Annotated in this window: 56 protein-coding genes and 1 tRNA gene (2 of these 57 running past the window's edge); 18 read left to right on the top strand and 39 right to left on the bottom strand. The window is 62.4% G+C overall.

Going from position 1 to position 55,171, the window contains the following annotated elements:
- Positions 1-94 carry the 5' portion of a BufA1 family periplasmic bufferin-type metallophore gene (locus tag RA24_RS07115; RefSeq protein ID WP_019295611.1) on the bottom strand. 212 nt of this gene lie to the left of the window's left edge, so 94 of the gene's 306 nt are visible here — the first part of the coding sequence; it begins with the start codon at positions 92-94; its stop codon lies beyond the left edge, outside the window.
- 221 nt (positions 95-315) lie between these two features.
- Positions 316-2,262 carry a threonine--tRNA ligase gene (gene thrS, locus RA24_RS07120; protein WP_039190706.1) on the bottom strand — a complete coding sequence of 649 codons (1,947 nt, stop codon included), beginning with the start codon at positions 2,260-2,262 and terminating at the stop codon, positions 316-318.
- 279 nt (positions 2,263-2,541) lie between these two features.
- On the opposite strand from thrS, the gene RA24_RS07125 reads away from it, so the two are divergent.
- Positions 2,542-2,790, top strand: a complete 249-nt coding sequence (locus RA24_RS07125) for a hypothetical protein (RefSeq protein ID WP_039148803.1) — start codon at positions 2,542-2,544, stop codon at positions 2,788-2,790.
- 70 nt (positions 2,791-2,860) lie between these two features.
- Here the strand turns inward: RA24_RS07125 and RA24_RS07130 are convergent, their stop codons facing one another.
- A complete protein-coding gene (locus RA24_RS07130) occupies positions 2,861-3,868 on the bottom strand; it encodes an Lnb N-terminal periplasmic domain-containing protein (RefSeq protein WP_039190707.1) in 1,008 nt (335 codons plus the stop codon).
- A 133-nt stretch (positions 3,869-4,001) separates the two neighbouring features.
- On the opposite strand from RA24_RS07130, the gene RA24_RS07135 reads away from it, so the two are divergent.
- The 4 genes from RA24_RS07135 (at position 4,002) to RA24_RS07150 (ending at position 7,048) form a co-directional block, all read left to right on the top strand.
- Positions 4,002-4,751, top strand: coding sequence for an alpha/beta hydrolase (locus tag RA24_RS07135; RefSeq protein WP_039169612.1), 750 nt, complete (start codon positions 4,002-4,004; stop codon positions 4,749-4,751).
- Complete coding sequence (locus RA24_RS07140; RefSeq protein ID WP_039190710.1) at positions 4,751-5,740, top strand: alpha/beta hydrolase; 990 nt, start codon at positions 4,751-4,753, stop codon at positions 5,738-5,740. Before RA24_RS07135 ends, RA24_RS07140 begins: the two co-directional genes overlap by 1 nt.
- Positions 5,740-6,165 (top strand): VOC family protein, encoded by a 426-nt coding sequence (locus tag RA24_RS07145; protein WP_019295605.1) that lies wholly within the window; start codon positions 5,740-5,742, stop codon positions 6,163-6,165. The genes RA24_RS07140 and RA24_RS07145 overlap by 1 nt, the downstream gene beginning before the upstream one ends.
- Positions 6,166-6,286: 121 nt before the next feature.
- Entirely contained in the window at positions 6,287-7,048 is a 762-nt protein-coding gene (locus RA24_RS07150; RefSeq protein ID WP_039190712.1) for an alpha/beta fold hydrolase, read from the top strand.
- Here RA24_RS07150 and RA24_RS07155 read toward each other — a convergent pair.
- Complete coding sequence (locus tag RA24_RS07155) at positions 7,039-7,611, bottom strand: DUF6151 family protein (RefSeq protein WP_039190714.1); 573 nt, start codon at positions 7,609-7,611, stop codon at positions 7,039-7,041. The two genes, RA24_RS07150 and RA24_RS07155, sit on opposite strands and share 10 nt — an antisense overlap.
- Before the next feature lie 4 nt (positions 7,612-7,615).
- Entirely contained in the window at positions 7,616-8,893 is a 1,278-nt protein-coding gene (phaZ, locus tag RA24_RS07160; protein ID WP_039149101.1) for a polyhydroxyalkanoate depolymerase, read from the bottom strand.
- Between the two features lie 133 nt (positions 8,894-9,026).
- Here phaZ and RA24_RS07165 point away from each other — a divergent pair, with 133 nt between their 5' ends.
- Together RA24_RS07165 and RA24_RS07170 are read left to right on the top strand one after the other, a co-directional pair.
- A complete protein-coding gene (locus RA24_RS07165) occupies positions 9,027-10,829 on the top strand; it encodes a PHA/PHB synthase family protein (RefSeq protein WP_039190716.1) in 1,803 nt (600 codons plus the stop codon).
- Positions 10,830-10,962: 133 nt separating this feature from the next.
- On the top strand, positions 10,963-11,412 hold the full coding sequence (locus tag RA24_RS07170) for a phasin family protein (protein ID WP_039190717.1): 450 nt from the start codon (positions 10,963-10,965) through the stop codon (positions 11,410-11,412).
- Between the two features lie 97 nt (positions 11,413-11,509).
- Here the strand turns inward: RA24_RS07170 and RA24_RS07175 are convergent, their stop codons facing one another.
- Entirely contained in the window at positions 11,510-13,258 is a 1,749-nt protein-coding gene (locus RA24_RS07175) for an adenylate/guanylate cyclase domain-containing protein (protein WP_036761864.1), read from the bottom strand.
- Between the two features lie 115 nt (positions 13,259-13,373).
- Positions 13,374-14,243 carry an NAD-dependent epimerase/dehydratase family protein gene (locus RA24_RS07180; RefSeq protein WP_039190719.1) on the bottom strand — a complete coding sequence of 290 codons (870 nt, stop codon included), beginning with the start codon at positions 14,241-14,243 and terminating at the stop codon, positions 13,374-13,376.
- Between the two features lie 197 nt (positions 14,244-14,440).
- On the opposite strand from RA24_RS07180, the gene phaR reads away from it, so the two are divergent.
- On the top strand, positions 14,441-14,995 hold the full coding sequence (gene phaR, locus RA24_RS07185) for a polyhydroxyalkanoate synthesis repressor PhaR (protein ID WP_039148783.1): 555 nt from the start codon (positions 14,441-14,443) through the stop codon (positions 14,993-14,995).
- A 96-nt stretch (positions 14,996-15,091) separates the two neighbouring features.
- Here phaR and RA24_RS07190 read toward each other — a convergent pair whose 3' ends face one another.
- The 17 genes from RA24_RS07190 to RA24_RS07270 all read right to left on the bottom strand — a co-directional run bounded on the left by RA24_RS07190 (position 15,092) and on the right by RA24_RS07270 (position 32,494).
- Positions 15,092-15,274 carry a hypothetical protein gene (locus RA24_RS07190; protein WP_241480916.1) on the bottom strand — a complete coding sequence of 61 codons (183 nt, stop codon included), beginning with the start codon at positions 15,272-15,274 and terminating at the stop codon, positions 15,092-15,094.
- 65 nt (positions 15,275-15,339) lie between these two features.
- Positions 15,340-15,861, bottom strand: a complete 522-nt coding sequence (locus RA24_RS07195) for a hypothetical protein (RefSeq protein ID WP_241477344.1) — start codon at positions 15,859-15,861, stop codon at positions 15,340-15,342.
- 93 nt (positions 15,862-15,954) lie between these two features.
- Complete coding sequence (locus RA24_RS07200) at positions 15,955-17,160, bottom strand: DegT/DnrJ/EryC1/StrS family aminotransferase (RefSeq protein WP_039190724.1); 1,206 nt, start codon at positions 17,158-17,160, stop codon at positions 15,955-15,957.
- A 144-nt stretch (positions 17,161-17,304) separates the two neighbouring features.
- On the bottom strand, positions 17,305-18,615 hold the full coding sequence (locus tag RA24_RS07205) for an NAD(P)/FAD-dependent oxidoreductase (protein ID WP_193747114.1): 1,311 nt from the start codon (positions 18,613-18,615) through the stop codon (positions 17,305-17,307).
- Positions 18,616-18,722: 107 nt separating this feature from the next.
- Entirely contained in the window at positions 18,723-20,081 is a 1,359-nt protein-coding gene (locus RA24_RS07210; protein ID WP_039169629.1) for a glutamine synthetase family protein, read from the bottom strand.
- Positions 20,081-20,761, bottom strand: a complete 681-nt coding sequence (locus tag RA24_RS07215; RefSeq protein ID WP_039190725.1) for a type 1 glutamine amidotransferase — start codon at positions 20,759-20,761, stop codon at positions 20,081-20,083. The genes RA24_RS07210 and RA24_RS07215 overlap by 1 nt, the downstream gene beginning before the upstream one ends.
- A gap of 85 nt (positions 20,762-20,846) precedes the next feature.
- Positions 20,847-22,166, bottom strand: a complete 1,320-nt coding sequence (locus tag RA24_RS07220; RefSeq protein WP_039149095.1) for a glutamine synthetase family protein — start codon at positions 22,164-22,166, stop codon at positions 20,847-20,849.
- Between the two features lie 195 nt (positions 22,167-22,361).
- Positions 22,362-23,168, bottom strand: a complete 807-nt coding sequence (locus tag RA24_RS07225) for an ABC transporter permease (RefSeq protein WP_039148767.1) — start codon at positions 23,166-23,168, stop codon at positions 22,362-22,364.
- Complete coding sequence (locus RA24_RS07230; RefSeq protein WP_039190727.1) at positions 23,165-24,049, bottom strand: ABC transporter permease; 885 nt, start codon at positions 24,047-24,049, stop codon at positions 23,165-23,167. Before RA24_RS07230 ends, RA24_RS07225 begins: the two co-directional genes overlap by 4 nt.
- Before the next feature lie 111 nt (positions 24,050-24,160).
- Positions 24,161-24,868: a transporter substrate-binding domain-containing protein gene (locus RA24_RS07235; protein WP_019295586.1), complete on the bottom strand. Its 708-nt coding sequence runs from the start codon at positions 24,866-24,868 to the stop codon at positions 24,161-24,163.
- A 39-nt stretch (positions 24,869-24,907) separates the two neighbouring features.
- On the bottom strand, positions 24,908-25,687 hold the full coding sequence (locus RA24_RS07240) for an ABC transporter ATP-binding protein (RefSeq protein ID WP_039148764.1): 780 nt from the start codon (positions 25,685-25,687) through the stop codon (positions 24,908-24,910).
- Positions 25,688-25,822: 135 nt separating this feature from the next.
- Positions 25,823-26,596 carry a phosphate/phosphite/phosphonate ABC transporter substrate-binding protein gene (locus RA24_RS07245; RefSeq protein ID WP_019295584.1) on the bottom strand — a complete coding sequence of 258 codons (774 nt, stop codon included), beginning with the start codon at positions 26,594-26,596 and terminating at the stop codon, positions 25,823-25,825.
- A complete protein-coding gene (locus RA24_RS07250) occupies positions 26,593-27,033 on the bottom strand; it encodes a tellurite resistance TerB family protein (RefSeq protein ID WP_019295583.1) in 441 nt (146 codons plus the stop codon). Before RA24_RS07250 ends, RA24_RS07245 begins: the two co-directional genes overlap by 4 nt.
- A complete protein-coding gene (locus tag RA24_RS07255) occupies positions 27,033-27,494 on the bottom strand; it encodes a tellurite resistance TerB family protein (protein ID WP_036761872.1) in 462 nt (153 codons plus the stop codon). Before RA24_RS07255 ends, RA24_RS07250 begins: the two co-directional genes overlap by 1 nt.
- 42 nt (positions 27,495-27,536) lie before the next feature.
- On the bottom strand, positions 27,537-27,845 hold the full coding sequence (locus RA24_RS07260) for a DUF1330 domain-containing protein (protein ID WP_019295581.1): 309 nt from the start codon (positions 27,843-27,845) through the stop codon (positions 27,537-27,539).
- 183 nt (positions 27,846-28,028) lie between these two features.
- Positions 28,029-31,136 (bottom strand): valine--tRNA ligase, encoded by a 3,108-nt coding sequence (locus RA24_RS07265; RefSeq protein ID WP_039190729.1) that lies wholly within the window; start codon positions 31,134-31,136, stop codon positions 28,029-28,031.
- 356 nt (positions 31,137-31,492) lie between these two features.
- Positions 31,493-32,494: a sterol desaturase family protein gene (locus RA24_RS07270; RefSeq protein ID WP_039190731.1), complete on the bottom strand. Its 1,002-nt coding sequence runs from the start codon at positions 32,492-32,494 to the stop codon at positions 31,493-31,495.
- Between the two features lie 137 nt (positions 32,495-32,631).
- Here RA24_RS07270 and RA24_RS07275 point away from each other — a divergent pair, with 137 nt between their 5' ends.
- Entirely contained in the window at positions 32,632-33,513 is an 882-nt protein-coding gene (locus RA24_RS07275) for a LysR substrate-binding domain-containing protein (RefSeq protein WP_039190733.1), read from the top strand.
- 3 nt (positions 33,514-33,516) lie between these two features.
- On the opposite strand, the gene RA24_RS07280 is transcribed toward RA24_RS07275, so the two are convergent.
- Entirely contained in the window at positions 33,517-33,954 is a 438-nt protein-coding gene (locus RA24_RS07280) for an Lrp/AsnC family transcriptional regulator (RefSeq protein WP_019295577.1), read from the bottom strand.
- 105 nt (positions 33,955-34,059) lie between these two features.
- On the opposite strand from RA24_RS07280, the gene RA24_RS07285 reads away from it, so the two are divergent.
- From RA24_RS07285 to RA24_RS07295, 3 genes are read left to right on the top strand one after another with little or no spacing between them, the layout of a single operon-like run.
- Positions 34,060-35,211 carry a type III PLP-dependent enzyme gene (locus tag RA24_RS07285; RefSeq protein ID WP_039169655.1) on the top strand — a complete coding sequence of 384 codons (1,152 nt, stop codon included), beginning with the start codon at positions 34,060-34,062 and terminating at the stop codon, positions 35,209-35,211.
- 48 nt (positions 35,212-35,259) lie between these two features.
- Positions 35,260-37,557: a xanthine dehydrogenase family protein molybdopterin-binding subunit gene (locus RA24_RS07290; RefSeq protein ID WP_039190734.1), complete on the top strand. Its 2,298-nt coding sequence runs from the start codon at positions 35,260-35,262 to the stop codon at positions 37,555-37,557.
- Positions 37,535-38,608: a DUF2235 domain-containing protein gene (locus tag RA24_RS07295; RefSeq protein WP_019295574.1), complete on the top strand. Its 1,074-nt coding sequence runs from the start codon at positions 37,535-37,537 to the stop codon at positions 38,606-38,608. The genes RA24_RS07290 and RA24_RS07295 overlap by 23 nt, the downstream gene beginning before the upstream one ends.
- 94 nt (positions 38,609-38,702) lie before the next feature.
- Here RA24_RS07295 and RA24_RS07300 read toward each other — a convergent pair whose 3' ends face one another.
- The 3 genes from RA24_RS07300 to metF form a co-directional block, all read right to left on the bottom strand.
- Positions 38,703-39,221, bottom strand: coding sequence for a DUF2867 domain-containing protein (locus tag RA24_RS07300; RefSeq protein WP_052269555.1), 519 nt, complete (start codon positions 39,219-39,221; stop codon positions 38,703-38,705).
- An 87-nt stretch (positions 39,222-39,308) separates the two neighbouring features.
- Entirely contained in the window at positions 39,309-39,794 is a 486-nt protein-coding gene (locus RA24_RS07305) for a PaaI family thioesterase (protein WP_019295572.1), read from the bottom strand.
- A 63-nt stretch (positions 39,795-39,857) separates the two neighbouring features.
- Entirely contained in the window at positions 39,858-40,727 is an 870-nt protein-coding gene (metF, locus tag RA24_RS07310; RefSeq protein ID WP_039190736.1) for a methylenetetrahydrofolate reductase [NAD(P)H], read from the bottom strand.
- A 100-nt stretch (positions 40,728-40,827) separates the two neighbouring features.
- Here metF and RA24_RS07315 point away from each other — a divergent pair, with 100 nt between their 5' ends.
- The gene (locus RA24_RS07315; protein WP_019295570.1) at positions 40,828-41,733 is read left to right on the top strand and encodes a LysR family transcriptional regulator; all 906 of its coding nucleotides are present in this window, start codon (positions 40,828-40,830) and stop codon (positions 41,731-41,733) included.
- A 96-nt stretch (positions 41,734-41,829) separates the two neighbouring features.
- On the opposite strand, the gene RA24_RS07320 is transcribed toward RA24_RS07315, so the two are convergent.
- Complete coding sequence (locus RA24_RS07320) at positions 41,830-42,849, bottom strand: NADP-dependent oxidoreductase (protein WP_039190738.1); 1,020 nt, start codon at positions 42,847-42,849, stop codon at positions 41,830-41,832.
- 192 nt (positions 42,850-43,041) lie between these two features.
- Between RA24_RS07320 and RA24_RS07325 the strand changes: the two genes are divergently transcribed.
- A complete protein-coding gene (locus RA24_RS07325) occupies positions 43,042-43,827 on the top strand; it encodes an inositol monophosphatase family protein (protein ID WP_019295568.1) in 786 nt (261 codons plus the stop codon).
- A gap of 165 nt (positions 43,828-43,992) precedes the next feature.
- On the opposite strand, the gene RA24_RS07330 is transcribed toward RA24_RS07325, so the two are convergent.
- Genes RA24_RS07330 through putA form a run of 4 tightly spaced genes read right to left on the bottom strand, consistent with a single transcriptional unit; the run spans position 43,993 to position 49,007 of the window.
- Entirely contained in the window at positions 43,993-44,373 is a 381-nt protein-coding gene (locus tag RA24_RS07330) for a GFA family protein (protein WP_039190740.1), read from the bottom strand.
- A 19-nt stretch (positions 44,374-44,392) separates the two neighbouring features.
- Entirely contained in the window at positions 44,393-44,773 is a 381-nt protein-coding gene (locus RA24_RS22220; protein ID WP_152612820.1) for a hypothetical protein, read from the bottom strand.
- The gene (locus tag RA24_RS07335; RefSeq protein WP_039190742.1) at positions 44,770-45,540 is read right to left on the bottom strand and encodes a rhomboid family intramembrane serine protease; all 771 of its coding nucleotides are present in this window, start codon (positions 45,538-45,540) and stop codon (positions 44,770-44,772) included. The genes RA24_RS22220 and RA24_RS07335 overlap by 4 nt, the downstream gene beginning before the upstream one ends.
- 53 nt (positions 45,541-45,593) lie before the next feature.
- Positions 45,594-49,007: a bifunctional proline dehydrogenase/L-glutamate gamma-semialdehyde dehydrogenase PutA gene (gene putA, locus RA24_RS07340; RefSeq protein ID WP_039190744.1), complete on the bottom strand. Its 3,414-nt coding sequence runs from the start codon at positions 49,005-49,007 to the stop codon at positions 45,594-45,596.
- Between the two features lie 125 nt (positions 49,008-49,132).
- Between putA and RA24_RS07345 the strand changes: the two genes are divergently transcribed.
- The 4 genes from RA24_RS07345 (at position 49,133) to RA24_RS07360 (ending at position 51,355) form a co-directional block, all read left to right on the top strand.
- Positions 49,133-49,603: an Lrp/AsnC family transcriptional regulator gene (locus RA24_RS07345; RefSeq protein WP_039190746.1), complete on the top strand. Its 471-nt coding sequence runs from the start codon at positions 49,133-49,135 to the stop codon at positions 49,601-49,603.
- A gap of 63 nt (positions 49,604-49,666) precedes the next feature.
- Positions 49,667-50,257 (top strand): tetratricopeptide repeat protein, encoded by a 591-nt coding sequence (locus RA24_RS07350; RefSeq protein WP_039190748.1) that lies wholly within the window; start codon positions 49,667-49,669, stop codon positions 50,255-50,257.
- A gap of 108 nt (positions 50,258-50,365) precedes the next feature.
- Positions 50,366-50,451, top strand: a tRNA-Leu gene (locus RA24_RS07355).
- A gap of 154 nt (positions 50,452-50,605) precedes the next feature.
- The gene (locus RA24_RS07360; RefSeq protein ID WP_241477345.1) at positions 50,606-51,355 is read left to right on the top strand and encodes a helix-turn-helix domain-containing protein; all 750 of its coding nucleotides are present in this window, start codon (positions 50,606-50,608) and stop codon (positions 51,353-51,355) included.
- Here RA24_RS07360 and RA24_RS07365 read toward each other — a convergent pair.
- From RA24_RS07365 to RA24_RS07390, 6 genes are all read right to left on the bottom strand, one after another.
- Positions 51,332-52,018: a hypothetical protein gene (locus tag RA24_RS07365; protein WP_019295561.1), complete on the bottom strand. Its 687-nt coding sequence runs from the start codon at positions 52,016-52,018 to the stop codon at positions 51,332-51,334. The two genes, RA24_RS07360 and RA24_RS07365, sit on opposite strands and share 24 nt — an antisense overlap.
- A 236-nt stretch (positions 52,019-52,254) precedes the next feature.
- On the bottom strand, positions 52,255-52,719 hold the full coding sequence (gene queF, locus RA24_RS07370) for a preQ(1) synthase (RefSeq protein ID WP_039190750.1): 465 nt from the start codon (positions 52,717-52,719) through the stop codon (positions 52,255-52,257).
- A 16-nt stretch (positions 52,720-52,735) separates the two neighbouring features.
- A complete protein-coding gene (gene queE, locus RA24_RS07375) occupies positions 52,736-53,446 on the bottom strand; it encodes a 7-carboxy-7-deazaguanine synthase QueE (protein WP_039190752.1) in 711 nt (236 codons plus the stop codon).
- Positions 53,443-53,796 carry a 6-carboxytetrahydropterin synthase QueD gene (gene queD / locus RA24_RS07380; protein ID WP_019295558.1) on the bottom strand — a complete coding sequence of 118 codons (354 nt, stop codon included), beginning with the start codon at positions 53,794-53,796 and terminating at the stop codon, positions 53,443-53,445. The genes queE and queD overlap by 4 nt, the downstream gene beginning before the upstream one ends.
- On the bottom strand, positions 53,796-54,497 hold the full coding sequence (queC, locus tag RA24_RS07385; protein WP_019295557.1) for a 7-cyano-7-deazaguanine synthase QueC: 702 nt from the start codon (positions 54,495-54,497) through the stop codon (positions 53,796-53,798). The genes queD and queC overlap by 1 nt, the downstream gene beginning before the upstream one ends.
- A gap of 152 nt (positions 54,498-54,649) precedes the next feature.
- Positions 54,650-55,171, bottom strand: partial view of a LysR family transcriptional regulator gene (locus RA24_RS07390; protein WP_039148721.1) — the 3' portion only. Its footprint extends 369 nt past the window's final position; 522 of the gene's 891 nt are visible here — the last part of the coding sequence; its start codon lies off the right edge, out of view; it ends in the stop codon at positions 54,650-54,652.

The following is a 55,171-nucleotide window of genomic DNA, read 5'->3' on the forward strand; positions in this document are numbered from 1 at the left end:
CCTTGGTGGCGGCAGCAGCGGGGATGGTCGAAGCTGCGGTCAGAGCGGCGGCAACAGCGCTGGCAACGGCCAGGGATTTTGCAGTGGTCGACATCTCGTGAATTCCTTTCGGTTTAACGTGCGGTGTCGTGTTGACAGGGAAACACTAACCCGGGGCTTTCAGGAATTTAAGTCACGAGGCTGTGTCTCACGTCTGCGTCAGCGTATGTGAGACAGGATTGCAGCGCAAAGAGCTGAAATCGCGGGGTTTTACCGGATTTTGAAACAAAACGGCCCCCGGATGGGGGCCGCTGATGCTGTTTTCGGGGCGGAATGTTACAGAAGGTCCGGCGGGGTGGCCTCCACCTCCAGTGCCTTTGTAACATTTTCGAGGCTCTCCACCTTGGTCTGTTTTTCGCCAAGACGGCGGACGGAGACGGTGCGCTCCTCCACCTCGCGGTGGCCGACAGCGAGAATGACCGGAACCTTGCCCACGGAATGTTCGCGGACCTTGTAGTTGATCTTCTCGTTGCGGATGTCGGCCTCGGCGCGCACGCCGGCCTTCTTCAGCTCTGCCACAACCTCCTGCACGTAGTCATCGGCGTCGGAGGTGATCGAGGCGACCACCACCTGGCGCGGAGCCAGCCAGAACGGCAGCTTGCCCGCGTGTTCCTCGATCAGGATGCCGATGAAGCGCTCGAAAGAGCCGAGGGTGGCACGGTGCAGCATGACCGGACGGTGCTTGGCACCGTCGGCGCCGATATAGGTGGCGTCCAGGCGTTCCGGCAGCACGAAGTCCACCTGGTGGGTGCCGCACTGCCAGTCACGGCCGATGGCATCGGTCAGCACAAACTCCAGCTTGGGGCCATAAAAGGCGCCTTCGCCCGGGTTCAGTTCCGGTTCGATCCCGGCGGCGCGGGTGGCGGACAGAAGCGCGGCCTCTGCCTTGTCCCAGACTTCATCGGACCCGGCGCGGGTGTCCGGGCGGTCGGAGAATTTGACCGAGAACTTCTCGAACCCCAGATCCTTGTAGATCTTCGACAGGAAGTCGATGAATTCCGCGGTTTCGGATTCGATCTGATCCTCGGCGCAGAAGATGTGGCCGTCGTCCTGGGTGAAGCCGCGCACCCGCATGATGCCGTGCAGTGCGCCCGAGGGCTCATACCGGTTGCAGGAGCCAAACTCGGCCATGCGCAGCGGGAGGTCGCGGTAGGACTTGAGGCCCTGGTTGAAGATCTGCACGTGGCAGGGGCAGTTCATCGGCTTCAGAGCGTTCACAGCCTTCTCGCGGGCGTGTTCCTCGTCCACTTCGACGATGAACATGTTCTCCTGGTACTTGTCCCAGTGGCCCGAGGCCTCCCACAGTTTGCGGTCCACGACCTGCGGGGTGTTCACTTCGACATAGCCGCCCTTGCGCTGCTGGCGGCGCATGTAGTCCTGCAGCTGGGTGTAGACGGTCCAACCGTTCGGGTGCCAGAAGATCTGCCCCGGTGCCTCTTCCTGCATGTGAAACAGGTCCATCTCGCGGCCCAGCTTGCGGTGGTCGCGCTTGGCGGCCTCTTCCAGCATGTGGAGGTGCGCCTTCAGCTTTTCCTTGCCGGTGAAGGCAACGCCGTAGATGCGCTGCAGCATCGCGCGGGAGCTGTCGCCGCGCCAGTAGGCGCCTGCGATGCTCATCAGTTTGAACGCATCGCCCGGCAGCTGGCCGGTGTGCTGCAGGTGCGGGCCGCGGCAGAGGTCCTGCCAGTCGCCGTGCCAGTACATGCGCAGCGGTTCATCGCCCGGGATGCTCTCGATCAGCTCGACCTTATAAGGCTCGTTGTTGTCGGTGTAATGCTGGATCGCGCGGTCGCGTTCCCATACCTCGGTGCGGACCTCATCACGCTTGTTGATGATTTCCTTCATCTTTTTCTCGATGGCGCCGAGGTCTTCGGGGGTGAAGGGGTCTGCGCGGTCGAAGTCGTAGTACCAGCCGTTTTCAATGACCGGGCCGATGGTGACCTTGGTATCGGGCCAGATTTCTTGCACCGCGCGCGCCATCACATGTGCCAGATCGTGGCGGATCAGCTCATTGGCCTGGACCTCGTCCTTCATGGTGTGGATGGCAATGGTGGCGTCGCTGTCGATCGGCCACTGCAGATCCCAGTGCTGATCGTTGACGGTGGCGGAGATGGCCTTCTTGGCCAGCGAGGTGGAAATGCCGGAGGCCACCTGCGCGGGCGTGACGCCTGCGTCATAGGATCGTGCATTGCCATCGGGGAAAGTGAGAGAGATTTGGGCCATAGTCTGGCTGCTCCTCGTCGGTTTGGCGCCCACAGAACGCCCGGTTGCGGGTATGTGTTTGGTCTGCGCGTTTTGCTGCCAATACAGAGGCAAGTCAAGGCGGCTTTGCATGCGGTTGTAATTGCGCAGGAATTTCCGTTTGTGTGCCTGTGCATGCGATTGCACATATATGTATACAGGTAAGCAATTGAAAAATAACAAAAAAACTGTTGTCATGGACGCGGTGCTAGGGCAGGGTGACCGAAACCTGAGACCCAAGGACATACCAGGAGTGTTCCGATGACCCGCCCGAACCCGAACTTTGACCTGACGGTTGAAGATGTGGATCTGATTGAAACCGCGCTGTGCCAGTCGCAAAAGATCCTGTCGCACCGCCATCTGTCTTATGAGCATGGCGCGCAGATCGAAGGCGGGGCAAACGCGGAGAAGGCCGTGCAGACCGGGGAGATGCTGAGCCGTATCCGGAACCTGTTGAGCCGCTTGCAGGTTCAGAAGGCCGACGGGACACCTGCCGCTAGTCTGTCCTGATCAGCCGTAAGGCAAGCGAGGGGCCAGCCCCTCGCGCTCCCCGGGGTATTTTAAACCATAAAGATGCCGGTCAGTCCTGTGCGGGCGCCGGCACGCCTTCGCGGATCATGGCGGAGTAGTCGGGACCGACCCCATGCGCCTGCGCGATCGGGGTGATGCTGCCAAGCGCGCGCAGGTCTTCGACGCTGCGGCTTTGATCCAGAACGCCCTGTTCCCAGGCAAATTCCGGCAGGTAGCCATTCGCCAGCACCCGCCAGTCCAGCGGCACGTCCTCCGCGAAGCTGCGGATCAGGGTCATCACTACCGTGGTGCAGTTGGTGGTCAGCGAGTTGTACCACTGGGGCTGTGCTGCCAGGCTGTTGGCGGTCTCGACGTATTTCAGCAGCAGTTCCCGGCCGGTGTCGGGGCTGACGCCGATGCGGAAAAGCTGCACGTCTTCGCCGCGGGCATTGGTGCGGGTGCCGACCAGATCGCGTTCATCCGCGGCGATCAGAACCAGCGTGTTGGATTTGAACAGATCGGCGATGGGGGAGAAACCGCCGCCCAGCTGGCGCCGCACCTCAACCGACCAGGCGATATGCTCGCCGCCTTCAAAGCCGAAGCTGACGATCATATGCGCCATCTGCGGGCCGGCCCAGTAGGACATGAACAGGTCGGTGGATTGCAGCTTGGTCAGATCGTAACTGCGGGATTCCCAGGCCTCGGTGAATTTTTCCGGTGTGTCCCAGGTGAAATTGCGCACGCCGCTTAGGGTGAGGATGTCGCCCTCGAGCGTGCCGGTCACCTGGCGGGCCACATCGGGCGACCAGTTGCGGTCTGCGGGCGGGGTGAGGGTGGACCACCACAGGATCACCGCAGCCAGTGCCAGAACGAAAGTAGTGAGCGCGCGCAAGGCGTGGCGGCGGAACAGTCCGGCGATGACGGCAAGTCCAAGGAGGGCGAAGCCACCCGCCAGCGCGCCGCGGCCCAGAGCTTCAAACGGCAGACGGTACCACAGGGCCATAACCGCCCAAACTGTCGCCAGGGCCACCGCAAGGATGGCGGCGCCAGTGAAAATGCCCTTGATGAGTCTGAACATGCCCTGGGGTCCTTCAAAAAATTTTGGCGGACCATAAGGAAGGCAGCGGGGGAGTTGCAAGCAGGCTGTGCACCTGCTTGCGGGGCGGGCGGAGCCGTGCCACATCTTGGGAAAAGCACAGGAGAGCAAAGACATGCCAGCCGCATCGTACCTCGAGACCGCCCAGGGCCGCCGGATTGCCTATCACAAGAGCGAGGGGCAGGGGCCGTGCGTGGTGTTCCTGGGCGGGCTGAAGTCGGACATGGAGGGCACCAAAGCGGTGCATCTGGAGGCCTGGGCCAAGGCACGCGGGCAGGCGTTTCTGCGGTTCGACTATTCCGGCCATGGCGAAAGCTCCGGCACGTTCGAGGAAGGTTGCATCGGCGACTGGCACGAGGACACGCTGGAGGCGGTGGCGCAGCTGACTGAGGGGGAGATCGTTCCTGTAGGGTCTTCGATGGGTGGTTGGCAGGCGCTCTTGCTGGCGCGCGAGATGCCGGAGCGGATCAAGGGCCTGGTGACTATCGCCGCAGCGCCGGACTTCACCGAGGACGGCTATTGGGCAAATTTCTCGGAGGCGCAAAAGGCGGAACTCGAGAGCCGCGGTTATGTGGAGCTCCCGAGCGATTATATGGAGCCCTATCACATCTCGAAACGGATGATTGAGGACGGGCGCAAGCGGCTGCTGCTGCGCACGCCGCTGTTCCTGCCCTTCAAGGTGCGCTGCCTGCAGGGAACGGCGGATACGGCGGTGTCGACAGAGACCGCGCTGCGGCTGATGGATCATGCAACCTGCCCGGACATGCGGCTGAACCTGGTGAAAGATGCCGATCACCGCTTCTCGGATGAGGCCTGCCTGAAGATGATCGAAGACGCGGTTCTGGACGTTCTGGGCGCCGCCTGATGCGCAGGTTCGGGCGCGCCTTGGGGCGGGGGCTGCTGGCCCTGGCGGTGCCCGTTGCGGCGCTGTGGGCCTTTGGCCCCTATGAGGACGTGGACCTCACTGCCAGTTTTGATGCGCGCAAGTTTGGTGAAGGCGTTCAGGTCTACTTTGAAAGCGTCGAGAGCCGCTACGGCGACATTACGCCGGGTGCGGAAAAGCGCGTGGTTTGGGCTGGGCAGGCAGAGACACGGACGCCGGTCTCGGTCCTCTACATCCATGGGTTTTCCGCGACCTCCGAGGAAATCCGCCCGGTGCCGGACCGGGTGGCTGAAGCCTTGGGCGCCAATCTGGTGTTTACCCGGCTGACCGGCCACGGGCGTTCCGGGGCTGCAATGCTGGAGGCCACGCCCAAGGCCTGGATGCAGGACACGGCAGAGGCGCTGGCGGCGGCGGCACAGGTGGGGAAGCGGGTCGTGGTTATCGCCAATTCCACGGGTGCAACCCTCGCCACGGTGGCGGCGTTGGATGCGGAGTTGTCGCAGAGCATTGATGCAATGGTACTGATGTCGCCGAACTACGGGTTGAACACGGTTTTTGCTCCTCTGCTGACCTGGCCCGCTTCACGCTTCTGGCTGCCGCCGCTGGCCGGGCGCGAGGTAGAGCTGCCGGTGCGCAGCGAAGCCTATGGGCGGTTCTGGACCACGCGGTACCCGTCGCAGGCCGTGCTTCCGATGGCGGCAATGCTGAAAACGGTCAGCAAACTGGACTTCAGTCAAACGGATGTTCCTGCATTGTTCTGGTATTCAGATGGCGATAAGGTGGTGCGGCCTGACATCACTGCGGAGGTTGCCGCAGCCTGGGGTGGTCCGGTTGCGGTGAATCTGGTGCCGCCGGGGGCTGCAGACGATGTGCACGGCCATATTCTGGCCGGAGACATCGTATCGCCCAGCCAGACGCAGGCAACGGTGGATGGGATATTAAGTTGGTTGAACACAAAAGGATTTGAGTAATGGAACAAAGGGTGAGCCTGATTACGCTGGGCGTGCCGGACATGGAGAAGGCCGCCGCCTTTTACGAGGCTCTGGGTTGGAAACGGGCCGAAAGCCCGGATGGCGTCATTGCATTTGATCTGATTTCGCAGACACTGGGTCTCTATCCGCTGGTGGCGCTGGCGGAAGATGTCGGCCTGCCGCCTGAGGCTCTGGGAACCGGTGCCATAACGCTGAGCCACAACACCCGCAGCAAGGAAGAGGTGGCACAGCTCCTGGCCGCGGCAGAGGACGCCGGTGCGGAGGTGCTGAAGCCTGCGCAGGATGTGTTCTGGGGCGGCCATCACGGGTATTTCCGCAGCCCGGACGGGCATGTCTGGGAAATCGCCTTCAACCCGTTCTCGCCGCTGGCGGAGGACGGCGCGTTCCGCTGGAACGGCTACTGAGCGTGGCAGGGCGGCGGCAGCTTTTCTGTAAATTGCCGCCGCCCCGAGGTTTTTCTTGATCTAAGGGTTTGCCGTCCACAGAGTTGACAAACGGGTGGGAGGCAAACCGCGAGGGCAGGACATGCCTTATGATCAGCAACCGTGCCGCGAACCCCTGGTTTTGCTGCCGGGCATGATGTGCGACGGCCGGATCTTTTACGCTCAGGTCAGGACATTTTCCGGCAGCATGCCGGTGATGGTGCTGCCGCTGGCCGGCGGCGACACGGTAGAGAAGATCGCTGCCCGGATGCTGAGCCATCTGCCGCCGCGCTTTGCCCTGGCAGGATTTTCGATGGGTGGCATTCTGGCGATGGAACTGGTGCGCCGGGCCCCGGAACGGATCAGCCGGCTGTGCATCATTGGGGCTAGCCCGCTGGCCGAGACACCGGATCAGGCTGCAGGCCGGGAGCCGCAGATCGTCGCGGCGCGCGCCGGACGGCTGGAGGATGTGCTGCGCGAGACATTGCCGGCGGAAGCGCTTGCCCCGGGCCCCTTGCGGCTGGAGGTGCACAAGCTGTTCTGCCGGATGGGGATGGAGCTGGGGCCGGAGATGTATGTGGCGCAGGCACGCGCATTGCAGCGGAGGCCGGACCAGCAGGCCGCAATGCGGCGGGTGCATGTGCCTACGCTTGTTCTCGGCGGAGAGCATGACACGATCGTACCCCCGGCCAAGCTGGACCTGCTGGCACAGCTGATCCCGGAGGCGCGGCTGGAAATCCTGCCGGATGCCGGTCATTTTCCAGTGCTGGAGCAGCCGGATGCCGTGAACCGGGCATTGCTGCACTGGCTGGCAGAGCCGGTAGCCGAACCCGCTGCGGAGACCGCCCTTTACGCTCAGGGATAAAGTTTCGCGCGCTCTGCCTTGCTGATCAGCTGAGGCTCTGCAACCGGCTTGCCGGTTTCCGCATCAAAGAACGGCGTATCCTTCCACCGGCCGGACAGCCGCGCGGTGATCATCCGGCTGAGGATGCCCCAGGCCATGGCGCCTCCGCCCTTGGTGCGGGCTTGCTTGCCGGGGGCGGGGATGAAGGCCCTGGACCGGATCTTGCCCAGGGCGGATTTGTCCTGGAACAGATCAGAGCGCATGCCGGCAAAGGGCAGGCCGGGTTTGGCCAGCGTATTGGCAAAGGGCGTGCCGCAGCAGGATGCATACCAGCGTAACGGCCCGCGGGGGCCGAGACGGAGCGCCTTCAGATGATCCGCGCCTTGGGTGATGGTGATGGTATCAGGGGCGAGCTGAAAGAGGTCGACCGGATCGGGGGCCGGGTCGGGCTGGTTGTGGTACAGCTCATTGGCGCGGCAGTCGGCGCAATAGCAGACAACGCGGGTGCCGGTCTTGATGCCTTGCGCCGCAACTTCCCCGCGCAAGGCCCCGCAATTGCAGGAAAACGCCAGCCCCTCTGCCATATATTCAGGCAGCCGTGTTCTTGTTGGCGGGTTTGTGAGCTGCCGGCTTCTTGCGGCTGTTGGCGTTCATGAAGTCGATCACCAGCGGGCGGATATTGTTGCGCCAGCTGCGGCCCGCGAAGATGCCGTAATGGCCGGCGCCAGGTTCGACGTGGCTGGCCTTCTTCTCTTCCGGCAGACCGGTACAGAGATCCAGCGCGGCGATGCATTGGCCGGGAGCGGAGATGTCGTCCTTGGCGCCTTCGACGGTTTTCACCGCCACATCGGTGATCTTGGAGAAATCGACCTTGTGGCCATTCACCACGAATTCATTGCGGGCGATCTCACGGTTCTTGAAGATGCGTTCGACCGTGGACAGGTAGAATTCCGCCGTCATGTCCATCACGGCAAGATATTCGTCATAAAACCGGTTGTGGGCATCGTGGTCGGAGGCTTCGCCGCGGGACACCCGCTGGATCTGATCCATGAAGGCCTTGGAGTGCCGTTCGCCGTTCATCGACATGAAAGACGCCAGCTGCAGCAGGCCCGGGTAGACCTTGCGGCCGACGCCGGGATACTTGAAGCCGACGCGCTGGATCATGGTTTCCTCCAGCTGGCCCATGGTGACGCGGCGGCCGAAATCTGTGACTTCGGTCGGGGTTGCGTCCGGGTCCACCGGGCCGCCGATCAGCGTCAGCGAGGAGGGCTGCGCCTTGGGGTCCTGCTCTGCCAGATAGGCGGTGGCGGCCAGGGTCAACGGCACCGGCTGGCAGACCGCAACAACATGGATGTCCGGTCCCAGCTCGCGCATGAAATCAACGAGGTAGAGCGTGTAATCCTCAACATCGAATTTCCCTGCGGAAACAGGGATGTCGCGGGCGTTGTGCCAGTCCGTCACATAGACTTCACAGTTTCTGATCAGACTTTGCACGGTAGAGCGGAGGAGGGTGGCGTAATGGCCGGACATCGGGGCAACAAGCAGCACCTTGCGGGGCTGTTCCTCGCGTCCGCTGACCTTGAAATGGATGAGGTCGCCAAAGGGGCGCTCGACCACGTTGGCAATTTCAACCACATGGTCCTTGCCGTCTTCGCAGGTGAAGGAGGGAATACCCCAGTCGGGTTTCACCACCATGCGCTGGTAAGTACGTTCCGTCACTTCGCCCCAGGCGGCCATCCAGCTGAGGGCAGGGTTTGGCAAGGCGGAAAAGACCGGGTAAGATGCCATGGAGAGGGCCGTGGCGCCCAACCATTGGTTGGTGTTCCGGACGGTCTCCATCAGGTCGTAGGTCATCATGTATCGCATGCGCGTCTCCTTCGGGCTTTGCCCCTGCGTCATCGGACCATCAAATCCGGACTATCGGACCAATCGCCGCTTTGCCCTGAAAAATGCAGAAGAGTATTCTGCATAGCAGAAAGCCTATGAGGGATTCTTTTATATGACAACTAGTGACGAATTATCCGCAGCGGCCAATTCTGAGAGCATTGAAAAGCTTAAGGAAAACATGACCCGTGTGGAGGAGCTGAGCAAGCGTCTGGCCGATGTCATGTCCCGGAAGGTGCCGCATAACCCGGCTTTGGACGGTCCGAATCAAGAGCTTTATGCGCGTGCAGCAACTGCCTATTGGGCCGAAGCCATGCAGAACCCGGCCAAGATCCTGGAGCAGCAGGTCGAATACTGGAGCAAGTCTGTGCTGAATTTCGCAGAAGCGCAGAAAGCCCTGGCTGGAAAACCGGAGAGCACGGATGACGGCGGCCCGAAGGACCGCCGTTTTTCGAATCCGCTATGGGAGAGCAGCCCGTACTTCAGTTTCGTGAAGCAGCAGTACATGACCAACGCAGATGCGATCCGCAAGGCGGTGCAGGATGCGGTGGACCTGGACCGCAAGGACAAGCAGCGGCTGACCTATTTCGCCGATCAGATCATCGAGATGATGGCGCCAACCAATTTCCTGCCCACCAACCCGGACGCGCTGGAAAAGGCGGTGGAAACCGAAGGCCAGTCGCTGATCGACGGGCTGGAGAACCTGGTCACCGATCTGGAAGCCAATAATGGCGAGCTGGTGGTGCGGCTGGCGGATGAGAGCGCCTTTGAGCTGGGCGGCAACATCGCCACCACGCCGGGCGACGTGGTCTACCGCAACCGGATGATGGAGCTGATCCAGTACAAGCCGGTGACCGAGACCGTGCATGAGACGCCGATCGTTTTGTTCCCGCCTTGGATCAACAAGTTCTATATCCTCGACCTCAAGGCGCAGAACAGCCTGATCAAATGGGTGACTGAGCAGGGCTACACGCTGTTTGTGGTCTCCTGGGTCAATGCCGACGCCAGTCATGCCGACGTGGGGATGGAGGATTACATTCAGGAGGGCTTCCTGACCGCAATCGAGACCGCCAAGGATATCTGTAAGACCGATCAGGTCAATGCAGTGGGCTATTGCATTGCCGGCACCACGCTGAGCCTGACGCTGTCGCTCTTGAAGCAGCGCGGCGACAAGTCGGTGAAATCGGCCACTTTCTTTACCACGCTGACGGACTTCGGCGATCAGGGCGAGTTCACGCCGTTCCTGCAGAACGATTTCGTCGACGGGATCGAGGCGCAGGTGGAGGAAGAAGGGCTGCTGCGGTCCTGGGTGATTGCGCGCACCATGTCGTTCCTGCGTTCCAAGGACCTGATCTACGGCCCGGCTGTGAAAAGCTACATGATGGGCGAGACGCCGCCTGCATTCGATCTGCTTTACTGGAACGGCGACGGTGCCAATCTGCCGGGCCGGATGGCGGTGCAGTATCTGCGGGGCCTCTGCCAGAACAACGAGTTTGTTGGCGACGGGTTCGAGCTGATGGGCCACAAACTGCATATCAAGGACGTGGATGTGCCGCTGATGGCGATCACCTGCGAGACCGATCATATCGCCCGCTGGAAGGACTGCTATGCCGGCGTGCAGCAGATGGGGTCACGCAGCAAGAGCTTCATCGTGTCGGAATCCGGCCATATCGCCGGCATCGTCAATCCGCCCAGCAAGAAGAAATACGGCCACTACACCAATGACGATCTGAAGGGGGATCAGGAGGCCTGGATGGAAGGCGCGGATTACCACGAGGGCTCCTGGTGGCCGCGCTGGAATGATTGGCTCAAGAAGCGCGCAGGCAAGCAGGTTCCCGCCCGCGAGGTGGGGGATTCGGGCTTCCCTTCTTTGATGCCGGCCCCGGGATCCTATGTGAAGGTGAAAGCAAACCGTTGATTTTGCAGGCGCAGAAAATTTTTTTCTGCACTGCAGCAAAAAATCTCTTGAAATGCTGCGATGCGGCACGCATATTCCCTTCATGCTAAGAGCGCAGGATGGTCCTGCTGCAGCTTTCTGAGGAATTAGAACTATGGCAAAGACCCAAGACTTCACCGCGATGATGAAAGACTTCATGGGCGCCTTCCCGGTCGACACCAAAGCGATGGAAGACGCATTCAAGAACACCGCAGCTCTGAACGAGAAGCTGTCCGCTGTTGCACTGGACGCCGCCGGCAAATCCGCCGAGATCTCCAACAAGTGGACCAAAGAAACCATCGCCAAGCTGGGCGACGTTTCCAAAGTCAAAGCAGAGCCGGCCGACTACGCAAAAGCCGCAACCGACTTTGCTTCCGCTTCCGCTGAAGTGGCTGCCGAGAACATGGCTGCCTTCGCCGAAGTGGCAAAGAAGGTTCAGATGGACACCGTTGAGCTGCTGATGGCTGCTGGCAAAGACGCAACCGAAGAAGCAACCGCTGCCGTGAAAAAGGCCACCGAAGAGGTGACCTCCGCAGCGAAGAAAGCTTCGGCAGCTGCCAAGTAAGAACGACCACGATCCGGCCCTCGCTCTCCTCCCTGACGGAGCCGGATTGTGAAGAAGGGCAGGCCGCAAGGCCTGTCCTTTTGCGTTTCAGGGGAGGTCAGTCCGGCAGCCCGGCGCGGCGCAGCCCGTCGCAGTAATGCTCCAGGTCTTCTTCCTTGGCAAAGGGCAGCGTGCTGCGGATGCGGCTGACTGAGAACCCGGGCTCCAGCTGCAGGATGCGCCCGCATTCCTGGGCTGCGGCGGTACGGTCACCCAGCTGGCCGTAACAGGCTGCCAGATGGCGGCGCGGTGCCGGGAACCCCGGAAACAGGCCGACCGCCTTGTTCACCTCTGAGATGCCCGGCTGGTATTCCCGGCACATGTATAGCGCCAGCCCTTTGAACCAATGAAAATAGGTCGGATGGAACGGGTTGCGTGCTGTGGCTTCATCCAGCTCGGCAAGCGCCTTTTCCGGCATGCCCTGATAAACCAGGGACAAACCGCGGAAGGCCATGGCGTCGGTGTCATTCGGATTAAGCGCCAGCGCACGCTGGAAATGATCCTCTGCCAGTGAAAACTCGCCCTTGAACAGGTGCATGACCGCGAGGCGCCGCTGGGCAACGCTGTCCAGCGGGTCGATACGCGCTGCACGGCGCAGCAGCGGGAAGGCCCGGTCGAGGGTTTCCGCGGGTGACTTACCCCAGCCGCTCATCCATTCCACCAGATAGGTCAGAGCGAGCCCTGAACAGGCTGTGGCATTTCCGGGATCGGAGTCGCTGGCCTGCTGATACAGGCTGCGGCACTGCATCAGCGCATCGCGGGTATCCAGGATCAGCGCCTTGGCTCTGAGAACAAGCTCCCGCGCGGTAAGGGGAGTGCTTGCTGCGGCAATTGCAGCCGACCTCCGCTTTGCGGTGGCCTGCAGCTGTCCGGCAAGAGTTTGGGTGATCTGCCGGGCCAGCGCGTCCTGCTGGGTGATATCCGCACCAGCTGCCAAGTGGTATTGTTCGCTGAGCAGAGTGCTGCCGCTGATGCCATCCGCCAGCGAGACCGCAACCCGCAGTTTGCCAGGAAGCTGCCGCACGGTGCCCTCAGCCAGATAGCGCACGCCCAGTTCAACAGCGGCAAGGGAGGTCTCCGAGGCACTGCTGGCATAACGCAGAGCGGTAGTGCGGGAGATCACCCGCAGTTCGCGGAACCTGGAAAGGCCGATTGTGATATCTTCGGTCAGCGAGTCCGCCAGGCTGCTGGCGCTGTCTGCGGCAGCGGGTTTGCCGGCAAACGGCAGCACCGCAACGGAGATTTCATAGGCCGGGCCTTCGGGATCCAGCTGCGGCATGGTGTTTTCGGCAATGCGGAAGATCCGCACCGGATCGGAGATATTGCGGATGACCTGCAGGCCAAGATCGTCGAAGGCAGCGTTGATCCGGCCGCGGACCTGCTCTTGCACAGTGCCCGAAACGCAGATTTCGCCAGGACCTGCAAGGCTTTCAAGCCGGGCTGCAATATTGACGCAGTTTCCGAACAGGTCGTCACCGGCAGAGATGACATTCCCGGTGTGGATCCCCATCCTCAAGGCCAGACGCGGATGCCCAAGGCTGGTGCCCTGGCTTGCGGTTTTCTTGGAGATCAACAAGGCAGCCTTCACGGCTTGCAAGGAGGAAGGGAACTCCAGCAGAAAGCCGTCCCCCAGTGTTTTGACAAGCTGGCCCGAATACTGAAGCGCTGCGGGCACGATGACCTTGTCGGCCAGTTTACGCACCGCGGAAACGGCCTCGGTTTCTCCGGTTTCCACCATCGCGGAAAAACCGGCCACGTCAGCGATCAGTATGGCAGCTTGTCTCTGTCTGTCCCCTTGGTCAGCCATATTCCCCGCCACCACAGACTCAAAGACCTGACCTTTATTATATCATATTGAGAGTTTTTTGCGGGAATTTGGATGCAAATAATATGATATTTCTTCAATGGGTTCTGGCCTGTCTTCAAAACTGCGCAGTGTGGAAGCTGGAAAACCGGGGCTGCCAGCCGGTCAGGCGGCGCAGCTTTTCGGATCCCATCTGCTGGTCCAGCGTGGGGCCTTCCGCCCAGCTGCCGTATTTGCACAGCACATGTTTCAGGCTGCGTACCACATAACCGCCATCATGGCCGCGGCGGCGGGCGATTTCACGGGTGATCTCGGCAACCGGAACGCCATCCTGGGCACTGGCGTTGAAGTGACCGCTGAGGTCTGGGTTTTCCAGCAGCAGCCGGTAGGCGCGGGCCAGATCTTCACGCTGGATCAGCGGCCAGCGGGTGGAGATGCTGCCCCAGATCTCGAACGGCTTGGCTTCGCTGGCAGCCGCCAGGTAGCGTGAGAAGGCGCCGCCGTCCTCGTGATAGACCAGCGCTGGGTGGATCACCGCGGCTGAGATGTCCGGGGAGGCCAGTACCAGGCGGGCGTTCTTTTGCATCCAGGCAAAGGGTTTGATCGGGCGCATTGGGCTGGTCTCATCTGCGATCTGACTGCCGGTCGCGCCATAAAGCCAGCAGCCGCCTGTGTAGATCATCCGCAGCGGCTCCGGCCGCAGGGCGGCTTGCTGCAGGATTGCGGTGACAGCTGCAGTGTCTGCCTCACCCATGTCATCCTCAAACGTTGCGGCCAGCTGGATCAAGCCGTCGGTGCGGGCCGCCTCGCGGACCCAGGGGCCGGGTGCGCGCAGGTCGCCGCGCAGGGGGCGGGCGCCCATCCTTTCCAGTTTGCGGTCCGACAGCTCCGACCGGCTGAGACCGGTCACATCATGACCGTGGCGGATCAGTTCTTGGGTAACGGCGGTGCCTATGGATCCGGTGCCGCCGAGGATCAGGACTTTCATTTCTGTATTCTCTCCCGCTTCGGATTCTGGTGCGGGATCACTCATAAAAGCTCAAGCCAGGTTCAGGTCAAGCGCTTTGAATGCAGCTGCAGCAGGGCTGTACAGAACAATTGTTGCGGAAAACACGCCAAGGCTTCCCTTTTGTTCTGCGCTGGCATAGGCTTCGCTGCAATGCGTCATGACCGGGGAGGGATCACATGGCAGAACAGGACAAACCCTTGCTGATCAAACGGTATGCGAGCCGGCGGCTCTATAACACCGAGACCAGCGATTACGTCACGCTGGAGGATATCGCGGGGTTCATCCGGGAAGGCCGAGAAGTGCAGATTGTCGATCTGAAGACTGGCGATGACCTGACTCGCCAGTATCTCCTGCAGATCATCGCCGAGCATGAAAGCCGCGGCGAGAATGTTCTGCCGGTCAATGTGCTCAACGACCTGGTGCGCAGCTACATGGTGCCGGGCGGCGGGGTGATGCCGCAGTTCCTGCAGACCTCCTTTGACATGCTGCGAGAAAGCCAGTCGAAAATGGTGGAGAACATGACCGCGATGAACCCGATGTCCAAGATGCCCGGGTTCGAGGCGATGAAGGCGCAGCAGGAGGCGTTCCTGAAGGCAATGACCGGCGGTTTCGGTGCTGCGGGCTGGACCGGCGGTGCTGAGGAAGAGAAGTCCGACAGCAGCGGCGAAGATCTGGACGACATCAAGAAACAGCTGGCAGCGCTGCAGGATAAACTGTCGAAGATGAAATGAGGCGCATCGCCCAGCGCTGAAAGCACAGCCGAAAGGTAAGCCCCCTGTCCGGTTCGGCGGGGGCTTTTTCAACGGGCAGGTACATGCGAGTGCGGATCAGGAGCCGACGTCGACCTTCAGCACGTTGTGCAGCCGGTGATAGGGAGCGTTCTGGACGATCTTGTCCAGGTCCTTTGCCTCCGCAGCGGGGCGCGCGCGCATGAAAAGATAGGCGCTGGCGCCAAAAGACAGGGCGCAGGCGCCGACGATCGTGCTGACGATGACAGTCTCAAGTCCCATGGCTTCAAACATGCATTTCTCCGTTTGCACAGCCAATATAGGGCAGGAAAGCTGAAAATTCCATATCACTTCCCCTCCTTCTTCAGTTTGCCTGCTTCCAGCACGTGGCGGGCAAGGGTCTCGGCGCTTTCCCGCTCCTGCGCTCGGCGGCGCATTTTCACCCTTCCTCCGATGCGGGAGGCGGTGGCAAAAACAAATCCTGAAAAAGACAGAAGGGTGAGGCCAAAGGCCAGCCCGCCGGTCACCGTGTCTGCAATCGTGGCGCCAAAGCTTGCCAGCAGCGCGCCGGCGGCCAGACGCTGCGCCCATTGGCCGATAACCTGATCCGCGTCGCGGGCCTGGGCTTCCGCCTCTGCCGCCTCGGTGGCAAAGGCGGTCAGCAGGTCGGCCACGGCCAGGCCGCAGTCCGGGTCGTTGGACGCACGGAGCGCGGCGAGCAGCGCCGCCCGTTCCGCGCGGTCCGACACAACCGCGCCAATGATCTGGCGCAGCTCATCACCGGGGACTGCATCGCCCATGCTCAGGGAGTTTGCCATCGCCACCAGCGCGGTGGCCGGGCGCCGTTTGAATTTCAATGGGCCTTTCATGAGCGGCACCGTGGACGGCACAAGCCTGGATTGCAATCGCGAAAAGCCCCGGCGCGGAGTCCGGGGCCGGTATTCGCTAAAGCACTGATATTCTCAGGCGGCAGCCTTGCCCATGGTCTCTTCTGCGGCGGCCAGCAGGATGCCGACAATCACGTCCAGCTCCGCCCGGGTCAGCCGCACCGGCAGGCGCACGTCGCAGGCCTTCATCAGCATGTCACGGGTCTGGGGTAGCTCAGGGACATTGCCCAGGAACTGCCAGTTCCAGAAGGCGCGGGCGTTGTCGGAGGACAGGCCGAAGACCTGGACCTTGACGCCCTTGGCCTCTGCTGCGGCTGCAAAGGCGCGGGTCTGTGTTTCGCTTAGATCCACCAGGTTGAACTGGATTGAATCCGGCGCCCGGCGCTCCGGCCCCAGCGGTGCGGGCACGTCAAAGAAGGGGGAGGCGTTCAGCCGCTCCGCCACGTAATCGTGGTTGGCGAGGCCGTCGCGCACCCGGCGGGCCAGTTCCGGCAGCTGCGGGCGGATCACTGCGGCAGAGAGGTTGCTCATCCGCAGGTTATAGAGCGGCAGCTGGTTTTGCCACTTGGCAAAGGCCTGTTCCAGGTCCGGGGTGTTTTCGCCGTGCGGGCCTTTGTGCTTTTTCCAGTTGTGCTCATAAGCGCCGGACATGATCACGGCGCGGGCAACCAGGTCGGCGTCGTCGGTGATCAGGATGCCGCCTTCGCCGGCGTTGACCATCTTGTAGGACTGGAAGGAGAAGCAGCCCACCTTGCCGATGGTGCCTATGTTCCGGCCGTTCCAAGTGGTGCCCAGCGAATGGGCGGCGTCCTCGACCACCGGTATGCCGCGGGCATCGCATAGCGCCATGATCGCATCCATGTCGGAGGTATGGCCGCGCATATGGCTGATGATCACCGCCTGCACGCTGTCCAGCTTGGCCTCGAAATCGGCCATGTCGATTCGGTAGTTGTCAGCCACTTCACACAGCACCGGCACGCAGTCGGCATGCACGACGGAGGAGGGCACGGCAGCAAAGGTGAAGGCTGGAATCAGAACGCGGGCGTCGCGGGGCAGGCCAAGCGCCTTCAAAGACAGGAACAGAGCCGCCGAACAGGAAGACACCGCCAGCGCATATTTGCAGCCCAGAAGCTCCGCATATTCCTGTTCCAGCAGCGTGACCGGCGCATCCTGGGGCGCGGTGTAGCGGAACAGGTCGCCTGATTGCATCAGGGCATCGATGGCGTCGCGGGCGGCTGCGGGAATGGGTTCAGCGTCATGAACGTTGGGCGGCAGAGCCATATTTCAAAATCCTGAATTGCTTCTTTGGGAAATCTAAAACTAACTTTCCGGGAAGCCAAGGCTGGACGCAGCGGAATCTGCTGCGCCCGGCAAAATTTCACAGAATTGTTGCGGAGTTGCGCGGAATCCGGCTCAGGCCGCTGTTCAGATGCCCAGCCGGTCGCGCATGGCAAACCAGGTCATCGCCAGCACCAGCAGCGGCGAGCGCATCCGCGGCCCGCCGGGGAAGCGCGGGGCAGGGACGCGGGCCAGGGTATCAAACCCTTCGGCCTGTCCCTGAATCGCCTGTGCCATCAACTGGCCCGCATGGGTGGCGGTGCCGACACCGTGGCCCGAGTAGCCGGAGGCTGTCAGCACATTGGGCGCCAGCCGTGCCAGATAAGGCATCCGCTTCATGGTGATGCCCAGGGTGCCGCCCCAGGCATAGTCGATCTGCACATCCTTCAGATGCGGGAAGATCTCCGCCATCGGCTTGCGGACGGTGGCGGAGATGTCTGCCGGGAACCGGTAGCCATAGCTTTCGCCGCCGCCAAACAGCAGCCGCTTGTCATGGCTGAGGCGGAAGTAGTTCACCACGAACTTGGTGTCAGCGACCGCCACGTCGCGGGCCAGAACACGGGCGGCGTCATCGCCCAGCGGCTCGGTCGCCACCACGAAGTTGTTGATCGGCATAACCCGCGCAGCGACCTGGCCGTTCAGCCCGCCGAGATAACCGTTGCAGGCCAGGATCAGGTGATCTGCTGTCACAGTGCCGCCCGCGGTGCGAATGCGCAGCTGGCTGCCTTCCTGAATGTCCAGAACTTCGCTGCCTTCGTGGATGACAGCTCCTGCAGTTGCGGCTGCGCGGGCAAGACCCAGAACGTAGGCCAGCGGGTGCAGATGGCCCGCACCCATATCGAGAGAGCCGCCAACGTAGGCGGGTGACGGGCAGAGCGCCTGCATCGCGTCGCGGTCCAGCAGTTCGATCTGATCATACCCGTAGCGGTTTTGCAGATGTTCCGCGTAGGCGTGCTCATGCGCCGTTTCGCCATTGGAGAAACAGGCGTGCGCGACGCCGGGCTTCAGGTGGCAGTCGATGCCGTGGCGGGCCACCAGATCCTTCACCAGATCCTTGGCACCTTCGGCCAGATCCCAGAGCTTGCGGGCATCATCCAAACCGACCAGCTTTTCCAGCCCGTCCTGCTCCATCCGCTGGCCGCTGCCGAGCTGGCCGCCGTTGCGGCCCGAAGCGCCAAAGCCCACCCGCTGCGCTTCCAGCAGAACAACGGACAGGCCGGCCTCTGCCAGATGCAGGGCTGCTGACAGGCCCGTGTAGCCGCCGCCGACGATACAGACGTCCGCCTTTACATCGCTGTCCAGCGCGGGAAAGCGCTCCAGCGGCGCGGCGGTGGCCGCATACCAGCTGCTTGGATACTCGCCCTTGCGGTCATTGGAATAGAGCAGGTTCATCGCCATCCCGCACCTCACCTGTTGGCGGGAGTCCCCGGAAGGGATCCCGCTGTTCTTCTTTGCCCAAATACTCAATTGCACAGGCGCTGCACCGGGGCGCAGCGCCTGCGGCTTCAGACGTTCATCAGCAGATGCTCGCGCTCCCAGGGGGAGATCACCTGCAGGAACTCCTCATACTCCGCGCGCTTCACGATGGAGTAGACGCGGGCAAAGTCCGGACCCAGCACCTCGTGCAGCTCCTTGGCCTCGTCGAACAGGTCCAGCGCCTGGCCCATCACCTGCGGGATATCGCCTTCGCCCTCATAGGCGTCGCCCTTGAACTGCTTGCGCGGGCGTTCCTCGTTGACCAGGCCGAGATAGCCGCAGGCCAGCGACAGGGCGATGCCCAGGTAGGGGTTGCAATCCATGCCGGCGATGCGGTTTTCCACCCGCCGCGCTTCCGGCCCCGACAGCGGCACGCGGATGCCGGTGGTGCGGTTGTCGCGCGCCCATTCCAGATTGATCGGCGCGGCGTGGTCTTTCACGTAGCGGCGGTAGGAATTCACATAGGGCGCCATCACGGCAATGCCTGCAGGCAGATGGTTTTGCAGCCCGGCGATGAAGTTGTAGAATGCGTCCGTCTCGCCGCCCTGCGGGCCGGAGAAGATGTTCTGGCCGGTCTCCACATCCAGGATCGAATGGTGGATATGCATGGCAGAACCGGGCTCATTCTCGATCGGCTTGGCCATGAAGGTGGCAAAGCAGTCGTGGCGCAGCGCAGCCTCGCGGATCAGCCGTTTGAAGTAGAACACCTCGTCCGCCAGCTTCACCGGGTCGCCGTGGCGCAGGTTGATTTCCAGTTGGCCGGCGCCGCCCTCCTGGGTGATACCGTCGATCTCAAAGCCCTGATGCTCGGCGAAGTCATAGATGTCGTCGATCACCGGGCCAAACTCGTCCACTGCAGTCATCGAATAGGCCTGACGCGCCGCCGCCGGGCGGCCGGAGCGGCCCATCATCGGCTCAATCTCCTTGGCCGGGTCGATGTTGCGGGCGACCAGGAAAAATTCCATCTCAGGTGCCACAACCGGCTTCCAGCCCTTATCGCGGTAAAGCTGCACCACGCGCTTGAGCACGTTGCGCGGGCTGTAGGGGATCGGCTGATCATGCCGGTCGTAGGCGTCGTGGATCACCTGCAGGGTCCAGTCGCCGGTCCAGGGCGCAGCTGTGGCCGTGGACATATCCGGCCTCAGGGTCATGTCCTTTTCGATCCAGCCGTCCTCGTCCGCGGCATCCGCCCAGTCCCCGGTGATGGTCTGGTAAAAGATGCTGTCGGGCAGATGGAAATAGTCGGTCTTTGCGAACTTCGATGCCGGTACCGCCTTGCCACGGGCGATACCGGGAAGGTCCGAGATAACGCATTCGACTTCGTCGAGACGACGCCCCTCCAGATAGGCTTTTGCTGCTTCGGGAAGGGTGTCGAGCCAGGCTGACATTAGGTCCTCTCTTTCCTGTAAAAATCTGCGAGGAGGGTTGCGATATCTTGGTTGTCTACGGGGGTGTCCAGCTCGGCGGCTGCACGATCCAGAAGGTCGCCAGGCACCACGCCGCGGCCGCGTTTATCAATCAGGCCGCCCACGAAGGCGTTGGGGAATTCGGGGTGGGGCTGCCAGGAGATGATGTGGTCGCCATAGGCAAGGATGCCATTACGGCAGAACTCATTGCCGCCCAGCACCCGCGCGTCTTCGGGCAGCTTCACCACCTGGTCCTGATGCCAGGCGTTCAGGGTCAGGTCCTTGCCGTCCACCTGATAGGTGACCGGGCCGACGGCCCAGCCGCCCTCGAACTTCTCGACCTTGCCGCCAAGCGCCTGGGCGATGATCTGATGGCCGAAGCAGATGCCCGCCAGCGGCTGTTTGCGTGCATGGATGGCGCGGATCAGATCCTCCAGCGGAGGGATCCAGGCGTGGTCTTCATAGGCGCCGTGCTTGGAGCCGGTGATCAGCCAGGCGTCGGCGTCCTGAGGGCTGTCCGGCAGAATGCCGTCCACCACCGCCCAAGTCTGAAACTCAAATCCGTTGCCGTCCAGCATATCGCGGAACATGGCGTCGTAATCGCCGAAGTCTCCGAACAGGTCTTCGGGGGAGTGGCCGGTTTGCAGGATGCCGATTTTCATGAGTCACCAAATTTGATCAAATTGAGCCTAGCCGAGGATGCCGGGGCGGGCAAGGGGCTTCCCGGGCGCCGCAGGCAAAGCGGGTTTATACCGCCTCCAGCCAAGACAGCCAATGGCTCTCCATGGGGCGTTCCGCAAAGCCAATGAGCTCCTGCCGCTTGGTCATCACAAGATTGCGGATGGCGAGGTCCGGAAGGATGCGTGCAATCAGCGGGTCGGTGTCAAACCAGTTGATCGCGGTCTCCCAGTCGGCGGCCAGCTGCGGCAGGCCCTCGATCTCATAAATGTTGCCCTCGGAAGGCGCTGGAGGCTGCATCTTGTCCTCGATCCCGGCCAATGCTGCACCCAGCACCGTAGCCAGCATTAGGTAGGGGTTGATGTCGCCGCCTGCGACCCGGTGTTCGATCCGGCGTGCCTTGGGGCTGCCGCCGGGAATACGGATGGCGGCGGTGCGGTTTTCATAGGCCCAAGCGGCGCTGACCGGGGCGTGGGCGCCGGGCACCAACCGGTCATAGGAGTTGCCGTGCGGGGCAAAGATCAGTGAGCTGGCGGGCATCGCTGCCAGACAGCCGGCCACCGCGTGCATCAGCAGATCAGACCCTTTGTCGCTGCCGTCGTCAAAGATGTTGTTGCCGTCCTGATCCTCGACCGAGAAATGCACATGCATGCCGTTGCCGGCTTCCTCGGCATAGGGTTTGGCCATGAAGGTCGCGGCAAATCCGTGTTTGCGCGCAAGCCCTTTGACCAAAGCCTTGAATAGCCACGCATCATCGGCGGCGCGCATGGCCTCCTGGTGGAGGAGGTTGATTTCGAACTGCCCGAGGCCGGCCTCGGAAATGGCGTCCTGGGCGGGAATGCCCATCGCCTCTGCGCCGTCGTAGAGATCGGAGAAGAACTCGTCAAAGGCGTCCAGTTCGGCAATCGACAGCACCGATTGCTGATCCAGCTCGCGGCCCGTCAGCGGGTCAATCGGCGGGGCCGGGCGGGCACCGCTGTCATCCAGAAGGCTGAACTCCATCTCGGTCGCGGCGACAACGGTCCAGCCGCGTGCGCTGTAGCGCGACAGCACATCTGCCAGTACATGGCGGGGGTCGCCCAGGAAAGGGGAGCCATCCTCCCAGTACATCGCCATGGGCACTAGCGCCGAGGCACTCTTGAGCCAGGGCATCGGCACCGGACCGCGGTTGGTGGGCAGCATCACGCCATCAGCGTCGCCGGTTTCAAAAACCAGCGGGCTGTCTTCGACGTCGCGGCCCCACAGGTCGACGTTGAGGGCGGAAACCGGCATCCGGGCGCCGCCGCTTTCCAGCTTTCCGGCCTGGCTTGCGGGCAGCCGCTTGCCACGCATCTGGCCGTTCATATCACAGGCGGCAATGCGGATTGTCTTCAGTCCGGGCAGGTCCATTTGGGGCTCCATGAATGCGTTGCGCCAACCCTAGCCTATGGAAATCCATTCGCCAAGATAATTTGATCAAAAGTTTGATGTGATGGCCGTGCAGCTGGTGGATTGTCGGTGCGAATGGGCGCATCTGGCCATGCAGAGAAGCTGCCTGGGCCTCCGTTAAAAGCAAAAATGGCTCCCGAGGGAGCCATTTTGTTGTTAGCGGATCAGGCTGATCCTCAGTCTGGGCTTGGCCCGCCGCTCCTGCGGCAGATGCTTGTTCAGCCGCCGGTTCACAAAGCCGAACAGGCTGATAATCACCAGCGTCAGCAGGATGAAGTAGAAGGCCAGGATCGGGTAGGGGACAAACGGGTTGAAGGTCTTGTCCGCGAAATAGCTGGCGTAATAGAGTGCATCGCCCTGCTGCCGCCAGGCCGGGAAGCCGGAGAAGAACACCAGTGTGGTGGCATGGAACAGGAAGATCGCCTCGTTGGTGTAGGCAGGCCAGGCCAGCCGCAGCATGGTCGGGAATGTGATGCGGCGGAAGCGGTTCCAGCCGGTCATGCCATAGGCATCGGCGGCCTCGATGTCGCCCTTTGGTATCGACAGCAGTGCGCCATAGAAGATCTCGCCCGAGTAGGCTGCGGTATTGCAGAACAGTACAACCAGCGCCCCGAGCCAGGCCGATGTGAACGGATCAAAGAAGCTGGACACGCTTTTGAGGCTCAGGAAACAGGCGTAGGCAAAGAAGAACTGGATGAACAGCGGGCTGCCGCGGAACACGAAGATGAACCACTCCGCGGGCTTGCGGAACAGCGGGTTGGGGCTGGACTTGCCGACCGCCAGGGCGACTGCCAGGAAAAAGCCGGTCATCAGCGCCAGCGCGCCGAAGTAGACGTTCCAGATCAGGCCGGATCCGATCAGGGTGAAATGCTCGCACAGGGTATATTCGCCGCGCGGCAGCAGCCGTTCGCCAAAGCCCAGGGAGCGGAAGGCATAGGCTTGGATCGTTTCAACGCAACTCATGCCGCTGCCTTTCTTTGTGCTTCACCCGCTGCGGTGGCCTGGCCCTTGGTCAGGCGGGTCATGATGCGGTCCAGAACCACTTCGGAGACTTTGGTGAAGCAGAGGTAGAACACCAGAAGCGCCGCGAAATACCAGACATGCCAATTCGGGTGCGGGTAGTCGGTGAAGCGCGCGGTCTTGGTGCCGCCCAGTTCACGTGCCCAATAGACGATGTCTTCAACGCCCAGCAGGAACAGCAGCGGCGTGGACTTGATCAGCACCATCCACAGGTTCGACAGGCCGGGCAGGGCATAGACCCACATCTGCGGCACCAGGATGCGCCAGAACGCCTGGCGGTGGGTCATGCCATAGGCCTCCGCCGTTTCGATCTGGGCGCGCGGCACGGCGCGCATCGCCCCGTAAAGGACGTTGGCGGCAAAGGCGCCAAAGACGATGGAGAAGGTCAGGACGGCCAGGAAAAAGCCATAGGTTTCATGCACCCACTGCGGCGAGGTCGAGAGCGGCAGCTTGGCCGCGTCGCAGACCACAAAGTCGATGCCCTGGCGGATCGGCTGGTCCCAGTCCGGGCATTTCACCTTGTGGCGCATCCACTCAAACGCCTGGTCAAGCGCGATGACGAAGAACAGGAAGAAGGCAATGTCCGGCACGCCGCGTACAATGCTGGTGTAGCCTTTGCCGAACCAGCGCAGAGGCAGGAATTTCGAGCGGGCGGCACTGGCAGCGCCGAAACCGAACAGCAGGGCTGTCGGGGCGGTGATCGCCAGCAGTGTCAGCACCACAAAGACCGAGATGTAGAGGTTCACATGCTTGCCGGTGGTCAGATAGCAGCTGAGCCAGCTCAGCCCCTCAAGCGTGGATGGGTCCGTGCAATAGGAAAACATATGTACCCTGTCTTTCTGTGCTCACGCCCGGCACGCTTGGTGCCGGAAGCGAATGAATGAGGCCCGCGTGCCGCGGCTCGCGGGCCTGCAAGATCCTGAAACAGGATCAGATTACCACTGTGAGGACACTTCCCACTTGGCGATCAGTTCGTTCAGCGAGCCGTCGTCTTTCATCGACTGGATTGCCGCGTCGAACTTGCCGCGCAGGTCTGCATCCGACTCGCGGAAGCCCATGCCAACGCCGCCGCCCAGGGATTCGGATTTCTCCAGCATTACCAGGTCGTCGCCGACCACAGTGTCCAGGAAGCTCTTGTCGGCCAGAACCGCGTCAGCTTCGCCGTTGCGCACGGCTGCGACGGTTTCTTCCGGGGTGGCGAATTCGACCAGGGTCCAGCCCTGCTCAGCGATGAAGGCCGCCTGGATGGTGGTGGCCTGAGCCGCGATCACGCCGCCTGCCAGATCGACGTCAGCCGACTGCGCCACATATGCGGACGGATCCGGCGGCGTGTAGGGCTGGGTGAAGTCGATGACTTCGTCGCGCTCGTCGGTGATCGACATGCCGGCGATGATGGTGTCGTAGTTGCCGGAAACCAGGTTCGGAATGATCGAATCCCAGTCGTTTTTGACCCACTCGCAGGTCAGTTCGGCGCGCTTGCACAGCTCATCGCCCAGTTCGCGCTCGAAGCCGTCGATCTCACCGGCGTCGTTGACGAAGTTCCACGGCGCATAGGCGCCCTCGGTGCCCAGGCGCACGGTGTCCGCCAGGCCCATGCCCGCGGTCAGCGCCAGGGCGGCGGTGCCAAGGATCAAAGATTTCATCAAGTTACTCCCATTTTTGGTTGGTTATTGATTTCGTTATTATTGCTCATGGCGGGTCGATGACAAGAACGCCCGCAACCGTTCGGAGCGGGTGCCGCCAAAGACTTCGTCCGGTGAACCTTCTTCCTCAATAAGGCCCTGGTGCAGGAACACCACATGGCTGGACACATCGGCCGCCATTTTCATGTCGTGGGTCACGATCAGCATAGTGCGGCCTTCAGCGGCAAGATCCTTGATCACCTTGACCACTTCCTGCTCCAGCTCAGGATCCAGTGCCGACGTGGGTTCGTCGAATAGCAGCGCCTCCGGCTCCATGCACAGGCCCCGGGCAATCGCCGCGCGCTGCTGCTGGCCACCGGACAGCTGCGCCGGGTAGACGTCGCATTTGTCGCCGATGCCGACTTTTGCCAGGTAGTGGCGGGCCTTCTCCTCAACCTCTGCCTTGTCGCGGCCCAGCACGGTGACCGGCGCCTCCATCACATTCTGAAGGATGGTCATATGGGCCCACAGGTTGAACTGCTGGAACACCATCGACAGGTTGGTGCGGATGCGCAGCACCTGCTTGGCATCAGCCGGGCGGCGCGCCAGCCCCTGGCCGGTCCAGGTGATCGGTTCGCCCTTGAACAGGATTTCACCCTGCTGGCTGTCCTCCAGCAGGTTGCAGCAGCGCAGCAAAGTGGATTTGCCAGACCCCGAAGACCCGATCAACGACACCACGTCGCCTTTCTTGGCGGTGATGTCGACGCCTTTGATCACTTCCAGCTCGCCATAGGATTTATGCAGGCCGCGGATTTGCAGAACGGGCGTTGTATCGGTCAAGGTGTCGTTGTCCCTGTGAGTGGAAATTCGTTCTTATTGGACCGAAAAAAAGACCGAATGCAACGTTCAAACCGCACAAGCTGCTGTCTGAGTTGTCAAAACGGCGGGTTTGGCGGCCCATTTCGGAGGCGGCGGCTACGTCAGCTCCGCTGCACGGATGCGCTGTTCGGTCAGCACCGGGCCGGGCGGGGTCGGCACCGCGAGATAGTCGCTGGGGGTGAACCGCACCAGCCCCTTCAGATGCAAGCATGCCTTGGTGTCTGCATCCAATTCGCTGATGGCCGTTTCAATGGCGGTGAACAGCTCATCCGCATCCCGGCCCAGGGCTGTGATATAGGGCAGGGTGGGCGTCGGCACTGTGCGCTCAATCTCGGCCAGGCCGGCGGCAAAGGTGTCGTGTTCCCGGATCAACTCCCAGGTCAGCGCATCTAGGGAGGCAAAATCGGCGCGGCCTTCCGCGACCGCTTCGGCAGACAGCCGGTGGCCGCCGGTTTCCACCAGCGCGCCGGGCAGGATACTGCGGTCGTGCAGGTGCACCATCGCCGCGGCCCAGCCCGATTGCGACAGGGATTCGTTATAGGCAAAGCGGCGTCCAGCTAAGGCGGACAGCGGCTGGCCTGCGTCTTCTTTGCGGGCAATAAACACGCTGTTGTAATAGCCGGGTTCGCAGCCGGGAAGGCCGTAGTCGGGAGTGCCCACCAGCTCCACCTCTCCGTAAAGCCGGGTGCGGTAGGGGCAACCGCAGGTTTGCGAGAGCAGCAGATCCGGGGATTTCCAAACCTGCCAGAAATCCGCACCGCGGGTCAGCGTTTCTGGCCCGCCGCTGAGGTGTTTGCGTATCTCCGTCCAGAACCTGTCGTTTGCCGCTGCGGTTTCCGGGCGGTCGTACATGCCTAGATGTGCAATCATTTCGCAGCCTCTGCCCGTTTGCGCGCCATGGCGCTGTCCACATCGGAAACCCCCAAGAGGCTGGAGGACAGCCGCAGCAGTGCGTCCTCATTGGCGTCCCGGTGCCCGTCGGCCAGCGCAACTTGCCACAGCGCCTCGACCACGCCGGTGCGGTCTTCATAGGCCACCGCGTCCTTGATGGCGCGGGTGAAGCGGACGGTATCAGGTGCCTCAGCCTCCATGGCCTCCGCCTGTTCGCGCAGGATCAGCGTGCCGCCGGTGTCCAGCCCGTAGCGGGCAGTCAGGATCCGGTCGATGCGGTCCTTCTCCACTTCGGAATAATTGTGGTCGGAGCGGGCTATTCGCACCAGCAGCGCCGTCAGCGCAAGTTTTGCGCCTTCGTCATCCAGCTGCGCAGGGGCGGGCTCCAGCAGCCGGTTCAGCAGTTCCTTGAACATCAGCTCTCCCCCGCTGTGCCGCTGAATTTCTCAACCGCTCGGGCGCGGGCCTTTTCACTGTCGGCATAGGACAGGCCCATAGCCTTGCGCGCGTCCTCAATAATGGTGATTTCGCCCTCGTGCTCGTTGCCGTCTGCCAGCACCACCTCCCACAGGGCATCCAGCGCCGCCAGGCGTTCCTCCAGCCCGGTGGTCTCGCGGATCAGCCGGCCGAAAGTGTCTGTTTCGGGCGCTGCTGCGTGCAGTTTTTCGCAAGTGGCGCGCACCTTGGCGGCCTCAATCGCGTTGTGCTGGTAAAGCCGCGCCAGGATCCGGTCGATCAGGCTGATCTCCTCCAGCTTGTAGTCACGGTCTGATTGCGCCACCCGCACCAAAAGCGCCCCCAGCGCCAGTTCGGCATCCGGGTCGGGAAGGGCGGGCGGCTCAGACGGGCGGAACGCTTGAAAGAATTTCTTGAGCAAGGGCATCGGCAGACCTCTGGCAGAGCAGCAGGGCAGACGGCTTCAGCCGCCGTACCCTTCGATGATGTGCATATCACCCGTCGAGACCAGATCGCGAAAGGCCTTGGCGTTCTGATAAGCCACGGAATCATAGCAGGCTTTAGCGGTTTCGAAATCCTTGAATTCAAGGACAACGGTGCGGGCCTTGAACGCGCCTTCACGCACTTCCCGCTCGCCGCCGCGGATCAGGAACTTGGCTTCGTACTCCTCCAGCACCGGCCGCGCTGCCTTGATATAGGCTTGATAGCGCTCCATGTCGTTCACATCCACATGGGCCACCCAGTATCCCTTGGGGGTGGTTTCATTGGGCATGGCTGCAGCCTCCCTTGTTCTTATGGTTGACGGCAGGCTGATACAAAACCGCCGCAAAGACAATGGGGCGGTTACCAGGAATTTCCCCGTACTGATGAAAATCAGAATGGTTTCAACACGCTGCAGCGAACAGCAAAACGCCCGCCGAAGGGGCGGGCGTTTCGAAGGTGTTTTTCAGCGGGATCAGCCGATCTCGGCAAGACGCGCCAGCGCTTCCTTGACCTTGGCTTCCTCTTCCTCGCGTGCCGCCAGGTTTTCGCGGGCTTCCGCCACAACTTCTTCCGGGGCAGAGGCCGCGAATTTCGGGTTGTTGAGCCGTCCGCGCAAGCCGCCCAGTTCCTTGGCCAGCTTGCCCAGTGTCTTCTCCAGACGCGCCTTTTCCGCATCCACGTCGATCACGTCCGCCAGTGGCAGACCGAAGGACGCGCCGGGCGCCGCCACGCTGGCGCAGCCTTTGGGGAAGCTCTCCACCTGCTCCAGCGAGGTGATGCGGGCCAGCTTCTGGATCATCGCCTCGTTCTTTTCCCAGGCCGTGCGGGCCTGATCGGAGAACTCGGTGACGACCATCGGGATTTTGGCTCCCGCAGGCACATGCATCTGCGCGCGGGTTGAGCGGATATTTTCGATGGCGGTGATCACCCAGTTCATCTCGGCGTCGGCCTCGGCGTTGACCAGCTCGGTGCCGTAAGTGGGCCACTCGGCATGCACCAGCATCTTCTCACGCTTAGCTGTATTGCCCCAAAGTTCCTCGGTGATGAAGGGCATGATCGGGTGCAGCAGGATCATGCACTGATCCAGCACCCAGCCCAGCGTCTGGCGGGTCTCGGCGATCACCGCCTCATCCTCGGAGCCGAACAGCGGTTTCGACAGCTCGATGTACCAGTCGCAGACCTTGCCCCAGACAAAGGCGTAAAGCGCATTGGCCGCGTCGTTGAACCGGTAGGCTTCCAGTGCCGCGTCCACTTCCACCCGCACCTTTGCGGTTTCACCGATGATCCACTGGTTCACGGCAGCCTTGGCATCCGGGCAGGCAAAGGCCGGGACGGTTTCGTCATAGACGTTGTTGAAATGGGCAAAGTTCACCGCATTCCACAGCTTGGTGCCAAAGTTCCGGTAACCCTTGAGGCGTTCCATATCCAGCTTCAGCACACCGCCCAGCGCCGCCATCGCGGCGGAGGAAAAGCGCAGCGCGTCGGCGCCGAATTCCTCGATGATCTCCAGCGGATCAACCACGTTGCCGGTGGATTTCGACATCTTCTTGCCTTTGGCGTCGCGCACCAGGCCATGCAGGTAGACGGTGTCGAAGGGGATGCGCTCCTTGACCGGCAGGTTTTCGTCCAGCACTGCCAGTTGCATCATCATCATCCGGGCAACCCAGAAGAACAGAATGTCCTGACCGGTGACCAGGGTCGAGGTCGGGAAGTATTTCTGCATCTCGGCAGTGTCTTCCGGCCAGCCCAGCGTGCCGATCGGCCAGAGGCCGGAGGAGAACCAGGTGTCCAGAACGTCGGGGTCGCGCCAAAGGCCAATCTTGCCAAGCAAATTTTGGGCTTGGTCAATTTTGCGATGGGCGGTTTCGTTCTCGACTTCAACAATGCCGTTTGGTGCTAGATCCCCGTAGTACGTAGCGGCTTGGGCGACAATCTCATCAAGATCTGCAGCACAGAATGCTTTGAGGTTGGAGTAGTCAAGCCCAGCGCCTCCGCTGGTTTTGTAGGCGGTGCCATTTAAGTCTATTGTTTTTGGATCGACGGCAACAACGCTCGGCCCATACCAAACCGGGATCTGATGCCCCCACCACAGCTGGCGCGAGATGCACCAGGGCTCGATGTTCTCCAGCCAGTGGTAATAGGTCTTTTCACCGCTTTCCGGCAGAATCTTCACGTCGCCGTTGCGAACGGCATCCAGCGCCGGGCCAACAACTTTTTCCGCGTCTACAAACCATTGGTCGGTCAGCATCGGCTCGATCACAACCTTGGAGCGGTCGCCGAAGGGCTGCATGATCGGCTTGTTCTCGACGTAGGGTTCCAGCACCTCAACGTCTTCGCCGGTCTCCGGGTCGGTTTTGGTGACGCTGTGCATCACGGCCAGGCCTTCGCTGGTGATCTGCTCGACTACCAGTTTGCGCGCCTCAAACCGGTCCAGCCCGCGCAGATCATCCGGCACCAGGTTGACGGCATCAGCCTCGTTCTCAGACAGGGTCTGCTCGCCCTTGGCCACCGCCATGGCAATGCCCGCGGCCTCGTCATAAGGCGCGCCGTCCGCGCGCATCTGGCCGCGCATGTCCATCAGGCGGTACATCGGAATGCCGCCGCGCTTGGCGACCTGATAGTCGTTGAAATCATGGGCGCCGGTGATCTTCACCGCGCCGGAGCCGAAGTCCTTGTCCGGGTACTCATCGGTGATGATCGGGATCAGGCGGCGGTGCTCCTTGGGGCCAACCGGGATTTCACACAGCTTGCCGACAATCGGGGCGTAGCGTTCGTCAGAGGGATGCACGGCCACAGCGCCGTCGCCCAGCATGGTCTCGGGGCGGGTGGTGGCGATGGAGATATAGTCGCGCTCCTCCTCGAGGATGACGTTGCCGTCCTCGTCCTTCTCCACGTAAGTGTAGGTGGCGCCGCCCGCCAGCGGGTATTTGAAGTGCCACATGTGGCCTGCGACCTCGATGTTCTCGACCTCAAGGTCGGAAATCGCGGTCTCGAAATGCGGGTCCCAGTTGACCAGCCGCTTGCCGCGGTAGATCAGCCCCTTGTTGTACATCTCCACAAACACCTTGATCACGGCGTCGTGGAAGTTGGGGGAGTTCTCGTGACCGGTGCGGGTGTCGCCCTGCGCGCCTGCCATGGTGAAGGCGGTGCGGGAGAAATCGCAGGAGGCGCCGAGGCGTTTCAACTGCTCAACAATGGTGCCGCCGGATTTCTCTTTCCACTCCCAGACCTTCTCCAGGAATTTCTCACGGCCCAGCTCGCGGCGGGATGGCTGCTGGGTGTTGGCCAGCTCGCGCTCCACCACCATCTGAGTAGCGATCCCTGCATGGTCGGTGCCGGGTTGCCACAGGGTGTCAAAGCCCTGCATCCGCTTCCAGCGGATCAGGATGTCCTGCAATGTGTTGTTGAAGGCATGGCCCATATGCAGCACGCCGGTGACGTTGGGCGGCGGGATCATGATGCAGTAGGTGGAGGCCTCCGGCTTGGCGTTGGCGCCAGCCTTGAAACAGCCGGCCTCTTCCCACGCCTTGTAAAGGCGGCTCTCGGCTTCGGCCGCGTTGAACGTCTTTTCCATCGCCATGCGTCTTGATCCCTCATGCAGTTGGGCGATCAATTACCCAATGGCGGCAGGAAGGGGAAGGCGGATATGGGGAAATCTTTACCTCAGGCGGGCCGCGCGGCGCCGGCGGCAGCGCTGTGGGTATTTCAGACCAGAAAGAAGCAGGTCCGAGGCGCCCCCTGAATCCGGCCGTCCATTCGCCAGGGAATACGCAATGCCAGGAACAGGGGGCAGCTTCTTCCTGGTGCGGTCATCGGCTCCCCAGCCTGTACCGCACAAGGAGAGTGAAGCGATTCTGGTTAACAAAACCTTGCGGCTTCTTTCTGGTTGAAAATACCCGATGCATCGAGCTTGTGGCAGGCATGGCGCTGCGGGGATCAGCCCGTGTTCCAAATTTTGCGGCGGCGTTCCTTGACCATTTCGTTGCCCTCGTCGGTGCCGTCATGGAAGGTGTTGAACCACTCATCCCAAGGCGTTTCCCAGGTGCCGTAGTTGCAGTCGAAAAAACGGTGGTGCAGCTGGTGGAAGAAATCGCCGACCAGGAACTTGGCCTTTTTGCCGAACTTCAGATGCTCAAAGCCCGCGTGCGAGGTCGGGGCGCCGATCCCGTGGTGGAACAGCAAGAAGATCGCGTGCACCGGGTGCGAGGGCAGCAGGAAGAAAATCATGGTGTCGAACATCAGGAAGAAGCTCTCGACCGGATGCATCGCCAGGCCGGACCAGGGACCGGTGTTGATGTTGCGGTGATGCCAGGCGTGCACCTTGGTATAAAGCACGCCAACATGCAGCAGCCGGTGCAGCCAGTAGAAGTGGAAGCCCGCCCAGATCGGGATGAAGATGGTCATCAGGAGGAAGGTGACCGGATTGCCGTCCAGCGTGATCATGGTGACCCAGCCGTTGGCATAGGCGTAAAGGATGAGGCTTTCCCAGAAGGTCCAGAAGGTGAGCGCCGGACCAAGAGTCCAGAACATGTTGTCCCAGACCTGGTTCTTGAAGGTGAAGACCTTGGCGCCCTTCATCATCGGGCGCATGTCGTAGCGGTATTCGTCCGCCTGCGTCCGGTACTTCCAAAGCGCCAGATGCAGCCCGCCGGCCACCACCACCAGGATGCAGAAGTTGCGGAACCAGATCTCGAACACCCAGTCCCAGCTGAATGTGGCGACGCGGTCCAGGGAGGGAGTGAAGAAGGTCCAGGTGATAATGGCAAAACCCAGCAGCAGCGCCCGAAGCGTCAAAGGGTTCCAGCTTTGCAGCAGGTATTTGATCGAGGCCAGTGGCTTCATCGGCCAGTTCCAATAGGGGGAGGTCTGGATCGGCAACTGGGGGGTGAAGTTCCAAATCTTGCGCTTGGGGCGCGGCGCGTTGGCGGGACCTGTCATGTCACGTCTCTCATCTGGCTGGTAAGGTTGCCGCTGTTGCAGCGGGGTGTTCGCTGTCATGAACTCTAGGCGAGGGGCACGGAATTCCAGCACGGTATGTCTTGCCGGTTAGGCTAAGTTCTGCTTAGCCTGAAGGTATGGCGACCCGGATCCCCTCCCTGAACTGGCTGCGCGTGTTTGAAGCCGCGGCGCGCACCGAAAGCTTTGCCCGTGCAGCGGCGCAGCTGAACATGTCGGCAGCTGCGGTCAGCCAGCAGGTGAAGGCACTGGAAACCCAGCTGGGCACGCCTCTGTTTCAGCGCCACGCCCATGCGGTGACGCTGACAGAGGCCGGGCGGGCCTATCTGCCCTCTGTGCAGCAGTCGCTTCTGATGCTGGAAACCGCAACCACCGGCCTGTTCGGCGAAAGCCGCGAGCAGCGGCTGTTTGTGCAATCTGTGCTGCTGTTTGCCCATGGGGTGCTGGCGCGCGGGCTGCCGCAGTTCCAAGCCGCGCATCCGCAGGTCAGCCTGGCGCTCAGCACCGGCAATATGGCGGCGGACTTCGCCAACCAGTTTACAGATTTGCAGATCGTCTTTGGCAACCCTTCGCTGTTCGGCACCGAAGGGGATGAGTTGTTGCGGGAGGTGCTCTATCCGGTGGCCCGGCCAGAGATCGCCGCGCAAATCCAGTCTCCGCAGGACCTCTTCCGCTTTCCCCTGATCGAAGTCTCGACCCACCGGGCCAGCTGGGTGCAGCTGTTTGAGAACCTGCGCCTGTCCCATGGGCAAGCGCGCTATTTCTTTGCCGACAACTCGCTGATGGCGGCGGAACTGTCGGCGCAGGGCATGGGGATTGCATTGGCTCGGGCACCTGCGTCGGATGCGGTGGTCAGGGCCAGTGGACTGGTGCGTTGCCTGCCGGACGTCGACGTGCCGGGGCAGGAGGCCTACCACTTGATCTATCCCGACCGCGGCGCCATGCGTCCCGCGGCAAAACTGTTCCGCGACTGGCTTCTGGATTACGTGAGGAGCGCCTGACCTCTATTGCCCTTTCCGGTCCAGTTTGGTGGCCAGGTGGATCAGGCTTTCGGAGGACCGCACGCCCCGCGCCTCTGCGATGTGGTCTATGGTTTCGTCCAGCTCAGCCGTGCTTTGCGCCACCACCTGCGCCAGCAAGTCGAACCGGCCTGAGGTCGTGTGCACCACCTCCACCCCCGGCAGGCTGCGCAGGCGGGCCAGCACCTCTGGCCCTGACCGCGGTTCAATCGACATCAGCACCGTGGCCTGCAGTGGCGGGCGGGCGGCAGCAGAAGTTTTCAGCGTGTATCCGGATATAACGCCGGTGCTTTCCAGCCGCTCGATCCGGGCCTGCACCGTGGTGCGGGCGAGACCCAGATGGCGGGCAAGCTCAGCCACCGGGCGGCGGGCGTTCTCCCGCAATAGGGTGACAAGGCGCTGATCGGTGTCGTCGGTTTGCATGGATTGCCTGCGATATGACGGATGTTTTCGTCACTATAGGCAAAGTGCCAACCGGAATCGACGATCAATTCACGCAAAATATGCAAAACGAATGAGGATTACCCGATGCAGCAGATTCCCCCGCTATGGCTTTCGCCTGAGTCCCACCTGGCCCGCAGCACGCCGGATCACCCGATCCTGTATTTCTCGCCGCGGGTCCTGCATGAGGTGGCGCGGCGGTTCCGGGAGGGGTTTCCGGGCCTGGTGACTTATGCGGTCAAGGCAAACCCGCACCCGGCGGTTCTGTCCAATCTGGTGGCTGCTGGGATCACGGCGTTTGACGTGGCCTCGCCCGCGGAAATGGAGGCGGTGCGCGCCGCCAGCCCCGACGCAGTCATGCATTACAACAACCCGATGCGTTCTGAGGCGGAGGTTGCAGCAGGCATCGAGCACGGCGTCGCGAGCTGGTCGGTGGATGAGCTGAGCGAGCTTGAGAAGCTGGACGCGGTGCCGCGCTCCTGCGAAATCGCTGTGCGTTTCGCGCTGCCGGTTGCAGGCGCGGCCTATGATTTTGGCAGCAAGTTCGGTGCTGCCCCCGAGGAGGCCGTCGAACTGCTGAAGCAGGTGGCCGCCCGCGGCTGGACTCCTGCGCTGTGTTTCCACCCCGGCACCCAATGCGAGGATGAAAGCGCCTGGGTCGAATATGTCCATGCCGCCAAGCGGATCATTGACGAAGCAGGCGTGCACATCACCCGCCTGAACGTTGGCGGTGGCTTTGCCGCCAACCGCGATGGCGTGGCACCGGATCTGGAGAAGGTCTTTGCCGCGATCGGAGAGGCTGCGGATGCAGCCTTTGGCGCAGACAAGCCCAAGCTGATTTGCGAACCGGGCCGGGCGATGGTCTCGGAAAGCTTTACCCTGGCGGCGCGGATCAAGGGGATGCGCAAGGCAGGCGAGGTGGTCTTTCTCAACGATGGCATCTACGGCGGGCTGGTTGATATCCGCGACATGGGTCTGCCGGGCCGGGTAGAGGTCGTCGGTATTGACGGTAAGCATCGCGGGGGCGAGCGCAAGCCGCGGGTGGTGTTCGGCCCCACCTGCGATAGTCTGGACAGGCTGCCGGACGGGCTGCCGCTGCCCTGTGATGCCGCCACCGGCGACTATGTCCTGTTTCCGGGGCTAGGCGCCTATTCCTCTGCCATGAGCACGCAGTTCAACGGCTATGGCCTCAGTGACGTGGCGACGGTGATTGAGCTGGCTGGACAACCGGCCAGCTAAGGGTACTCTCGCCCCCGGACAGCCAGTCAGCGCGGACAGGGGGCGAGCATGGACAAATTCGGGAAAAGCCAGCCGGTAAAACGGGTCGAGGATGTAAGGTTCCTGACCGGGCAGGGCAACTACGTCGAAGATGCCGCCCCGGCAGATGCCTTGCGCGCCTGGGTGCTGCGCAGCCCGGTGGCGCATGGGGTGATCACGGCGCTGCACACGGAAGATGCGCTGGAGGCCGAAGGCGTCCATGCGGTGATCACCCTGGCGGACCTTGAGGCTGCTGGCATCAACGTCTCAATGGATGGCACCACGGTGAAAAACCGGGATGGCACGGACGGCGCCTCGCCGGAACGCCCGATGCTGGCCCGCAACAAGGTCCGCTATGTCGGGGAGCCGGTGGCCGTTGTCGTGGCTGAAACGCTGGACCAGGCCCGTGATGCGGGTGAACTGATCGAACTGGAGATCGACGACCTGCCGGTCAAGCTGGACCTTCACCCAGGCGGCGAGGCCCTGCACGGCAGCGTGCCGGACAACAAGGCCTTTGACTGGGGCATGGGGGATGAGGCGGCCACGGCAGAGGCCTTCCGCACTGCCGCCCATACCGTTGCCCTCCAGGTCGAGGACAACCGGATCATGGTCAGCACCATGGAGCCGCGCGGCTGCTTTGCCGAATGGCAGCAGGGGCGGCTGCATTTCACCTTTGGCGGTCAGGGGGTTTGGGGCATGAAGTCCCAGCTGGCTTCCAAGCTGGGGCTCAATGAGGATGACATCAAGGTCACCACGCCGGATGTCGGCGGCGGTTTCGGGATGAAGGCCTTTGCCTACCCCGAATACTTCGCAGTGGCCCACGCCGCCACGGTGCTGAGCCGCCCGGTGTTCTGGATGTCAGACCGGTCTGAGGCCATGCTGAGCGACAACGGAGGCCGCGATCTGACCTCGCTGGCTGAGCTGGCTTTTGACGAGGATCTGAAGATCACCGCCTACAGGGTGTCGACCCGCTGCAATCTTGGCGCTTACAACGCCCATTTCGGGCAGCCGATCCAGACCCAGCTGTTCAGCCGGGTGCTGGCCGGCGTCTATGACATCCAGACCGCCTGGCTGCAGGTAGAGGGGATCTATACGAACACCACTCAGGTGGACGCCTACCGCGGCGCCGGGCGGCCTGAGGCGATCTATGTGCTGGAACGGGTGATGGACCGCGCCGCGCGCGAACTGGGAGTTGATCCGCTGGAGCTGCGGCGGCGGAACTTCATCAAGCCTCCGGCCTTTCCTTATGGCACGGTGACCGGAGAGACCTATGACGTGGGCGATTTCGATAAGGTGCTGAGCCGTGCCGCCGAAGTGGCGGATCTGAAGGGATTCGCGTCCCGCCGCGCCGAAAATGGTAAACGCGGCAAGTACCGGGGCGTTGGGGTCTGTTACTATATCGAAAGCATTTTGGGCGACCCTTCAGAAGGCGCAGAAGTGGAGTTTCTGGAGGATGGCCGGGTGAACATCTATGTCGGCACGCAAAGCAACGGCCAGGGGCATGAGACCGTCTATGCCCAGTTCCTTGCCGACCAGAGCGGAATTCCGGCGGAAATGATCCAGGTGATCCAAGGCGACAGTGACCGCATCGCCCAGGGCGGCGGCACCGGCGGGTCGCGTTCCGTCACCACCCAGGCCAATGCGACGCTGGCGGCGGTGGAGACGATGATTGCCGCCTTTACCCCTTTCCTGGCGGAAGAGATGGGTGTGGAAGAGGATGCCGTGGAATTTGACGGCGAAACCTTCCGGGCGCCGGGATCCAACCTGACCCCCACCATGCTGGAGGCAGCAGAGATGGCCCGCGCGCAAGGCCGCACCGATCTGCAGCGTCACGCGGCGCGGGCCCGGCTGCCGGGGCGCTCGTTTCCGAACGGCGCACATATTGCCGAAATTGTTATCGATCCGGAGACTGGGCAAGCCGACGTGGAGCGCTACACTGTAGTTGACGATTTCGGTAATCTGATCAACCCGATGCTGGCCGAAGGCCAAGTGCATGGCGGGGTGGCGCAGGGGCTGGGACAGGCCATGCTGGAGCGGGTTGTCTACGATGAGGACGGGCAGCTGCTCACGGCTTCGTTCATGGACTATGCCTTGCCGCGGGCCAGCGGCGTCCCCATGATTGGATTCACCTCCGAGCCGGTGCCTTCGACACAGAACCCGATGGGGATGAAAGGTTGCGGCGAGGCGGGCACCGTCGGTGCGCTGGCAGCGGTTGCAAACGCGGTGCAGGACGCGGTCTGGGACCGCGGCGTGCGGCAAGTGGACATGCCGTTCACCCCGCTGAGGATTTGGGAAGTGCTTAGAGATGTTTCTGAGGCAGCTGAGTAGAAGGGTTTTAGGGTGGCTTGGACGGCCGCTGCGCTCGGAGCATTCCGGCGAAACCAAGCTGCGCGGCCCCCAGGCCCATGTGATTATTCTCGACGGCACCATGTCGACGCTGGAACGGGGCCATGAAACCCATCCAGGCCAGCTTTACCGCCTGTGCCGGGAAATGGGCGGCCAGGTGTCGGTCTTTTACGAATCCGGTGTGCAGTGGAAAGGCTGGGGCAGCGCTCCGGACGTGATGATGGGGCGCGGCATCAACCGGCAGATCCGCCGCGCCTACGGCTACCTCGCCTCCCGCTACCGTCCCGGCGACAAGATCTACTTGTTCGGCTACTCCCGCGGTGCCTATGCGGTGCGTTCGCTGGCGGGCGTGATCGACCGGATCGGATTGCTGAAGCCCGAACATGCCACCGTCCGCCATATCCGCACCGCGTACCGGCACTACCGGCTGAACGGGCGCTCCAAGACCGGCGCTGCCTTCACCGCGGCCCATTGCCACGATGAGGTCGAGATTGAGATGGTCGGCGTCTGGGATACCGTCAAGGCGCTGGGCCTGCGCCTGCCGCTGCTGTGGCGCTGGGCGGAGCGGCAGCACAACTTCCACAATCACACGCTGGGTCCGCACATCAAAACCGGCTATCACGCGCTGGCGCTGGACGAGACACGCGATGTCTTCAAACCCGTGCTGTGGGACTGCCCCAAGGGCTGGAGCGGCCATGTCGAACAGGTCTGGTTCCGCGGCGCGCATGGCGACGTGGGCGGCCAGCTTGGCGGGTTCGAGGACGCGCGGCCGCTGGCCAATGTTTCCTTGATCTGGATGCTGGAGAAGGCTGAGGAACGCGGCCTGCCGCTGCCGAGCGACTGGCGCATGCGCTTTCCGGTCGATCCCAAGGCGCCTTCGGTTGGCACCTGGCAGGGCTGGGCCAAGATCTTCCTCTTGCGCAGCCGCCGCCGGGTCGGGCTGGATGCCAGCGAACGATTGCACAGCAGCGTGGACGCGGGCAGGCAGGACGCCGCTGCCGGCGGCTGGATGGCGATGTTTTCCAAGACATAAAGCTGAAACGGCGCAAAGGCATTCCCGAGGCGTGAGCCGCGGGGGCCAGCCGGCCATGCCTGAATTCGGGCGCCGCGGCGCTGAAGCCGGCAGGCTACCTGCCGCCAGTCCTGCGCTGCTCCAGCTCTTTTTGCAGGCGTTTCAGGGACGATTTCACGATTAGGTTGTGAGCCGGCCCGACCGGCAGCATATAAATGCGGCCGAACAGGTTGTGTGTCTTCACAGATGAGGTGATGCTCAGCACGCCGCTATTGCTGGAAACGCAGGTCATGACGTCCAGATGCCGGTCCCGCACGGTGAGGGTCAGAATGCGGTCTGACACCGCTTCGACCAGAAAAAAGTCCAGCTTGTCCCCGACCGCCGTATTGGTGTGCCGTCTTCCCGAAAAGCCGCCGGTCCGTCTGACGCCAAAGCACGCGGATATCGTGTCGCGCAGCCAGAAGGCCAGCTTCATGCCGGGCAGGGGCCGCTCCTGCATGATGTTCCAGGCCTCCAGCGGGGTGACTTGAACCGGCAAAACCAGCGATTGCGTGTCGAGGAAATCAAGCTCCTTGGCGGGCGCCAGAACCTGAATGCGGGCGGTCGCGGCACGGGCGAGGCTGTTTGGCGGCATGGCAAGCCTTTCTGCGGTTTCTGATCTGTTTGCAGATACTTAGGTGGGAATCCGCAGCAGGCAAGGCTGCAGACGGCACCGCATTGGTTACTGCGGCGCGATTTGCATCACAATGCAGGTGGTGGAGCCGGTGGCGTAGAGCTTGCCGTCCGCCAGCCCGCGGATCTCGCCATGGGCCACACCGGTCGAGCGGCCCACATGGTCGATGCTGCCGGTGCAGTCGATGGTGGTGCCCAACGGGATCGGCCGCAGGATGTTGATCTTGTATTCCAGCGTTGTGTAAACGGCACCAAGCGGCACCTTGGTCATCACCGCGCAGGCCATGGCGCTGTCCAGAAGCGTACCGTACCAGCCGCCATGCACGGTTCCCATCGGATTGCAGACGTGAAATTCCGGCGTGCCGCGGAACACCACCTGGCCGTCCTCGACACTGTGCAGATGATAGCCCAGCGTTTCGGCGATCGGCGGGCCGGGCAGGCGGCCGTCCAGGATACTCTGCATGAAGTCGAGACCGGAAATCCGGCTGATTTGGTCAATCGTCAGCAGGTCGGAGGGCTGTTTGGCAAAAAACATGGCGCGCGGATCCTTGGCGGGAAGTCCCGGCCATTAGAAACCGCGCGCCATCTTGTGCAACGCTTACGCGACGTTCTGCAGTGACACTTTGGGGGTGACACCCAAGGCGAAGCAAACGTCGCGGGTCAGCTCCGGCCGGTTCAGCGTGTAGAAGTGCAGCTTGTCCACGCCGCCCTCCAAGAGGTCTGAGCAGAGCTCGGTGCACAGCGCAGTTGCCAGCAGTTCCTCGCGGTCGTCGCGCAGGGCTTTTTCAAAGGCATTTTCGACCCAATCAGGGATGATGGTGCCGCAGCGCTTGGCAAAGTTTCGGGCGCCTTTCCAGTTCTCGATCGGCAAGATGCCCGGAGTCAGTTTGCTGCCGTCGATCCCGGCTTTTTCGCAGGCATCGCGGAAGCGGAAGAAGGTCTCGGCCTCGAAGAAGAACTGGGTCAGCGCCTCATCCGCGCCGGCATCCAGCTTGCGCTTCAGCCATTCCACATCCGCTGCCTGATCGGCTGCGTCCGGATGGCGGTCCGGATAGGCGCCGACCTTGATGTTGAAATTGCCGCGTGCCTTCAGGCCCTTGATCAGCTCAACCGAATTCGCAAACCCGTCCGGGTGCGGGATGAACTTGCCTTCGCCCTTGGGCGGGTCGCCGCGCAGGGCCACGATCTCGGTCACTCCTGCTGCGGCAAACTGGTCGGCGATCTCCAGCGTCTCCGCCTTGGAGGCATTCACGCAGGTCAGATGCGCCGCCACGTTCAGGCCGGAGGATTTGTGCAGTGTCGACACCGCGTCGCGGGTCAGGGTGCGGGTGGTGCCGCCGGCACCATAGGTCACCGATACAAAGCGCGGATCCATCGGAGCGAGGACCTGCACGGTGTCCCAAAGCCGGAAGGAGGCTTCGAGGTTTTGCGGCGGGAAGAATTCAAAGGAAATCTTGGGCGTCGTCATGCTCGGGGTCTCTCGCTAGGTTGATGTCAGCTCTTGTTGCATGCGCAGCATTGTGAGACAATTTCATAATACTCAAGATTAACATGAGCGATCTGATAGGATGCATATCGAATTCCGCCACCTCCGCACCATCAAGGCTATCCATGAGGCCGGCGGTCTGGCCCGCGCTGCAGAGCAGCTGAACATCACCCAAAGCGCACTGAGCCATCAGGTGAAGGGGCTGGAGGACCAAGCAGGTGTTGAGCTGTTTATCCGCCGCTCCAAGCCGATGAAGCTGTCGCCCGCCGGCTTGCGGCTCTTGCGGCTGGCAGAGCAGGTCTTACCGCAAGTCGAGGCGGCACAAGCAGAATTTTCGTCACTGCGGGACGGTAATACGGGCCGCATGCATATCGCCATCGAATGCCATGCCTGCTTTGAGTGGCTGTTCCCTGTGTTGGAAGGATTCCGCAAAAACTGGGGTGATGTGGACGTGGACATCCGTCCGGGCCTCGCCTTTGACGCTCTGCCCGCGTTGCTGAAAGAAGAGGTGGATCTGGTGGTCTCCTCTGATCCGGAAGACATCAATGGCGTCGATTTCATCGAGCTGTTTGACTACAACGCCGTCTTCGTTGCTTCGGCACAGCATCCCCTGGCAGAAAAACCCTATGTGGAAGCAGAGGATTTCATCGGCCAGAACCTGATCACCTACCCGGTGGACAAGGTCCGGCTGGATGTGTTCAGCCAGCTGCTGATTCCTGCCGGGGTGGAGCCGGCCTCGATCCGGCAGGTGGAGTTGACGGCGGTGATCCTGCTGCTAGTGGCCTCAAACCGCGGGGTCTCGGTGCTGCCGGACTGGGTGGTGCGGGAGGTAAAATATTCCTCAGACTATGTGACCCGGCCGCTGACCAAATCCGGCATCACCCGCAGCCTCTATGCGGCAATCCGCACGGAGGACCGCGAGAAACCTTTCATGCAGGAATTGATCCGCCTGGCCAAGGTCGAGGCGCGCAAGCTGCAGCATCAATAAATCCTGCTCCGGGAGAGGTGCGGAGCGGCCTGCGCCGTTCCGGCGCCGGTTCCCGCTCCGCGGGGGTGCGTGCACCGGCATAGGCCGGCGCCTGGTTCAGACCAGTTTGACGATCTGCTTGCCGGTATTGCCGCCGTGCATCATCGCCAGGAAGGTCTTGGGGGCGTTTTCAAGCCCCTCGGCGATGTCTTCCAGGTAGTTCATGTCCCCGCTGGCGATCTTGGGTGCGACCTCCTGCAGGAAGTCGCTATAGCGGTCGTAGTGGTTGAAGATGATGAAGCCGTTGACCGACAGGAACTTTGTCAGCACCGCGCGCCAGATGGCCGGGGCCGTCAGGTCCGTCTCAGCGCTGTTGTACCAGGCAATCATGCCGCAGACAGGGATGCGGCCGAAATTGTTCATCAGGGGCAGCACCGCCTCCAGCACCTTGCCGCCGACGTTTTCGTAGTAGATGTCGATGCCTTTCGGACATTCCGCGGCCAGCGCCTCACTCAGCGCTTCGCCACTGTCATAGGCGCGGTGGTCGAGGCAGGCGTCAAAGCCGAAGGTCTCCACCGCCAGCTTGCATTTGTCCGCGCCGCCCGCGATGCCGACGACGCGCAGGCCCTTCTGCTTGGCCAGCTGCCCCACCATGGACCCGACCGGGCCGGTGGCCGCGGCAACCACCAGGGTCTCGCCCGCCTGCGGGCGGCCATAGGCGTCCAAGCCATGCCATGCGGTAAACCCCGGCATGCCGAGAACGCCAAGCGCGGTGGTGAGCGGCGCCATATCCGGGTCCAGCTTGCGGATCTCGGACGCCTTGGCGCAGGCATGGCTGGCCCAGCCGAACATGCCCAGGGCGAAGTCGCCGGGCTGGTAGTCGGGGCTGCCCGAGGCGATCACCTCACCGACACCGCCCGCGGTCATGGTCTCGCCGATCTCTACGGGTGGGGCATAGGATTTGCCTGCATTCATGCGCCCCCGCATATAGGGGTCCAGCGACATATAGTTAACCTTTACAATTACTTCTCCTTCGCCGGGCTGGGGAAGGTCCGCAGTCTCGAGGCGGAAGTTTTCCTCGCTGGCCTGGCCTTCGGGGCGGCTGGCCAGCACGATACGCTGCATCTGGTCGGGCATGGGGGCACTCCTTGTTCTGTTTGCCCCAAACTCTGGGCGCGCCAGCGGCGGATTTCAACCGCTGGCGCGCGCGGCGCCGCGGCGTCAGGCGGGATGTGCAGTTTGCGGCATAACCCCTTGGCATTCGGGGGCAGGGCGCGTATAGGCACGCATTGACCCGGCATCTCCCCGACGTGACAGGAATCTGCAGACATGATTGGCAGCGCAAACCTCAATGTGATGATCAAGGCCGCCCGCAAGGCAGGCCGTTCCCTGGTGAAGGACTTCCGCGAGGTGGAAAACCTGCAGGTCTCGATGAAAGGTGCGGGCGACTTTGTCTCCAAGGCCGACATCGCAGCTGAGAAGATCATCAAGGAAGAGCTGCGCAACGCCCGCCCGACCTATGGCTGGATCGCGGAAGAGGGCGGCGAGATCGAGGGCGAGGACCCGACCCGCCGCTGGATCGTCGACCCGCTGGACGGCACCACCAACTTCCTGCACGGGCTGCCGCACTGGGCGATTTCCATCGCGCTGGAGCACAAGGGCAAGATCGTCGCCGGCGTGGTCTATGACGCTGCCAAGGACGAGATGTTCTTTGCCGAGAAGGGCGCAGGCGCCTGGATGAACGACACCCGTATCCGCGTCTCAGGCCGTCATCGGATGATTGAATCGATCTTTGCCACCGGCGTGCCGTTCGGCGGCCGCGCCGACCTGCCGCTGACGCTGCAGGACCTGGCCCGCCTGATGCCCGCCTGCGCCGGCGTGCGCCGCTGGGGCTCTGCTGCGCTGGACATGGCCTATGTGGCCGCAGGCCGCTACGAGGGCTTCTGGGAGCGCCGCTTGAACCCCTGGGATCTGGCCGCAGGCATCATCATCGTGAAAGAGGCCGGCGGGTTGGCCGAGGCGATCGACCCGGAAGCGGGCATCATCGACAGCGGGTCGGTGGTTTGCTCGAACGAGCCGATCTTCGAGAACTTCGCCAAAGTGATCCGCGGCTGAAGCAGCGCGGAGCTTTGAGCATCGGAAACGCGGCCGCTGTGCCGCGTTTTTTTGTTTGAGCGGGTTTTGGATACGGTGAGGGCAGCGTTCGGCCGAGGGCGGAAAGCGTAGCGCCCGCCCGTGGGGGCGGACGGGCGCTGCCCGGCCTAACGGCCAGGCGGTCCATCACTTTTGATCTGACGGATGGTTCACCCCGTCGTTCCACGGGATCTCGCCATAGGTTTCCGGATGGGTCCGCGGATTGGCGCCTTCGATACAGCCCAGGTTGACGCCGCATTCCTGTGGGTCGGACCGGCGCTGATGGTGGGTGTAGATGCCGCAGGTCTTGCAGAAATAGTGTTTCGCCGTATGGGTGCCCCAGGTGTAGAGGCTGAGGTTTTCAGCCCCTTTCAGCATCTTCAGGCTGGCGGTGAGGGCGGTGACGGCAGCCGCTCCGCGCCGCAGGCAAAAGGAACAGTCGCAGCGCGCGGCGGAGGCGAGGCCTTCGGGAAACTCCGCCTCGATTTCTACGGCGCCGCAGTGGCAGGTGGCTTTCAGGTGGGGCATTGGGAAATCCTTGCTGGGATTATTCTCTGCTTTCGGGATGTTCGCCTCTTAGTGAAACGACTTCCGCGTTAGGTAACCTGCCGTGCAAGCTCCTCCTTAGATCCTCCTTAACAGCATTCGCCCGTTCCTCCGGCCAATCACTGGAGAGCTGGTTCGACACTTGTAGCAATAGCTGGTCGAATTCTTTCCAGCTAACCACTCCCTGCCGCTCCAACTGGTTTCTCAGGCTATGCAAAACAATTCGATTAGTTAGTGCCATCACTCGATTGGATTCGACTTCTTCTTTCAAAGCATTAACAGTCTTTTTGAGTGTAGAAATTTCGTCTCTTTCCACTTCGCCAATCCTCCTGAAAATTACTGGGTCTAAACTGAAGATGAACAATCGGGGCAGGGCACTCACTTTCCCCAAGGCCCCGGATTCCTCTTCTTCCGCGGCAGCTTCGGAATGCGGCTGGCGGAATATTCATACTCGTTCTCCGGATGCGGAGGGGTGCCATGCGTCCGGTTCCAGAACGCCGGGCCGCCGCGGCGCAGCCACAGGGGCAGGCACAGGACCAGCCCCACCGCAAACCCGCCGGCATGGGCCCAGTAGGCGACGCCGCCCTGGTTGGGGTCTGACCCGAGGCCGCCGAAGAACTGCATCATCAGCCAGACGCCCAGCATCACAAAAGCGGGAATGGTGAAAATGCGGAAGTAGATGATCAGCACCAGCAGGATATCGACGCGCGCTTTGGGATACATCAAGAGGTAGCCACCCATCACCCCGGCTATGGCGCCGGAGGCCCCGACGGTGGGCACCATCGACCCCGGCGCCGACATCACATGGATCAGCCCGGCGCCGAACCCGCTTGCCAGGTAGAACAAGAGGAAGGGCAGGTGACCCATCTCCTCCTCCAGGTTGTCGCCGAAGATCCACAGGAACAGCATGTTGCCGCCCAGGTGCATCAGCCCGCCGTGGATGAACAGGGATGTGAACAGCGTCCCGTACCCATAGCCACTGCTGATCTCGGCAGGCACCACCGCATAGGCGTCATAGAAATAGGCGAGCGCGCGGGGCGAAACGTAGCTGGCGGAATAGTAGATATAGGCCAGAATATTCGCGGCAATAAGCGCATAAACGACATAGGGCCTGCGGCCGGACGGGTTATGGTCGCGGATCGGAAACATGGGGGAACGCTGGGCCGGAAACGGCCCAGCGTCAAGTGCTTAGCAAGGAAAGCTCAGGCCATGCCGCCCAAGAGCTGCGCGTTGCCGCCCGATGCAGTCGTGTCGACGCAGACGTGGCGCTCGGCCAGCACGCGGGCGCGGTCGGGCTTGCCCGGGATCAGCGGTACGATCGCGCCGTCACGCTTGGCCAGGCTCTGTTCGATCTCGCGGCCGGTGGCTTCGTCGCCCCACCACAGAACACCTGCAATGCCTTGGATGCTCTCCAGCTGGCTGAGATCCAGAAGGCCATGCGCCTCAATCGCGGTGCCGCCGAGGCTGATCACCTCCCTGGCCTGCGCAGCCGCAGCCTCAGCCCCCGGACCCATGCACAAGAGCGGCGGGCGGGCAGAGACGGTCAGGCGGTTCGATTCCCCGGTCGGGCCGGGCAGAGAGGTCGTGACTGGCTGGCTGGGCACGCCGCTCGGCGCCTTCAGGTCGGTGATGCTCTGCTCCCAGCCGCCGGCGCTGGACTGGCGGTCCGGTGCGCAGAAGCGGCTGAGGTAGAGCGGGCCGCCTGCCTTGGGGCCGGTGCCTGACAGGCCTTCGCCGCCGAACGGCTGGCTGCCGACGATGGCGCCGATCTGGTTGCGGTTCACATAGATGTTGCCGGCATGCACCCGGTCGCAGACATGCTGCACCCGGTCGTCGATCCGGGTGTGCAGGCCGAAGGTGAGGCCATAGCCGGTGGCGTTGATGTCGGAAATCACCTGATCCAGCTGCTGCGACTTGAACCGCGCCACGTGCAGGACCGGGCCAAAGATCTCTTCCTTCAGATCACTGATGCCGGAAACTTCGATCATTGTGGGCGCGACAAAGGTGCCGCCCTGCGGCGCGCGCATTTCCTTCAGCACCCGGCCTTCGGCTCGGGCCTTGCCGACATGGGCCAGGATGCCTGCGCGGGCGGTCTCGTCGATCACCGGGCCGCTGTCGGTGGACAGGTTCCAGGGATCATCCAGCTGCAGGCAGTCCATCGCGCCCTTCAGCATTTTCAACACGTTGTCGGCAATGTCGTCCTGCAGATACAGGCAGCGCAGCGCCGAACAGCGCTGGCCGGCCGACTGGAAAGCGCTTTCGATCACCGCCTGTACCGCCTGTTCCGGCAGTGCGGTGGAGTCGACGATCATCGCGTTCAGGCCGCCGGTTTCCGCAATCAGCGGTGCGCCCGGCTGCAGGTTGTCAGCCATCGCCTTGCGGATGCGCAGGGCGGTGGCGGTGGAGCCGGTGAAGGCAACGCCGTTCACGCGCGGGTCGGAGGTGATGGCCGCACCAACCACGCTGCCGCGGCCTGGCACCAGCTGCAGGGCGCTGCGCGGCACGCCGGCCTCATGCATCAGCTGCACGGCGCGGTGGGCAATCAGCGGCGTCTGGTCGGCGGGTTTGGCCAGCACGGCGTTGCCAGCGGACAGCGCGGCCGAGACCTGGCCGGTGAAGATCGCCAGCGGGAAGTTCCACGGCGAGATGCAGGAGAAGATGCCGGCAGGCGGCGCATCGGAATTGCGCGCCGCATAGTAGCGCAGGAAGTCCACCGCCTCGCGCAGTTCGGCAACCGCATCGGGGATGGTCTTGCCGGCCTCGCGGGCAAGGATTGCGAACAGCTCGCCGAAGTTTTCCTCATAAAGGTCGGCGGCCTTGTTCAGGATCGCGGCGCGCTCCGCAGCTGGGGCGTCCCAGGGATCGGCCAGCGCCAGCGCCAGTTCGATATCGTCCTGGCTGCACTGGCTGACGGTGCCAACCACGCTGTGGTCGGTTGGGCTGGTCACATCCTTGGCGGCCTCCGGCTGGGCATCGCCTGCCAGCAGCGGCGCGGCTTCCCACTGGTGGCTGCGCCAGGGCGCGCGGGCCTCTTCGATCTTTACCAGCGTCGGGGCGTGGCCCAGATCGAACCCTTTGGAGTTCGGGCGTTCCGGCGCGTACAGCTCCGGTCCGGTCGGGATCTTGCGGGTCACATCTGCGATGGCCGCAAACGGATCGGCAGCCACCACCTCTGGCGGCACGTTGTCGTCCACGATCTGGTTCACGAAGGAGGAGTTGGCGCCGTTTTCCAGCAGGCGGCGCACCAGATAGGCCAAGAGGTCGCGGTGGGCGCCGACGGGGGCGTAGATCCGACAGTTGGTCTTGTTCTGCTCCAGCACCATCTGGTGCAGCGTCTCGCCCATGCCATGAAGGCGCTGGAATTCATAGCGCTCATTGCCGACCCCTTCGGCCATATGCAGGATGGCAGCGACGGTATGGGCGTTGTGGGTGGCGAACTGCGGATAGATCCGGTCCGTCATGCCCAAGAGCTTGCGGGCGTTGGAGATGTAGGAAACATCGGTCAACGGCTTGGAGGTAAAGACCGGGAAGCCATCGACACCCTCGACCTGGGCGCGCTTGATCTCGGTGTCCCAATAGGCGCCCTTGACCAGCCGCACCATAAAGCGGCGGTCGTATTTCTCTGCCATTTCATGCAGCGCATCAATCGCCAGCCCGGTGCGCGGGCCATAGGCCTGCACCACCACGCCAAAGCCGTCCCAGCCGGCCAGCGCCGGGTCCGAGACCACGGCCTCGATCACCTCCAGCGACAGCGACAGGCGGTCGGCTTCCTCGGCATCGACGTTGAGGCCCATCTTGGCCGCCTTCGCCAGCAACGCCAGCGCCTTCAGGCGCGGCACCAGCGCCTCCATCACGCTGTGCTCATGTGCCAGCTCATACCGCGGGTGCAGCGCCGACAGCTTGACCGAGATGCCGGGGTTCTTGCGGATGTCGTCGCTGTTGCAGGCAGCCGCAATGGCGGAAATCGCCTTGGAATAGGCTAGGTGATAGCGCGACGCGTCGGCCTCGGTGCGAGCGGCCTCGCCCAGCATGTCGTAGGAGTAGGTGTAGCCCTTGGCCTCCATCCCGGCGGCGCGGTTCATCGCACTCTCGATGGTTTCGCCCAGCACAAACTGGCGGCCCATTTCCTTCATCGCGCGGCTGACGGCAGTGCGGATCACCGGCTCGCCCAGACGCTTGATAGCGCCGCGCAGCGCACCGATCGGGCTGCGCTCCTCGTCCAGCACCTTGCCGGTCAGCATCAGCGCCCAGGTAGAGGCGTTGACCAGCGAGGAGGTCGATTTGCCCAGGTGCTTGCCCCAGTCAGACGGTGCGATCTTGTCTTCGATCAGCGCGTCAATGGTGTCGGCATCCGGTACCCGCAGCAGGGCTTCTGCCAGGCACATCAGGGCAACGCCCTCATCGGTCGACAGGCCGTATTCGGCCAGGAAGACTTCCATCAGGCCCGGTGCCGAGTGGCCGCGGATATCACGCACCAGCGCGGCGGCGTTGGCGCAGATTGTCTTACGGTCAGCATCGGTGAGGGCGGCCTGGGCCACCAGCTGGTCGCGCATCGCGGTTTGATCGGCATAAGTGCCGGCGTCGATCCGGTAGCGCAGCTTGGTTTGAGCGGTCATGCGGGGAACTCCACAAAAGGTGTGCAGGGCTTTTGTTAAGAATACACCCTTTCGAAAAGGACAATCGCCTGAAGATGTGCTAGACGCAGGTCGAATGAGCGAAATGCGAAGCTAGGAAAGTCCAAATGAACTCCATCGACCTTGACCGCTTCGACCGGGCGATTCTGAACGTGCTGAGCGAGGACGGCCGTATCTCCATCGCCGATCTTGCGCGGCGGATCGGGCTGTCGAAAACCCCGACCCAGACCCGGCTCAAACGGCTGGAAGCGGAGGGCATCATCACCGGCTACCGCGCCCTGGTCGATCCGATCCGGCTGGGGCTCGATCATGTGGCCTTTGTTGAGGTCAAGCTGGACGACACCCGCGAGGCGGCATTGGCCAAGTTCAATGCCGCGGTGGCTCGGCAGCCGGAGATCGAGCAGGCGCATATGATGGCTTCGCATTTCGACTACCTGCTGAAGGTCCGCACCCGCTCCATGACGGATTACCGTGCGGTGCTGGGAGAGAAGATCTCTTCGCTGCCGCATGTGGCATCTACCTCCACCTATGTGGCGATGCAGGCAGTCAAGGAAGACGGCGCGCTGGGGCCACTTTGACGGGGCGCAGGGCGCGCACGCTCAGTTGACTTGATCGAAACCGCATTTGTGCGAGCATGGGGTATGTTTCTTGCCCTGTTTCTCCCCCCGTTTGCTCTTGCCGCGGTTCTCATCGCAGCGGCTTTTCCGGTGCAGGCTTCGGACTGCCCTGCACCCCCTGACCACAGCACTCCGCTGGAGGCGCTGCTGAGCGAGGTGCAGGATGCTGAAACCGAGACCCAGGCACGGGAAATTGCCAACCGGATGTGGGAATACTGGGCGGATGCGCCAAATGCGCAGGCGCAGGCCATTCTGGACCGCGGCATGACCAAGCGCTCCGCCTTTGATTTTCTCGGGGCGCTGGCAGATTTCGACCAGCTGATCGCCTATTGCCCGGACTATGCCGAGGGCTACAATCAGCGCGCCTTTGTGCATTACCTGCGCCGCGATTTCGCGTCTGCCCTGACGGATCTGGACCGGGCCCTGGAACTGTCGCCCCGCCATATCGCCGCGATGAGCGGGCGGGCGTTGTCGCTCTACGGCCTGTCCCGGCTGGACGAAGCGCGCGAGGCCCTTGCCGCGGCGCTGAAGCTCAATCCCTGGCTACCGGAACGCTATCTGGCAGAGCCCGGCGGGCCGCTGGCGCCGCCCGGTGACGGGGATGTGGAGTTGTAGCACTGCCCGCGCTGAGGGAAATTTTCGCCGTTTTAACCGAAAACGCATTGTCCGCATGAAATCAGGAGGCTAGACCTGCGGAAAGGTGCCGGACGACGGCGCCTGTGTGCGGACGTGGTGGAATGGTAGACACCGGAGACTTAAAATCTCCTGGCCGTATGGCCGTGCGGGTTCGAGTCCCGCCGTCCGCACCAGCTCTCTCAACTAGATTGCGGCGATGTCCTGAGGGCACCTTCGGCACGTCCCCGCGCAACGCGGAGGACTGCCAGCCATTTCGCGGCGTATCGCCTGCTCGCGCTGACTTTGCGTTGCTGTGACGATGATTTTATGCAAGATGTTTCGCGGAATGTGAAAGATCCGGCACATATGGCGCTCATCCACGAGAAAATTTCGGCCCTACTGGAGGATATGAACCTGTCCAACCGGCAGGCGGCGCTGAAGTGCGGCATCCCCTATGGCACCTTCAACAGCGCGCTGAAGCATGAGCGCGAGATCGGCTGGAGCACGCTGGATGCGCTGGCGCGCGGGCTTGGGGTGTCGTTCCACTACTTCTCTTCCGAGACCTCGGGGCTGGAACTGCTGCCGGATATCCGCGCTGACGCGGCTGCCGTGAAGGCGTTTGAGATTCTCAATACCCGGCTGCAGGCCGCCGCGAGAACCCGCCAATACAGCGGCTGCGATGTGTCGCTGCAGGATTTCCTGGACTGGTGGTTCGCCAACAGCGGCCGCCTGGAAGGGTTTGACCGGTTGCAGCATGCGGTCGACATGTTCGACCCGCCGGATGCGGAACAAAACCGGATACAGCCGATCCGCTCCGGTCCAGCCAGCCTCGCCTCGATCTGCTTTGAAGTTTCCGACAGCAACCAGCTGCGCAGCACACTCAATGGCTTCAGCGACAAGGTGAACGCCGATCTGGTGATGGCCCACAGCGAAGCCATCAGCCGGGGCGAGCCGGTGATCACCCATCCCTCGCTGGACGTGAAACTGCTGAACGGGCGCAGATTCACCCGCCAGTACCGCCGGGTGCTGGCGCCGGTCTACCTGCCTGACGGCAAGCTGCTGGTGGTTAACTTTTCACAGGACATCAAAACCGGCTAGGTCGCTCTGCAGCATATGCTCCATCTCCAGCCGGGGCGCGCCGACGAACCATTCGGTGCTGCTGCGCACCTCCGGTTCCGGGTCGCGCCACTTTTGCGCCCGGGGGATCGCCCGGGTGAAGCCATAGACAAGGTCCAGCCGCGCCTGCATGTGGCGGTCGGGGATGAAGGCGTAAATCCAGTCCACATCCCATTTCTGGATTGCCAGTATCAGAAAGATCCGCATGAACGGCGCCAGCCGTTCCGCCCGCCGTCCGCGGTGGCCGGGCAGAAAGGTCAGCTCACCCACATAGGCCAGCCGCCCACGCACTTCGCGCGCCAGCGGCTCTGCCACGCTTTCGACGCCGCCGCCGGCATCGTTGGGAAACTGGTGCCGCGAGGTGCGCAGCAAATACTCTGCCAATGTCTCCCGGCCTAGATCCTGCAGCATCGACGCCGCACCGCCGATGTAGCTGTCGCCGTCCTTCAGAAACAGCCAGAAAGCAGAGTTTTCGGTGTGGTCAGCCCGTTCGATGGCAAAGCCCGGCATCTGGAATTGGCGTCCCGTTGTGGCGGCGGCTTCCGGAACCTTCTCGAAATCCGTGAACATTTCAACCTGCAGCCCGGCCTGCGAAAGCGCCTGCAAATAAACCGACAGCGTTTTCCCCAAATCAAGTGCGTTCATCAAGTTCCCCCGTCACAAATAGTACATTCCGGGATATCCCGGATTGCCCGCTGACACCGCTACAGAGTGCGATTTGATTAAAATCTTAACCACTTTTGCGGTAATTTGTTTACTTCTGTGCGAGGGTGATGTTTTGCGAAATGCCGTAGGCAAGCGGCAGTAGGGATTGTTTTCAAAGAAAAAGCCCGGCAGTGCTTCTGTCGGGCTGATCCGTGCGATGAGGTCTCAAGGTTGTGTCAGCCGCGGCCGCGGTAGGGTGGCACGCCCTGGTCGGGAATCCAGACGCCCTCGGGCATCGGGCCGGTCTGCCAGAAAACATCAATCGGGATGCCGCCGCGCGGGTACCAGTAGCCGCCGATACGCAGCCATTTCGGCTCCAGGAAATCGGCCAGGCGGCGGGCGATGGAGACCGTGCAATCCTCATGAAAGGCGCCGTGGTTGCGGAAAGAGGTGAGGAGCAGCTTCAGCGACTTGCTCTCCACCAGCCACTCGCCCGGCACATAGTCGATCACCAGATGGGCAAAGTCCGGCTGGCCGGTCATCGGGCAGAGCGAAGTGAACTCCGGCGCGGTGAAGCGCACGTTGTAGGCCACGTCTGCTTGCGGGTTCTGCACCCGCTCCAGTTCCGCCTGTTCTGGGCTTTGCGGCACGATGGTGTCGCCGCCCAGCTGTTTCAGATTGCTGTAGATGCTATCAGACATATCAGGGTTCCTATGTTCAGACGCCGCGCTTGTTGCCCCAGACCAGCACATGCAGCTGCGGGAGGACGCGGGGGGTGAACCAGCCGTCGCCGGTCACTTTTTCAATCAGCCACAAAAGGCGTTCGGTGGCCTGGTTCAGATCGACGGGCTGTTCCGGGTCGACCTCCGGGTTGCCGGGCTGCAGGTACAGCGGCAATTCCGGATGGCGCTCAGCCGCGGCCTTGGCCCAAGCGTAATCCTTGTCGTCGAAGATCACGATCTTCATCACCGCCTGGCCGCAGCCCTGTGCCGCCTCAAGGCATTGGTCAAATGCTTTCCAGTCCACGGTTTCGCCGCTGGAGGGCGGCTTGGGGCTGAGCACCAGCGTATCCAGATCTGCAAACCAGGGTTTGCTGACGGAGCCTTGGGTCTCGCAGGCGAACCGGTAGCCCTCGGCCTTGCCGTAGGCAATCACCGGCGCGAAATCCTGGATTGCCGGGTTGCCGCCGGAGATCGAGACGGTCAGCGGCTTGCCGCCGGACAGTCGGCGCACTTCGGCCACAACTTCTTCGGGCGCCATTACCGCCCAGTCGTGGCGATAGGCGCTGTCGACCGCATGCATGCTGTCGCACCAGGAGCAGCGGTAATCGCAGCCGCCGGCGCGCACAAATACCGTGGGCTCCCCGATCAGGGCGCCTTCGCCCTGGATCGTGGGGCCGAAGATTTCCGCGATGCGCAAAGTCGTCATGGCCGGTACTCTGCCCAGGTTTTCGGGGTTTCGGAAACCTTCACAGCAGATACTTCCGGCCAGCGCGCGTGGCACCAGTCGTAGAAATGCCTGGCCATGTTCTCCGCAGTCGAATGCCCGTCTAGCACATCGTTCAGGTGCCGGTGATCGAACGTCCCGTCGATGTAGTCCTTCAGCGGCTTCAACTCGTGATAGTCGCGCACAAAGCCGTCACTGTTCAGCTCCTTCGCCGCCAGTTCCACCACCACGACATAGTTATGGCCGTGCAGCCGGGCACACTGGTGATCGGAAGGCAGATGGGTCAACTGGTGCGATGCGGAGAAATGGAACTCCTTGGTGATCCGGAACATCAGGCGCCGTCCTTGGCAGCAATTGCCGCTTTCCAGAACTCCGGGTCGGCATAGTCTGTTGGATCCTCGACACCGGCCAGATGGAAGGCCTCTCGCCGTTCCACGCAGGTGCCGCAGCGCCCGCAATGCTTGTCGCCGCCTTTGTAGCAGGACCAGGTCTCGGCAAAGGGCGTGTTGTGCTTGGCGCCCGCAGTCACGATGTCGCCCTTGGTGCGGTGCACAAACGGGGTGTAAAGCCGCACGTCGGCATAGCCGTCCAGCGCCGCGCGCTGCATGGCGTCAAACGCCTCGGTAAAGGCCGGGCGGCAGTCCGGATAGATGAAGTGATCCCCGCCATGCACCGCCGTTGCCACGGCCTCGTCGCCGTTTGCAGCGGCAATGCCATAGGCGATGGTCAGCATGATCGCGTTGCGGTTCGGCACCACGGTGACCTTCATGGTCTCTTCTTCGTAGTGGCCGTCCGGCACGTCGATGTCATCGGTGAGCGCCGAGCCGGAAAGCGCGGCGCCTATACCCCTCATGTCGATGATGTCATGCGGCACACCCAGCCGCTTGGCTGCGGCGGCGGCATAGTCCAGTTCCTTCTTGTGGCGCTGGCCGTAGTCAAAGGAGACAAGACGGGTCAGCTGATGTTCTTCAGCGACCATATGGGCAAGCGAAACGGAATCCAGCCCGCCCGAGCAGATAACGATAGTTTTCATTTTTGAACCCTTGTTTTGGTGACCGGGTAGGCTGCGACCGGTGTCGCGCGTTTAGCAGCATGGCGGGAATGGCGCAAGTCGCGGGCGGATTGCGCACATTCTTCAGGACTTGTTGGAAAAACTTGAAAGTGGCAATCAGCCGGGCCGGCTTCCTAAACGGGCGGCAGTTCTCCCACCAGCCACTCCAGAAACGCCCGCGATGCCGGGGTGCTGGCATGGCTGGGCGGCGGCATCAGAAAATAGTTCTCCAGCAGTTCCGCCGAGTGATCGCTGGCCCGGACCAGCTGGCCGCTCTCCAGCAGATCGCCCGCAAGAATGTCATGGGAAATAGAGATCCCGGCCCCATTCACCGCAGCGGTCATGGCAATCACGTAGGTGGAGGCCAGATTGACCTCATGGTTGCGCTCAAACGGCAGATCCTGCGACTTGAACCACGCCCCCCAGGACCCTGTTACGCCGGCACAATCCAGCAGCGTGGCGGTGCTGAAGTCCACCTTGCCGTCCTGATAGCCCGGCGCGCAAACCGGAAAGAACCGGTCCCGGGTCAGCCGGATCGCGGCGGCGGACATATCATTCGGGCGGCCAAAGCGGATTTCGGTCCCGGCGGAACTGGCGTGCCGTTCCGGATCCCAGATCGGGGTCACGATGTTCAGCACCAGCCAGGGGAACCTCTC

Source organism: Leisingera sp. ANG-M6 (genome assembly GCF_000813905.1).
Classification (GTDB): Bacteria; Pseudomonadota; Alphaproteobacteria; order Rhodobacterales; family Rhodobacteraceae; genus Leisingera.

Coding starts and splice junctions, on each gene's coding strand:
- RA24_RS07330 (WP_039190740.1), bottom strand. CDS start 44,373: ATGCCCCACCTGAAAGCCACCTGCCACTGCGGCGCCGTAGAAATCGAG.
- RA24_RS07170 (WP_039190717.1), top strand. CDS start 10,963: ATGGCAAAGACCCAAGACTTCACCGCGATGATGAAAGACTTCATGGGC.
- RA24_RS07175 (WP_036761864.1), bottom strand. CDS start 13,258: ATGGCTGACCAAGGGGACAGACAGAGACAAGCTGCCATACTGATCGCT.
- RA24_RS07290 (WP_039190734.1), top strand. CDS start 35,260: ATGGACAAATTCGGGAAAAGCCAGCCGGTAAAACGGGTCGAGGATGTA.
- RA24_RS07190 (WP_241480916.1), bottom strand. CDS start 15,274: ATGGGACTTGAGACTGTCATCGTCAGCACGATCGTCGGCGCCTGCGCC.
- RA24_RS07200 (WP_039190724.1), bottom strand. CDS start 17,160: ATGGCTCTGCCGCCCAACGTTCATGACGCTGAACCCATTCCCGCAGCC.
- RA24_RS07235 (WP_019295586.1), bottom strand. CDS start 24,868: ATGAAATCTTTGATCCTTGGCACCGCCGCCCTGGCGCTGACCGCGGGC.
- RA24_RS07195 (WP_241477344.1), bottom strand. CDS start 15,861: ATGAAAGGCCCATTGAAATTCAAACGGCGCCCGGCCACCGCGCTGGTG.
- RA24_RS07305 (WP_019295572.1), bottom strand. CDS start 39,794: ATGTTTTTTGCCAAACAGCCCTCCGACCTGCTGACGATTGACCAAATC.
- RA24_RS07225 (WP_039148767.1), bottom strand. CDS start 23,168: ATGAGTTGCGTTGAAACGATCCAAGCCTATGCCTTCCGCTCCCTGGGC.
- queC (WP_019295557.1), bottom strand. CDS start 54,497: ATGAAAACTATCGTTATCTGCTCGGGCGGGCTGGATTCCGTTTCGCTT.
- RA24_RS07180 (WP_039190719.1), bottom strand. CDS start 14,243: ATGAAAGTCCTGATCCTCGGCGGCACCGGATCCATAGGCACCGCCGTT.
- RA24_RS07285 (WP_039169655.1), top strand. CDS start 34,060: ATGCAGCAGATTCCCCCGCTATGGCTTTCGCCTGAGTCCCACCTGGCC.
- RA24_RS07315 (WP_019295570.1), top strand. CDS start 40,828: ATGCATATCGAATTCCGCCACCTCCGCACCATCAAGGCTATCCATGAG.
- RA24_RS07300 (WP_052269555.1), bottom strand. CDS start 39,221: ATGCCGCCAAACAGCCTCGCCCGTGCCGCGACCGCCCGCATTCAGGTT.
- metF (WP_039190736.1), bottom strand. CDS start 40,727: ATGACGACGCCCAAGATTTCCTTTGAATTCTTCCCGCCGCAAAACCTC.
- RA24_RS07250 (WP_019295583.1), bottom strand. CDS start 27,033: ATGTTCAAGGAACTGCTGAACCGGCTGCTGGAGCCCGCCCCTGCGCAG.
- RA24_RS07335 (WP_039190742.1), bottom strand. CDS start 45,540: ATGTTTCCGATCCGCGACCATAACCCGTCCGGCCGCAGGCCCTATGTC.
- RA24_RS07270 (WP_039190731.1), bottom strand. CDS start 32,494: ATGACAGGTCCCGCCAACGCGCCGCGCCCCAAGCGCAAGATTTGGAAC.
- RA24_RS07220 (WP_039149095.1), bottom strand. CDS start 22,166: ATGGACCTGCCCGGACTGAAGACAATCCGCATTGCCGCCTGTGATATG.
- RA24_RS07280 (WP_019295577.1), bottom strand. CDS start 33,954: ATGCAAACCGACGACACCGATCAGCGCCTTGTCACCCTATTGCGGGAG.
- RA24_RS07165 (WP_039190716.1), top strand. CDS start 9,027: ATGACAACTAGTGACGAATTATCCGCAGCGGCCAATTCTGAGAGCATT.
- RA24_RS07205 (WP_193747114.1), bottom strand. CDS start 18,615: ATGGCGATGAACCTGCTCTATTCCAATGACCGCAAGGGCGAGTATCCA.
- RA24_RS07320 (WP_039190738.1), bottom strand. CDS start 42,849: ATGCCCGACCAGATGCAGCGTATCGTGCTGGCCAGCCGCCCCGAAGGC.
- phaZ (WP_039149101.1), bottom strand. CDS start 8,893: ATGCGATACATGATGACCTACGACCTGATGGAGACCGTCCGGAACACC.
- RA24_RS07325 (WP_019295568.1), top strand. CDS start 43,042: ATGATTGGCAGCGCAAACCTCAATGTGATGATCAAGGCCGCCCGCAAG.
- RA24_RS07350 (WP_039190748.1), top strand. CDS start 49,667: ATGTTTCTTGCCCTGTTTCTCCCCCCGTTTGCTCTTGCCGCGGTTCTC.
- RA24_RS07365 (WP_019295561.1), bottom strand. CDS start 52,018: ATGAACGCACTTGATTTGGGGAAAACGCTGTCGGTTTATTTGCAGGCG.
- RA24_RS07215 (WP_039190725.1), bottom strand. CDS start 20,761: ATGAAAATCGGCATCCTGCAAACCGGCCACTCCCCCGAAGACCTGTTC.
- RA24_RS07245 (WP_019295584.1), bottom strand. CDS start 26,596: ATGATTGCACATCTAGGCATGTACGACCGCCCGGAAACCGCAGCGGCA.
- RA24_RS07275 (WP_039190733.1), top strand. CDS start 32,632: ATGGCGACCCGGATCCCCTCCCTGAACTGGCTGCGCGTGTTTGAAGCC.
- RA24_RS07130 (WP_039190707.1), bottom strand. CDS start 3,868: ATGTTCAGACTCATCAAGGGCATTTTCACTGGCGCCGCCATCCTTGCG.
- RA24_RS07295 (WP_019295574.1), top strand. CDS start 37,535: ATGTTTCTGAGGCAGCTGAGTAGAAGGGTTTTAGGGTGGCTTGGACGG.
- RA24_RS07150 (WP_039190712.1), top strand. CDS start 6,287: ATGCCTTATGATCAGCAACCGTGCCGCGAACCCCTGGTTTTGCTGCCG.
- thrS (WP_039190706.1), bottom strand. CDS start 2,262: ATGGCCCAAATCTCTCTCACTTTCCCCGATGGCAATGCACGATCCTAT.
- RA24_RS07260 (WP_019295581.1), bottom strand. CDS start 27,845: ATGCCCAATGAAACCACCCCCAAGGGATACTGGGTGGCCCATGTGGAT.
- RA24_RS07155 (WP_039190714.1), bottom strand. CDS start 7,611: ATGGCAGAGGGGCTGGCGTTTTCCTGCAATTGCGGGGCCTTGCGCGGG.
- RA24_RS07345 (WP_039190746.1), top strand. CDS start 49,133: ATGAACTCCATCGACCTTGACCGCTTCGACCGGGCGATTCTGAACGTG.
- RA24_RS07210 (WP_039169629.1), bottom strand. CDS start 20,081: ATGTCAGCCTGGCTCGACACCCTTCCCGAAGCAGCAAAAGCCTATCTG.
- queF (WP_039190750.1), bottom strand. CDS start 52,719: ATGTCTGATAGCATCTACAGCAATCTGAAACAGCTGGGCGGCGACACC.
- putA (WP_039190744.1), bottom strand. CDS start 49,007: ATGACCGCTCAAACCAAGCTGCGCTACCGGATCGACGCCGGCACTTAT.
- RA24_RS07145 (WP_019295605.1), top strand. CDS start 5,740: ATGGAACAAAGGGTGAGCCTGATTACGCTGGGCGTGCCGGACATGGAG.
- RA24_RS07125 (WP_039148803.1), top strand. CDS start 2,542: ATGACCCGCCCGAACCCGAACTTTGACCTGACGGTTGAAGATGTGGAT.
- RA24_RS07230 (WP_039190727.1), bottom strand. CDS start 24,049: ATGTTTTCCTATTGCACGGACCCATCCACGCTTGAGGGGCTGAGCTGG.
- RA24_RS07140 (WP_039190710.1), top strand. CDS start 4,751: ATGCGCAGGTTCGGGCGCGCCTTGGGGCGGGGGCTGCTGGCCCTGGCG.
- RA24_RS07135 (WP_039169612.1), top strand. CDS start 4,002: ATGCCAGCCGCATCGTACCTCGAGACCGCCCAGGGCCGCCGGATTGCC.
- queD (WP_019295558.1), bottom strand. CDS start 53,796: ATGTTCCGGATCACCAAGGAGTTCCATTTCTCCGCATCGCACCAGTTG.
- queE (WP_039190752.1), bottom strand. CDS start 53,446: ATGACGACTTTGCGCATCGCGGAAATCTTCGGCCCCACGATCCAGGGC.
- phaR (WP_039148783.1), top strand. CDS start 14,441: ATGGCAGAACAGGACAAACCCTTGCTGATCAAACGGTATGCGAGCCGG.
- RA24_RS07265 (WP_039190729.1), bottom strand. CDS start 31,136: ATGGCGATGGAAAAGACGTTCAACGCGGCCGAAGCCGAGAGCCGCCTT.